Origin of the sequence: Actinomadura sp. 1N219 (genome assembly GCF_044326405.1) — a bacterium.
Taxonomy (GTDB): domain Bacteria; phylum Actinomycetota; class Actinomycetes; order Streptosporangiales; family Streptosporangiaceae; genus Spirillospora.
On the sequence record NZ_JBIRAY010000009.1, the window covers coordinates 229,480 to 287,150 of the forward strand.

44 protein-coding genes and 1 tRNA gene (2 of these 45 only partly in view) are annotated in these 57,671 nt (G+C 72.1%); 21 read left to right on the forward strand and 24 right to left on the reverse strand.

Annotated features, from left to right (window positions below):
- The 5 genes from hppD to ACH35V_RS26385 all read left to right on the forward strand — a co-directional run.
- Window positions 1–140, forward strand: the end of a protein-coding gene (gene hppD, locus ACH35V_RS26365) for a 4-hydroxyphenylpyruvate dioxygenase (protein ID WP_395975977.1). 952 nt of this gene lie to the left of the window's left edge; 140 of the gene's 1,092 nt are visible here — the last part of the coding sequence; its start codon lies off the left edge, out of view; the stop codon is at window positions 138–140.
- Window positions 141–254: 114 nt separating this feature from the next.
- The gene (locus tag ACH35V_RS26370; RefSeq protein ID WP_395975979.1) at window positions 255–1,163 is read left to right on the forward strand and encodes an RDD family protein; all 909 of its coding nucleotides are present in this window, start codon (window positions 255–257) and stop codon (window positions 1,161–1,163) included.
- A 113-nt stretch (window positions 1,164–1,276) separates the two neighbouring features.
- Complete coding sequence (locus tag ACH35V_RS26375) at window positions 1,277–2,128, forward strand: RDD family protein (protein ID WP_395975981.1); 852 nt, start codon at window positions 1,277–1,279, stop codon at window positions 2,126–2,128.
- A gap of 76 nt (window positions 2,129–2,204) precedes the next feature.
- Window positions 2,205–3,872 carry a M1 family metallopeptidase gene (locus ACH35V_RS26380; RefSeq protein WP_395976298.1) on the forward strand — a complete coding sequence of 556 codons (1,668 nt, stop codon included), beginning with the start codon at window positions 2,205–2,207 and terminating at the stop codon, window positions 3,870–3,872.
- Window positions 3,873–4,307: 435 nt separating this feature from the next.
- The gene (locus ACH35V_RS26385) at window positions 4,308–5,738 is read left to right on the forward strand and encodes a M1 family metallopeptidase (RefSeq protein WP_395975983.1); all 1,431 of its coding nucleotides are present in this window, start codon (window positions 4,308–4,310) and stop codon (window positions 5,736–5,738) included.
- Window positions 5,739–5,828: 90 nt separating this feature from the next.
- Here the strand turns inward: ACH35V_RS26385 and ilvA are convergent, their stop codons facing one another.
- From ilvA to ACH35V_RS26400, 3 genes are read right to left on the reverse strand one after another with little or no spacing between them, the layout of a single operon-like run.
- Window positions 5,829–7,055, reverse strand: coding sequence for a threonine ammonia-lyase (gene ilvA, locus ACH35V_RS26390; protein WP_395975985.1), 1,227 nt, complete (start codon window positions 7,053–7,055; stop codon window positions 5,829–5,831).
- Between the two features lie 14 nt (window positions 7,056–7,069).
- Window positions 7,070–8,107, reverse strand: a complete 1,038-nt coding sequence (locus ACH35V_RS26395; RefSeq protein ID WP_395975987.1) for an ROK family protein — start codon at window positions 8,105–8,107, stop codon at window positions 7,070–7,072.
- Window positions 8,104–9,267, reverse strand: a complete 1,164-nt coding sequence (locus ACH35V_RS26400) for an FIST N-terminal domain-containing protein (protein WP_395975989.1) — start codon at window positions 9,265–9,267, stop codon at window positions 8,104–8,106. The genes ACH35V_RS26395 and ACH35V_RS26400 overlap by 4 nt, the downstream gene beginning before the upstream one ends.
- Before the next feature lie 204 nt (window positions 9,268–9,471).
- On the opposite strand from ACH35V_RS26400, the gene ACH35V_RS26405 reads away from it, so the two are divergent.
- From ACH35V_RS26405 to ACH35V_RS26415, 3 genes are read left to right on the forward strand one after another with little or no spacing between them, the layout of a single operon-like run.
- Window positions 9,472–10,923: a sigma 54-interacting transcriptional regulator gene (locus ACH35V_RS26405; RefSeq protein ID WP_395975991.1), complete on the forward strand. Its 1,452-nt coding sequence runs from the start codon at window positions 9,472–9,474 to the stop codon at window positions 10,921–10,923.
- A 24-nt stretch (window positions 10,924–10,947) separates the two neighbouring features.
- Complete coding sequence (locus tag ACH35V_RS26410) at window positions 10,948–13,029, forward strand: VWA domain-containing protein (protein WP_395975993.1); 2,082 nt, start codon at window positions 10,948–10,950, stop codon at window positions 13,027–13,029.
- 27 nt (window positions 13,030–13,056) lie between these two features.
- Complete coding sequence (locus ACH35V_RS26415) at window positions 13,057–13,614, forward strand: hypothetical protein (RefSeq protein ID WP_395975995.1); 558 nt, start codon at window positions 13,057–13,059, stop codon at window positions 13,612–13,614.
- 24 nt (window positions 13,615–13,638) lie between these two features.
- On the opposite strand, the gene ACH35V_RS26420 is transcribed toward ACH35V_RS26415, so the two are convergent.
- Window positions 13,639–14,640, reverse strand: a complete 1,002-nt coding sequence (locus ACH35V_RS26420) for an alpha/beta hydrolase (RefSeq protein ID WP_395975997.1) — start codon at window positions 14,638–14,640, stop codon at window positions 13,639–13,641.
- 231 nt (window positions 14,641–14,871) lie between these two features.
- Window positions 14,872–16,077 carry a cystathionine gamma-synthase gene (locus ACH35V_RS26425; RefSeq protein WP_395975999.1) on the reverse strand — a complete coding sequence of 402 codons (1,206 nt, stop codon included), beginning with the start codon at window positions 16,075–16,077 and terminating at the stop codon, window positions 14,872–14,874.
- Between the two features lie 169 nt (window positions 16,078–16,246).
- Here ACH35V_RS26425 and ACH35V_RS26430 point away from each other — a divergent pair, with 169 nt between their 5' ends.
- The gene (locus ACH35V_RS26430; protein ID WP_395976001.1) at window positions 16,247–18,403 is read left to right on the forward strand and encodes an MMPL family transporter; all 2,157 of its coding nucleotides are present in this window, start codon (window positions 16,247–16,249) and stop codon (window positions 18,401–18,403) included.
- Window positions 18,404–18,555: 152 nt separating this feature from the next.
- Here ACH35V_RS26430 and ACH35V_RS26435 read toward each other — a convergent pair whose 3' ends face one another.
- Window positions 18,556–19,947 carry a cystathionine beta-synthase gene (locus ACH35V_RS26435; protein ID WP_395976003.1) on the reverse strand — a complete coding sequence of 464 codons (1,392 nt, stop codon included), beginning with the start codon at window positions 19,945–19,947 and terminating at the stop codon, window positions 18,556–18,558.
- A 174-nt stretch (window positions 19,948–20,121) separates the two neighbouring features.
- Between ACH35V_RS26435 and ACH35V_RS26440 the strand changes: the two genes are divergently transcribed.
- The gene (locus tag ACH35V_RS26440) at window positions 20,122–21,123 is read left to right on the forward strand and encodes an SGNH/GDSL hydrolase family protein (protein ID WP_395976005.1); all 1,002 of its coding nucleotides are present in this window, start codon (window positions 20,122–20,124) and stop codon (window positions 21,121–21,123) included.
- Between the two features lie 7 nt (window positions 21,124–21,130).
- On the opposite strand, the gene ACH35V_RS26445 is transcribed toward ACH35V_RS26440, so the two are convergent.
- Complete coding sequence (locus tag ACH35V_RS26445; protein ID WP_395976007.1) at window positions 21,131–22,378, reverse strand: DUF222 domain-containing protein; 1,248 nt, start codon at window positions 22,376–22,378, stop codon at window positions 21,131–21,133.
- Between the two features lie 817 nt (window positions 22,379–23,195).
- Here ACH35V_RS26445 and ACH35V_RS26450 point away from each other — a divergent pair.
- Entirely contained in the window at window positions 23,196–24,416 is a 1,221-nt protein-coding gene (locus ACH35V_RS26450) for an acetyl-CoA C-acetyltransferase (protein WP_395976009.1), read from the forward strand.
- Window positions 24,417–24,663: 247 nt separating this feature from the next.
- On the forward strand, window positions 24,664–24,891 hold the full coding sequence (locus tag ACH35V_RS26455; protein ID WP_067799929.1) for a DUF4287 domain-containing protein: 228 nt from the start codon (window positions 24,664–24,666) through the stop codon (window positions 24,889–24,891).
- Between the two features lie 276 nt (window positions 24,892–25,167).
- On the opposite strand, the gene ACH35V_RS26460 is transcribed toward ACH35V_RS26455, so the two are convergent.
- The 6 genes from ACH35V_RS26460 to ACH35V_RS26485 all read right to left on the reverse strand — a co-directional run bounded on the left by ACH35V_RS26460 (window position 25,168) and on the right by ACH35V_RS26485 (window position 30,711).
- Window positions 25,168–25,851: a maleylpyruvate isomerase family mycothiol-dependent enzyme gene (locus ACH35V_RS26460; RefSeq protein ID WP_395976011.1), complete on the reverse strand. Its 684-nt coding sequence runs from the start codon at window positions 25,849–25,851 to the stop codon at window positions 25,168–25,170.
- Window positions 25,848–26,426 (reverse strand): TetR/AcrR family transcriptional regulator, encoded by a 579-nt coding sequence (locus tag ACH35V_RS26465; RefSeq protein WP_395976013.1) that lies wholly within the window; start codon window positions 26,424–26,426, stop codon window positions 25,848–25,850. Before ACH35V_RS26465 ends, ACH35V_RS26460 begins: the two co-directional genes overlap by 4 nt.
- Window positions 26,427–26,632: 206 nt before the next feature.
- Window positions 26,633–26,705 (reverse strand) — tRNA-Leu (locus tag ACH35V_RS26470).
- A gap of 17 nt (window positions 26,706–26,722) precedes the next feature.
- Window positions 26,723–28,153 carry a class I SAM-dependent methyltransferase gene (locus ACH35V_RS26475; RefSeq protein WP_395976015.1) on the reverse strand — a complete coding sequence of 477 codons (1,431 nt, stop codon included), beginning with the start codon at window positions 28,151–28,153 and terminating at the stop codon, window positions 26,723–26,725.
- Between the two features lie 74 nt (window positions 28,154–28,227).
- A complete protein-coding gene (locus tag ACH35V_RS26480; RefSeq protein WP_395976017.1) occupies window positions 28,228–29,589 on the reverse strand; it encodes an NAD(P)/FAD-dependent oxidoreductase in 1,362 nt (453 codons plus the stop codon).
- 300 nt (window positions 29,590–29,889) lie between these two features.
- On the reverse strand, window positions 29,890–30,711 hold the full coding sequence (locus ACH35V_RS26485; RefSeq protein ID WP_395976019.1) for a uracil-DNA glycosylase: 822 nt from the start codon (window positions 30,709–30,711) through the stop codon (window positions 29,890–29,892).
- 137 nt (window positions 30,712–30,848) lie between these two features.
- Between ACH35V_RS26485 and ACH35V_RS26490 the strand changes: the two genes are divergently transcribed.
- Window positions 30,849–31,706: a DUF2510 domain-containing protein gene (locus tag ACH35V_RS26490; protein WP_395976021.1), complete on the forward strand. Its 858-nt coding sequence runs from the start codon at window positions 30,849–30,851 to the stop codon at window positions 31,704–31,706.
- Between the two features lie 21 nt (window positions 31,707–31,727).
- On the opposite strand, the gene ACH35V_RS26495 is transcribed toward ACH35V_RS26490, so the two are convergent.
- From ACH35V_RS26495 to eno, 4 genes are all read right to left on the reverse strand, one after another.
- Complete coding sequence (locus tag ACH35V_RS26495) at window positions 31,728–32,678, reverse strand: exopolyphosphatase (RefSeq protein ID WP_395976023.1); 951 nt, start codon at window positions 32,676–32,678, stop codon at window positions 31,728–31,730.
- On the reverse strand, window positions 32,675–33,232 hold the full coding sequence (locus ACH35V_RS26500) for a DUF501 domain-containing protein (protein WP_395976025.1): 558 nt from the start codon (window positions 33,230–33,232) through the stop codon (window positions 32,675–32,677). The genes ACH35V_RS26495 and ACH35V_RS26500 overlap by 4 nt, the downstream gene beginning before the upstream one ends.
- A 385-nt stretch (window positions 33,233–33,617) precedes the next feature.
- Window positions 33,618–34,079 carry a septum formation initiator family protein gene (locus tag ACH35V_RS26505; RefSeq protein WP_395976027.1) on the reverse strand — a complete coding sequence of 154 codons (462 nt, stop codon included), beginning with the start codon at window positions 34,077–34,079 and terminating at the stop codon, window positions 33,618–33,620.
- Window positions 34,080–34,239: 160 nt separating this feature from the next.
- Entirely contained in the window at window positions 34,240–35,523 is a 1,284-nt protein-coding gene (eno, locus tag ACH35V_RS26510) for a phosphopyruvate hydratase (protein WP_395976029.1), read from the reverse strand.
- 290 nt (window positions 35,524–35,813) lie between these two features.
- Between eno and ACH35V_RS26515 the strand changes: the two genes are divergently transcribed.
- Entirely contained in the window at window positions 35,814–37,298 is a 1,485-nt protein-coding gene (locus ACH35V_RS26515) for a sensor histidine kinase (RefSeq protein ID WP_395976031.1), read from the forward strand.
- Between the two features lie 88 nt (window positions 37,299–37,386).
- Here ACH35V_RS26515 and ACH35V_RS26520 read toward each other — a convergent pair whose 3' ends face one another.
- From ACH35V_RS26520 to mfd, 6 genes are all read right to left on the reverse strand, one after another.
- Complete coding sequence (locus ACH35V_RS26520; RefSeq protein ID WP_395976033.1) at window positions 37,387–37,629, reverse strand: hypothetical protein; 243 nt, start codon at window positions 37,627–37,629, stop codon at window positions 37,387–37,389.
- A 45-nt stretch (window positions 37,630–37,674) separates the two neighbouring features.
- Window positions 37,675–38,631 (reverse strand): NADP-dependent oxidoreductase, encoded by a 957-nt coding sequence (locus ACH35V_RS26525; protein ID WP_395976035.1) that lies wholly within the window; start codon window positions 38,629–38,631, stop codon window positions 37,675–37,677.
- Window positions 38,632–38,760: 129 nt separating this feature from the next.
- Complete coding sequence (locus ACH35V_RS26530; protein WP_395976037.1) at window positions 38,761–41,202, reverse strand: penicillin-binding protein; 2,442 nt, start codon at window positions 41,200–41,202, stop codon at window positions 38,761–38,763.
- A 145-nt stretch (window positions 41,203–41,347) separates the two neighbouring features.
- A complete protein-coding gene (locus ACH35V_RS26535) occupies window positions 41,348–42,403 on the reverse strand; it encodes a YabN family protein (protein ID WP_395976039.1) in 1,056 nt (351 codons plus the stop codon).
- Window positions 42,400–43,074: a hypothetical protein gene (locus ACH35V_RS26540; RefSeq protein WP_395976041.1), complete on the reverse strand. Its 675-nt coding sequence runs from the start codon at window positions 43,072–43,074 to the stop codon at window positions 42,400–42,402. The genes ACH35V_RS26535 and ACH35V_RS26540 overlap by 4 nt, the downstream gene beginning before the upstream one ends.
- A 77-nt stretch (window positions 43,075–43,151) precedes the next feature.
- Window positions 43,152–46,694 carry a transcription-repair coupling factor gene (gene mfd, locus ACH35V_RS26545; protein WP_395976300.1) on the reverse strand — a complete coding sequence of 1,181 codons (3,543 nt, stop codon included), beginning with the start codon at window positions 46,692–46,694 and terminating at the stop codon, window positions 43,152–43,154.
- A gap of 230 nt (window positions 46,695–46,924) precedes the next feature.
- On the opposite strand from mfd, the gene ACH35V_RS26550 reads away from it, so the two are divergent.
- The 7 genes from ACH35V_RS26550 (at window position 46,925) to ACH35V_RS26580 (ending at window position 56,842) form a co-directional block, all read left to right on the forward strand.
- On the forward strand, window positions 46,925–47,791 hold the full coding sequence (locus tag ACH35V_RS26550; protein ID WP_395976043.1) for a class I SAM-dependent methyltransferase: 867 nt from the start codon (window positions 46,925–46,927) through the stop codon (window positions 47,789–47,791).
- Between the two features lie 134 nt (window positions 47,792–47,925).
- The gene (cysC, locus tag ACH35V_RS26555) at window positions 47,926–49,470 is read left to right on the forward strand and encodes an adenylyl-sulfate kinase (RefSeq protein WP_395976045.1); all 1,545 of its coding nucleotides are present in this window, start codon (window positions 47,926–47,928) and stop codon (window positions 49,468–49,470) included.
- A 129-nt stretch (window positions 49,471–49,599) separates the two neighbouring features.
- The gene (locus ACH35V_RS26560; protein ID WP_395976047.1) at window positions 49,600–50,553 is read left to right on the forward strand and encodes a sulfite exporter TauE/SafE family protein; all 954 of its coding nucleotides are present in this window, start codon (window positions 49,600–49,602) and stop codon (window positions 50,551–50,553) included.
- A gap of 111 nt (window positions 50,554–50,664) precedes the next feature.
- Window positions 50,665–51,609: a hypothetical protein gene (locus ACH35V_RS26565; protein ID WP_395976049.1), complete on the forward strand. Its 945-nt coding sequence runs from the start codon at window positions 50,665–50,667 to the stop codon at window positions 51,607–51,609.
- A gap of 182 nt (window positions 51,610–51,791) precedes the next feature.
- Window positions 51,792–53,798: a Wzz/FepE/Etk N-terminal domain-containing protein gene (locus ACH35V_RS26570; protein WP_395976051.1), complete on the forward strand. Its 2,007-nt coding sequence runs from the start codon at window positions 51,792–51,794 to the stop codon at window positions 53,796–53,798.
- A 376-nt stretch (window positions 53,799–54,174) separates the two neighbouring features.
- Complete coding sequence (locus ACH35V_RS26575; protein WP_395976053.1) at window positions 54,175–55,560, forward strand: O-antigen ligase family protein; 1,386 nt, start codon at window positions 54,175–54,177, stop codon at window positions 55,558–55,560.
- Between the two features lie 7 nt (window positions 55,561–55,567).
- Entirely contained in the window at window positions 55,568–56,842 is a 1,275-nt protein-coding gene (locus ACH35V_RS26580) for a hypothetical protein (protein ID WP_395976055.1), read from the forward strand.
- Window positions 56,843–56,959: 117 nt separating this feature from the next.
- On the opposite strand, the gene ACH35V_RS26585 is transcribed toward ACH35V_RS26580, so the two are convergent.
- A protein-coding gene (locus ACH35V_RS26585) for a PKD domain-containing protein (protein WP_395976057.1) crosses the window boundary here: on the reverse strand, window positions 56,960–57,671 show its final stretch. The gene runs 2,063 nt beyond the window's last position; the window shows 712 of its 2,775 coding nt (coding positions 2,064–2,775); its start codon lies beyond the right edge, outside the window; its stop codon occupies window positions 56,960–56,962.

Sequence of the window (57,671 nt, forward strand, 5' to 3'; positions counted from 1 at the left end):
TCACCAAGCCCGTCCAGGACCGGCCGACGGTGTTCTTCGAGCTGATCGAGCGGCACGGCTCGCTCGGCTTCGGCAAGGGCAACTTCAAGGCGCTGTTCGAGGCGATCGAGCGGGAGCAGGAGCTCCGCGGGAACCTCTGAGACCATCCACCGCTCGGGGGGTGACCGGCCCTGGACGCGCCCGCGTCCAGGGCCGGTAGCCCGTCAGAAGTCACTGCTTACCGGTGCACCGTGTTTACCGGCACACTGTGGGCCATGAGCGAACCGCCTGAGAACCCCCGGCCCGCGGGCGGCGACAGGGAGCCCCCTGAACCGCAGGTCGACGACGCGCCAGAAACCGACGCCCCCGGAGCGGACACCCCGACCGCCGCCGCCTCTTCCCCCGCGGCCCCGGAGACTCCTCCCGAGGGCACGCCCGAGCGTCCTCCGCCGTACCAGGGCACGTACGGCGCCCAGCCCGGCCAGGCGCCTCCCCCGCCGCAGGCCGGTCAGGCCCCGCAGGCCGGTCAAGCCCCGCCGGCCGGTCAGCCCCTGCCCGCCTACCCGCAGCAGCCCGGGTACGGCCAGCCCCAACCCGGCTACGGCCCTCCCGGGCAGCCGCATCCCGGGTACGGCGGCGGGCCGCAGGACATGCTGGCGGGACGCGGCGCGCGGCTCGGCGCGGGAATCCTGGACGGCCTGCTCCTCAGCGTCCTGGCGATACCCGCCGTCCTGGTCTCCATCCGCTGGGACAAGATGGAGGAGTCCATCGAGTCCGGCGAGCCGATCGCCGACCCGCTGGACGTCTACAACGTCCCGAGGCTGCTGGTCGGCTACGTCATCGTGTTCCTGGTGGGCTTCGCGTACTACACGATCATGCACGCGAAATGGGGCCAGACGCTGGGCAAGAAGGCGGTCGGCATCCGGCTGGTGAAGGCGTCCGACTACTCGGCGGTGAGCTGGGGGCAGGCCGTCGGCAGGCAGGCGTTCGTGTACGCCATCACGCTCACGACGGCGACGCTCAACCTCCTCAGCCCCGCGGCGGGCATCCTCGGGCTCGTCGGCCTGCTCGACACCGCGTGGATCCTCTGGGACGAGCGCCGGCAGGCCCTCCACGACAAGGTGGCGAAGACGGTGGTGGTGAAGGCGGCGCCGTGGATGCCGAACCCGTACGCCCGCAAGTGAGCGCCGCCGCCCGGACGGTCCTTTGATCATTTACTGATCATCCGTGGGCAAACATTGCGCTGACCCCGGACGCGGCGATGTTTGGACGGCGGCGGCACGGCCACCCTGACGGCATGACGCAACCGCCGAACGACCCCGCGTCCGGGGGAGAGCCGGACGACCGGCAGCACGGGCAGCAGCAACCCGAACGCCCAGGTCCGTACGGCGGCCCGCCCTACGGACAGCAGTCCCAGGGCGGCGAGCAACCGCCGTACGGACAACAACCGCCCGGAGGCCAGCCTCCCTACGAACAGCAACAACCGTACGGAGGCCAGCAGCAGCCCTACGGCCAGCAACCTCCGTACGGGCAAGAGCCGTACGGGCAGCAGCCTTATGGCCAGGAGCCCTACGGCCAGCAGCAGCCGTACGGGCAGCAACAGCCCTATGGCCAGCAGGGGTACGGGGCCGCGCCCGCCTACGGCGGCGCCATGGGCGGCTATGCCGATCCGTCCGAGGGGCTGGCGAGCCGCTGGGCGCGGCTGGGCGCCGCCATCGTCGACCTCATCCTCGTCGGGATCGTGTCGAGCCTGATCTCGATCCCGTTCATGGACTGGGACCGCGTGTTCGACCCGGACCCCGGCGACTCGTTCTACAGCGGCGGCCAGGCGGCGACGAACGCGATCGGCGTCGTCCTCGGGTTCCTCTACTACTGGCTGATGCACGCCAAGTGGGGGCAGACGCTCGGCAAGATGCTGCTGCGGATCCGCGTCGTCCGGGAGCACGACGGGCAGGCGATCACCACCGGCCAGGCGGCGGGACGGTCGGCGTTCTACAGCGTGCTGGGCGGCGCCTGCGGGTGCATCGGGCTGATCGACGTCCTGTGGATCCTCTGGGATCGGCGCAAGCAGGCCCTGCACTGCAAGGTGGCGCGCACCGTCGTCGTGAAGGCCGCGCCCCACCTCCCCAACCCCTATGCCCACCGCTGAACCCCTATGGGCACGGCAGGCCGGATGACCGAGTTGCCGGTTAGGGTCCGGCACGGGCAGGCTGGGCAACGTGCATATGGCCGGAAACTCCCCCAGCCCTCGCCGCGGCGGCGCGCGAGCCGCGTCCCGGAACGCGCGACGGTCCCGTGACGGGCGGCTGTTCCGCGGCGGCGCGGGGCTGGCCGCTCTCGCCGTCGCGGGGTCGCTGACCGCGTCCTGCCAGCTCTCCCCCTTCGACGACGGCGAGAGGGAGGGTTCCGGTCCGCCGCCTGGGCCGGCCGCGACCGGTCCGGTGGGGCCGACGACGGCGGGCGACCGGTACGTGCCGGGCGACGGCAACGGCGGCTACGACGTCCAGCACTACGCGCTGAAGCTGAAGATCACGCCGAACGGCCCGGCGCAGCTGGACGGCACGGCGACGATCACCGCGGTCGCGACCGAGCGGCTCGCCCGGTTCAACCTCGACCTGACCGGCCTGGAGGTGTCGTCGATCACGGTGGACGGCGCCCCGGCGCGGCAGCAGCGCGGCGGCAGCGAGCTGGAGGTCACGCCGGCGAAGCCGCTGGAGAAGGGCGCGAAGTTCACCGCGGTCGTCGCGTACTCGGGGACGCCGGAGCCGGTGTCGGACCCGGTGCTCGGCACCTACGGCTGGATCCGCACGCCGGACGGCGTGTTCGTGGCGTGCCAGCCGAGCGGCGCGCACACCTGGTTCCCGAGCAACGACCATCCGAGCGACAAGGCCACGTTCGACTTCGAGCTGACGGTGCCGCCGGGCCTCACCGCGATCGCCAACGGCGAGCCTGAGACGCCGCCGACCGGCTCCGGCGGCGACCCCGTGCCCGGCGGGCCGCCGAGCCTGCCCGGCGGGCCGCCCGGCCTGCCGAGCGGCCCGCCCACCGAAGAACCCCCGTCCTCGCCCGGCCCGGACATCAGCCCGATCGTGCGGCACGCGGCGCCGCGCCAGCACGGCGCGACGGGCGCCGCGACGACGTCGAAGTGGCACGTCAAGGCGCCGATGGCGACGTACCTGGCGACGATCGACGTGGGGCGGTTCGGCGTCCGGACGGGCAAGACGGCCGACGGCGTCTCGGTGATCACCGCGGTGGACCCGAGCACCGGCGCGAACCTGGACGGCTTCCACCGGCTGAACACCCAGATCACCGACGAGTGGACGAAGCTGTTCGGCCCGTACCCGTTCTCCTCGACCGGCGGGCTGATCGACAACGCGGACGTCGGTTTCGCGCTGGAGACGCAGACCCGCCCGGTGTACGGGTCGTTCGGCCTGCAGCCGACGATCGTCGCGCACGAGCTGGCGCACCAGTGGTTCGGCGACAGCGTCAGCGTCACCAAATGGCAGGACATCTGGCTGAACGAGGGCTTCGCCACCTATGCCGAATGGCTGTGGGAGGAGAGGTCGGGCGGGAAGACCGTCCAGGAGCAGTTCGACGAGCGCTACCGGAGCCCGATGGCGCGGGAGCTGTGGGACGTCCCGCCCGGCGACCCCGGCCGCAAGCAGATGTTCGGCCGCTCGGTGTACGACCGGGGCGGGATGACGCTGGTGGCGCTCCGCGACAGGGTCGGCGAGGCCGCGTTCTACAAGATCCTCCAGGCGTGGACGAAGGAGCGCCGCCACTCCAGCGGGACGACGCCGCAGTTCATCGCCACGGCGAACCGGGTCTCGGGGAAGAAGCTCGACTCGTTCTTCAACGACTGGCTGTACGAGGAAGGCCGCCCCTCCAAGTAGGCGCCGCCCCTCCACTTAGGCGTCGTCGTCCTCGCACATGCGGCGGTGAATGCGCGGCAACGGGTCGGGAAAGCCCGGCCCGTCGCCGCGCGCCCGTCCGGCGTCCGGCGTCACCATCGGGCTGGTGACCGGACCATCCGCGGCGACCGGCCGTGGCCCCGGGCGCCCCGGCGGAGCGGCGGGCGGCCGCACCTTGTCCACAGCCCACGTCGCCCGCCGCAGGGCCGCCACACGGGATCCGGCCCGGGAGCCGGCACGCGAACCGCACCGCACAAGTGGTGATCGGTTGCCGGTTCCGGCCACAGATTCCGCCCCGTACCCATGGATTTGAGACCAAATCGCGCTTGCACGGGGCGTCGTTCACAGGAAAGTCTTGATCACGGTCCTGGCGCCTGACAGGGGGCCGCCGGGCGAGGATGACCGAGGACGAGGTCGATGAGCAGAACCCCCAGAGCGCTGGCCGCCGTGACGCTGGGCGTCAGCGCGGCCCTCGCGGTGTCGGCGGCGCCGGCCGTCGCGGACCAGGACAAGCCGCAGTTCACGCCCGGCGCGCCGGGCGCGGGCGACCCCTACTTCCCCGACATGGGCAACGGCGGCTACGACGTCGCCCACTACAAGATCGACCTGCGGTACGACCCGGGCACGAAGGGGATCAAGGCCGTCACCCGGATCAAGGCCCGGACGACGCAGGACCTGTCCCGGTTCGACCTGGACTTCCTCGGCCCGCTCACGATCTCGTCGGTGCAGGTCAACGGGAACGACGCGTCCTACACGCGGACGGGCGCGCAGGAACTCGTGATCACCCCGCGGAAGGGGCTGCAGAAGGACCGGAACTTCACGGTGACGGTCGCCTACTCCGGCGTCCCGCAGACGATCAACGACGCGACGCTCGGCACGTCCGGCTGGATCCCGACGCCCGACGGCGCGGTGATGCTCAACCAGCCGTTCGGCGCCGCGACGGTCTTCCCCGTGAACGACCACCCGACCGACAAGGCGACGTACACCTACGTCCTGTCCACGCCCGAGAACCTCACCGCGCTCGCCAACGGCGACCTGCGCGAGAAGACGACGGAGGACGGCTGGACGACCACGCGCTGGGACATGCCGCGCCCGATGGCCAGCGAGCTGTCGATGCTCGCGATCGGCAAGTACGACGTCCTCACCGGGCAGTCGGCGGCGGGCGTCCCGAACCTGACGGCCACCGACCAGGCCCTGGCCATCAAGCCGGACGACGCGCAGAAGTTCCACGACCAGACCGCCGAGGTCACGGACTTCCAGGCGGGCATGTACGGCAGCTACCCGTTCACCTCGACGGGCGGGATCGCGGTGAAGGCCGGTGTCGGCTACGCGCTGGAGACGCAGGGCCGTCCCGTGTACGACCTGGGCCGCAGGCCGGGCACCATCCCGCGCGGCACGCTGCTCGCCCATGAGCTCGGCCACCAGTGGTTCGGGGACGCGGTGTCGCCCGCGAAGTGGGCGGACATCTGGATGAACGAGGGCTTCGCGACGTACTCCGAATGGCTGTACTCGGAGAAGTTCGAGGGCACGCCCGTCCAGGAGAGCTTCGACGGCGTCTACGCGACCCCGGCGAGCGACGGCCTGTGGAAGGGCAGGGTCGCCGACCCGGGCCGCGACCACATCTTCGACGGGCTCGTCTACGACCGCGGCGCGATGGCCCTCCACGTGCTGCGCAAGACGATCGGCGACGAGTCGTTCACCGAGCTGCTCAAGGCGTGGCCGGCCGCGCACCTGCACGGCAACGCCTCGACGGAGGACTTCGTCCGCTTCGCGGCGCAGCTGTCGTACAAGAACCTGGACGCCTGGGCCAAGACGTGGCTCTACTCCGAAGGCAAGCCGTCGCTGTAACCGGCGCGGCGCTGTAACCGGCACCACGCTGTAACCGGCGCTGCGGCAGTCGACTGACGCACCCTCGCGCTGAGCCAGACCCATGATCGGTCAGCTCAGCGTGAGGGTGTAGCCCCTCTCGCGGAGGCGCGCGATGACGTCCTCGGAATGGTCGGCGCCGCGCGTCTCCAGATGCATGAGGACCTCGGCCTCCTCGACGTGCAGCCGGGCGGCGACCCGCTCGTGCATCACGTCCAGGACGTTCACGCCCAGCTCGGCCAGCTCGCTCAGCAGCGTCACCAGCGCGCCCGGACGGTCCTTCAGCCGGCAGCGGACGACCAGGTAGCGGCCCGCGCCGGCGAGGCCGTGCCGCAGCACCTTCGACAGCAGCAGCGGGTCGATGTTGCCGCCCGACAGCACCACCACCACGGGCGGCTCGACCGCGTACGAGTGCTCCAGCAGCGCCGCGACACCGGCCGCGCCCGCGGGCTCGACGACCTGTTTGGCGCGTTCGAGGCACAGCAGCAGCGCCTGCGAGATGGACTCCTCGGTGACGGTGACGACCGCGTCGACCAGGTCGGTGAACATGGCGTAGGTCAGGTCGCCGGGGCGCCCGACGGCGATGCCGTCCGCCATCGTCGGCTCGATCTCGATCTGCGTCGGCCGCCCGGCGGCGAGCGACGGCGGGAACGCGGCCGCCCGCTTCGCCTGCGCCCCGATGATCTTGAGCTTCTGGTCGCCGCCGGACTCCTCGGCCAGGCCCCTGGCCGCCGCCGCGACGCCGGCGAGCATCCCGCCGCCGCCGACCGGCGTCACGATCGTCCGGGCGTCCGGGCACTGGTCCATCACCTCCAGGCCGATGGTGGCCTGCCCGGTGACGACGTCCGGATGGTCGAACGGGTGGATGAAGACGGCGCCGCACTCGTCCGCGTGCTTCTGCGCGGCGACGAGGCAGTCGTCCACGGTCGGGCCCGGGAACACGATCTCGGCGCCGTAGCCGCGGGTCGCGGCGATCTTGGGGAGCGGCGCGCCGACCGGCATGAAGACGGTGGCCCTGCAGCCGAGCATGGACGCGGCGAGCGCGACGCCCTGCGCGTGGTTCCCGGCGCTGGCCGCGACGACGCCGCGGGCGCGCTCCCGCTCGCTCAGCCCGGCGATCCGCACATACGCCCCGCGGATCTTGAACGACCCGGTGCGCTGCAGGTTCTCGCACTTCAGCAGGACGGGCCCGCCGAGCAGCTCGGACAGCGCCCGGGACGGGATCATCGGGGTGGGGACGGCCACCCCGCGGAGCAGTTCCCGGGCGGCGCGCACATCGTCCACAGTGACTGTGCTCATCCCCCGATCATCGCTCATCCCGCGCCGCGACCGGTCCAATAACGATCTTGGGCGAAGACCAGCGCGGCGGCGCCGACGAGACCGGCGGTCTGGCCGAGCGCCGCGGGCACGATCCGGACGCGGCGCGCGAACTCCATCCTGGCGTGCGTGCGGAACGCCTCCTCCAGCGGGTCGAACAGCAGCGACCCCGCCTGGGACAGGCCGCCGCCGATCGCCGCGACGTCCAGGTCGCAGAGGTGCGTCGCGGACGCGATCGCGATGCCGATGGCGCGTCCGGCCCGCCGCATCGCCGCGGACGCGACCGGATGCCCGCGGCGCGCGTCGGCGGCCAGCTCGGCGCCGGCCGTGGTGCTGTCCAGCCGGCCGGGGTTCCCCTGCCGCCAGCCCTGCTCGCGCGCCCACGCGACCAGCCCGGGTCCGCGCGCGACGGCCTCCAGGCAGCCTCGGCCGCCGCACGCGCAGGGCGGTCCGCCGGGGTCGACGACGACGTGCCCGATGTGCCCGGCGTTGCCGCTGGCGCCGTTGATGAGGCGTCCGCCGAGGATGAGCCCGCCGCCGACGCCGGTGGACACGACCATGCCGAGGACGTTGTCGTGCCCGCGTCCCGCGCCGCGCCAGTGCTCGCCGACCGCGACGCAGATGGCGTCGTTGTGGATGCGGACGGGCAGCCCCGGATACCGGGCGCGGAGCCTCGCGCGCAGCGGGAAGCCCCGCCAGGCCGGGATGTTGAGCGGGGACACCTCGGCGGCGGGCCAGGTCATCGGCCCGCCGCAGCCCACGCCGACGCCCGCGAGCTGCGGGTTCCCGGCGTCGGTGACGATCTTGCCGAGCAGCGCGTCCAGCGTCCGCCACAGCCCTTCGGCGTCCAGGCCCCCGCCGTCCGGCGCGTGCGGATCGGGCACGGGCGGGTTCGGGGTGGCGACGCGGTCGTAGACGGCGACGCGCCCGCCCGGCTCGACGAGCGCGGCGGCCAGCTTCGTCCCGCCTATGTCCACCGCAAGAACAGGGTCCACGGCCAAGACGGAAGGGCCGGACGGCGGAGTGTCGCTCACGCAGGCTCTCCCGCACGCCCGAACGCCAGGATGGACGCGGTGAACCCGTGCACGTGGTTGCGTCCGGCGACCGGGCCGATCTCCCCGGCGGCGAAGAAGCCGCCCAGCCCGGCGGGCCCGAACGCGTGGTCGAGGACGCGGACGTCATGGTCGGAGTCGGCGAACATGGCCTGGCCGCGCCCGTTGCACGCGAACAGCAGCGCGCCCTCCACCGGGGCCATGTCGAACCGGTCGAGCAGCGCCGACAGGTCCTCCTCGGCGGCCCCGGCGTCGCGGACCTGGAACCGGACGGTGCGCCCGATGTCCACCACGTCGCCGATCGCGATCGCGCCGCTGTCGGTGTCGGCGCCCACGACGCCGCGGACGAGGAAGTCGCCGTGCTCGTGCTGGTCGGCGTACTCGTCCATCGCGACGCCGATCAGCAGCCCGCGCCCGGCGAGCTCCTGCTCGTCCTCTGGCAGCTCCAGGACGATCTGCTCCAGCTTCTCCAGCGCGGGCACGCCGGCCAGCTCGTACAGGACGTTCTCCTCCGCCCGCGTCACCACCATGTCGGGGCCGATCGGGCGGGCGCCCTGGCTGACGACGGTGGCGGCGGCGACGGGCCCGCCGATGACGACGCCGACCGCGCCGTCCGCGTACACCTCACCGCCGACGAACAGCCGCGCGTCGCCGCGGACGGCGCCCTCGGCGAGCCCGCCGACCAGCGGCAGGCCGGGCAGCGCGTCCTCGGAGCGCTCGACGAACGCGTCCACCGGGAAGCTGTACGGGTCGGTCAGCAGCATCCCGACGACGTCGTCGGGCTGCCCTTCGGGCATGCCGACCACGACGAGCCGGTCGTCGGCCTTCAGCGTCTCCAGCCGGAACGGGTCGAGCCGCGCGCCGGGCAGCACCCCCGCCCAGGCGCTGACCGCGCCGGTGTCCTCCACGCCGCGCCCGGCGCCGATCACCCCGGACGCGCTGCAGCCCAGCACGACCGCGGGCCCGGCCGCCTGCGCCGCCGCGAGCGCCGCCTCCTCGATCGCGCCTGGATCGTCCCCGGACATGAAGACGCACACCAGGTCGGGCGCCGCGCTCAGCGGCGCCAGCGCCTGCTCCACCGCGGACACCGCCGCCTTGGACAGGTCGGGTCCGAGGGCCAGGCCATCACCGAATCGCGCCATCGGCGCCGCCTCCCTCACTGCGTTCGCCGGTTGTCACAGGGTCCAGTTTTCCTCACAACAGCCTTCCCCCGAGTCTTTCCCTCCAGCCGGGTATCCACCCAAACCCGAACAAGCACGCGCAAGGACAGGGGCGCCACCGACATACCGGACGAATCATCAGGCACGGGGTGCGAGTCCGCGCACCCGCGACGTAGTGTCGATCGCGTGCCATCTTCCACACCGCGCGGTTCGACGCCCCGAGAGGCGCCGCGCCGCGAATCGACTCTGGGCGAGCTGCGCGGCAGCGGCCACGTCCAGCTGACCGTGAAGGCCGAGATCCGCCGGAACCTGCTCGCCCGGATGAGATCCGGCGAGCCGCGGTTCCCCGGCATCCTGGGGTTCGACGACACCGTCCTCCCGCACCTGGAGCGGGCCCTGCTCGCCGGGCACGACCTGGTGCTGCTGGGCGAGCGCGGGCAGGGCAAGACGCGGCTGATCCGTACCCTCGCCGGGCTGCTGGACGAGTGGACCCCGGTCGTGGCCGGCTGCGAGATCAACGACCACCCCTACGAACCGGTGTGCGTGCGCTGCCGCCGCCTCGCCGCCGAACTCGGCGACGGCCTGCCCGTCGAGTGGAAGCACCGCGACGACCGCTACGGCGAGAAGCTCGCCACGCCCGACACCAGCGTCGGCGACCTCATCGGCGACGTCGACCCGATCAAGGTCGCGGAGGGCCGGACGCTCGGCGACCCGGAGACCGTCCACTTCGGGCTCGTGCCGCGCACCAACCGCGGCGTCTTCTCCATCAACGAGCTGCCCGACCTGGCCGAGCGGATCCAGGTGTCGCTGCTGAACGTCCTGGAGGAGCGCGACGTGCAGGTCCGCGGCTACGCGCTGCGGCTGCCGCTGGACGTGCTGCTCGTCGCGTCCGCCAACCCGGAGGACTACACCAACCGCGGCCGCATCATCACTCCGCTGAAGGACCGCTTCGGCGCCGAGATCCGCACCCACTACCCCCTCGAACTGGACGCCGAGCTGGCGCTGATCCGCCAGGAGTCCGAGTTCGCCGACCTGGCCGGGCTGCCCGCGGAGGTGCCCGACCATCTCGTCGAGATCATCGGCCGGTTCACCCGCCTCGTCCGCGAGTCGACGTCGGTGGACGCCCGCTCCGGCGTGTCGGCCAGGTTCGCGCTCGCCGGCGCGGAGACCGTCGCGGCGGGCGCCGTCCGCCGCGCGGCCCTCACCGGCGAGGACCACGCCGTCGCGCGGGTCTGCGACCTGACCGCGATCGTCCCGTCGCTGATGGGCAAGGTCGAGTTCGAGGTCAGCGAGGAGGGCCGCGAGCAGGAGGTGCTGGAGCACCTGCTGCGCCGGGCCGTCGCCGAGACCTACCGCCGGACGCTCGGCCCCGCCGACCTGAACGGGCTGCTCGACAAGTTCGACGCCGGCGAGTCCGTCGAGTCGGGCGAGCTGATCGCGGCGACGGAGCTGCTGCGCCGCATCGGGCAGGTCCCCGGCCTCGCCAAGATGATGGAACGGCTCGGCATGAGCGGGGAGTCCCCCGGCCAGGCCGCGGCCGCGCTCGAGTTCGCGCTGGAGGGGCTGTTCCTCACCCGGCGCCTGTCGAAGGACGTCGCCGGCGGCCGAGCGGACGGGACCGCCACCTACCGCACCTGAGGTCTCCACGCGCAAGGGGATTCGATGAGCCGCTACCGCTACGGGGCGTACGAGGACGGGCCCGACCCCCTCGCCCCGCCCTACGACGTCCGCGACGCCCTCGACGCGATGGGCGACTCGGTGCTCGACGGCACCCGCCCCGACGACGCGCTGCGGGACCTGCTGCGGCGCGGACTGCCGGGCGCGCAGGGCCGCCGGGGGCTGGACGACATGCTCCGCCAGGTGCGGGAGCGGCGGCGCGCGCTGCGCGACCGGGGCAGGCTCGACGGGACGCTGGAGCAGGCCCGCGCGCTCCTCGACACCGCGATCGGGCAGGAACGCGCCGAGTTGTTCCCCGACCCGAGCGACGACGCGCGGCTGCGCGAGGCGGAGCTGGACACGCTGCCGTCCGACACGTCCCAGGCGATCCGGCGGCTGTCGGACTACGACTGGCGCTCCGACGCCGCCCGGCAGACGTTCGAGCAGCTGAAGGACCTGCTCCGCCGCGAGGTCCTCGACGCCCAGTTCCAGGGCATGAAACAGGCCCTCGCCAACCCCGACCCGGCCGCCCTGGAACGCGTCAAGGACATGATGGCCGCGCTGAACGCGATGCTGGAGCGCGACGCCCGCGGCGAGCACACCCAGGACGACTTCGACCGGTTCATGGACGAGTACGGGGACATGTTCCCCGACGGCCCGCAGAACCTCGAAGAGCTCGTCGACTCCCTCGCCCGCCGCGCCGCCGCCATGGACCGGCTGCTCGCCTCGCTCAGCCCCGAGCAGCGCGCGGAGCTCGGCGGGCTGATGGAGCAGGCCATGCAGGACGCGGGCCTCGCGATGGAGATGACCCGCCTCGGGGACGCGCTGCGGGCCCGCCGTCCCGACCTCGGCTGGGGCCAGCCCGAGCAGATGACCGGCGACGACCCGCTCGGCATGGGCGACGCCACGACCGCGCTGGCCGAGCTCGCCGACCTCAGCGAGCTGGAGGCGGCGCTCGGGCAGGAGTACCCGGGCGCGCGCCTGGACGACATCGACGAGGACGCCGTCCGCCGCGCCCTCGGCCGCCAGGCCGTGGACGACCTCGCCGAGCTGCGCCGCATCGAGGCCGAGCTGGAGCGGCAGGGCTACCTGCAGCGCAAGCGCGGCAAGCTGGAGCTGACGCCGAAGGCGGTGCGGCGGCTCGGCGAGACCGCGCTGCGCCGCGTGTTCTCGCAGCTGACGTCCGGCCGGCAGGGCGACCACGACCAGCAGGACGCGGGCCAGGCGGGCGAGCTGACCGGCTCCAGCCGCGAATGGCGGTTCGGCGACGAGCAGCCCCTCGACGTGGTCCGGACGGTCAGCAACGCCATCCGCCGCAGCGCAATGGACACGCCCACGGGGGACGCCGACACCGGCCTGGTGACCCGTCCCGCGACCGCGAAGGTGGTCGAGCCGAGCGTCCCCGACCTGACGAAGGTCCACGGCAACGGCTCGAACCGTCCCCACCTCGTCCGTCCCGGCGCGGTGAAGCTGAGCGTGGACGACTTCGAGGTGCAGGAGACGGAGCGGCGCACCGGCGCGGCCGTCTGCCTCCTCGTCGACCTGTCGTACTCGATGGTGCTGCGCGGCACCTGGGCGGTCGCCAAGCAGACCACCCTCGCGCTGCACACCCTCGTGACCAGCAAGTTCCCGCAGGACGCGATCCAGATCATCGGGTTCTCCAACTACGCGCGGGTGCTGCACCCGACGGAGATGGCGGGCCTCGACTGGGACATGGTGCAGGGCACCAACCTGCACCACGCGCTGATGATCGCCGGACGGCATCTGGACCGCCATCCCGACTTCGAGCCGATCGTCCTCGTCGTCACCGACGGCGAGCCCACCGCGCACCTGCGCCCGGACGGACGCTCGCTGTTCGACTACCCGCCGTCCACCGACACGCTCGTCCTCACGCTCGCCGAGGTCGACAAGATGACCCGGCGCGGCGCCTGCATGAACTTCTTCATGCTCGCCGAGGACCGCCGCCTCGTGTCGTTCGTGGAGGAGGTCGCGCGCCGCAACGGCGGCCGCGTGTTCGCGCCCGACGCCGACCGGCTCGGCGAATACGTCGTCAGCGACTACCTCCGGGTGCGCCGCGGCCGCCGCTAGGCCCCGTGAAGCCTTAGTGTCGGCGTCATGTCGACTTCCGACCGCCTGCTGCTGTTCCTGCACATCGGTTTCGCGATCTTCACGCTGGGGCCGCTGACCGCCGCGACCATGTCCACGCCCCGCTACATCCGCAAGCGCAACGTGACCGTCGTGCGCTACCTGCACCGGACCACGCAGATCTACGGCATCGGCACGCTGGGCATCTTCCTGTTCGGGCTGGCGCTCGCCGAGGGCGACCTCTCGGAGGTCTGGCTGTCGGTGTCGATGACGCTGTTCGTCGTCGCGCTGGTGCTGCTGCTGATCGTCGACCGCGACCAGCGGAAGGCGGTGCGCCTCCTGGAGGCCGCGACCGCCGAGCCCCGGACGGCCCCGTCCCGTCCCGCGGCCGCGGAGTCCGCGGACGCGGACGGCAAGGAAGCCGATGCCAAGGCCGAGGAAGCGAAGGCCGAGGACTCGAAGGAGCAGCCCAAGCCCGCGGCGGAAGGCGACGTCGCGCAGGTGGAGCGCGGCCGGATCGCCGCGCTCTCCGGCGTCGTCTCCCTGATCTGGCTGGTGATCCTCGTCCTGATGGTCTGGAACGGCTGAGCCGGCTGAACCCGTCCCGGACGGCTACTGGCCGAGCGGCTTCAGATGGCTCTTGAGCCAGCTCACGATCATCGGGAAGGTCCGCTCGTCCTCCAGGATCTGCGACGCGTGCAGGTCGCCCTGGACGGTCTTCACGGTCGCCTGGACGCCCGCCGCCCGCAGCGCGCTCGCCAGCACCGTGCTCTGCGTGACCGGGACGAAGTCGCCGCTGCCGTGGATCAGCAGCATCGGCGCGTCCCCGGCGGAGGCGTGCGTGACGGTGCTGGCGTCGTCCAGCAGCTTCAGGCAGTCCGCGGCGATGCCGGTGACGCCGGAGACGGTGCCGGGCACGCAGTCGACGAGGGCGGTCACGGCGCGCCGCAGCTTGATCTGCTGGAGGGTGGCGGCGGGGTCGGCGCCGTCCTGGAACGCCAGGAACGGGTCGTTCGGCGGCGACAGCGCGACCACGCCGCGGACCTGGCGGCTGCCCGTCCCGAACGCGCCGAGCTGCGTCGCGAGGTGCCCCCCGGCCGACGAGCCGAGCACGGCGACGCGGCGCGGGTCGGCGTTCCACAGCCGGGCGTGCTTCTGGACGAACGCCAGCGCGGACAGCGAGTCGTCCCGCTGCGCCGGCCACTGCGCCTTCGGCGCGAGCCGGTAGTTCGCCGACAGGACGACGAAGCCCTGCTCCGTCAGCCGCCGCGCGAAGTACTTCCAGCCGCCGCCCTTGTCACCGCTCATCCAGTAGCCGCCGTGCAGGATCAGCACAGCCGGACGGGGCGTGGCCCGCGGCCCGGCGTCCCGCCAGTACGCGTCCAACCGCTGCAAGGGGGCCTTGCCGTAGGCGTAGGTGCGGAACTTCGGCAGCTCCGGCGTGACCATGACCGCCTGCGCGGTGACGGTGCCGTCGGGCTCCCCGTCCGGCGCGCCCTGCCCGCCGGGCGGCCCGCCTGACGATCCGCCCGCCGTGCCGCCCTGGGGCGCGGACGTGGACGACGTCGACGGCGTCCCGGTACCCGGCGTGACCGGCTCCCCGGACGGCGCCACCGCCGGAACGGACGGCGCCGGCGGCGTCGGCGCGGTCGCGTGGGCACCCACGGGAACGGCGACGGCCGAGACACACGCTGCGGCGAACGCCGCCCCACAGACCAGTGATTTGCGCACCCCGGGCCCTTTCTTCACCAACCTGGCGCGCTGATTATAGATGTTTGATCACGCGCCAGGGGGAAGATCAACTCGTTTGCCCCCGGCGGGCGGTCAGGTGCCCCCGGCGGACGGTCAGGCCAGCGCCCGTTCGAGATCGTCGAGCAGGTCGTCCGCGTCCTCGATCCCGACCGAGAGCCGCACCAGATCGCCCGGCACCTCCAGCGGCGACCCGGCGGCCGACGCGTGCGTCATCCGGCCCGGATGCTCGATCAGCGACTCGACGCCGCCGAGCGACTCGCCGAGCGTGAACAGCCCCGTCCGCTCGCACACGCGCACGGCGGCCTCCTCCGACTCCATCCGGAACGAGACCATGCCGCCGAACGCCCTCATCTGCTTGGCCGCGACGTCGTGCCCCGGGTGATCGGGCAGCCCCGGGTAGAGCACCCCCCGGACGGACGGGTGCCGGACGAGCATCTCCACGACCCTCTCGGCGTTCGCGCAGTGCCGGTCCATCCGCACGCCCAGCGTCTTGATCCCGCGCAGCGTCAGCCACGCGTCGAACGGGCCCGCGACGGCGCCCATCGCGTTCTGGTGGAACGCGAGCCGCTCCCCGAGCTCCGCGTCCGAAGCGATCAGCGCGCCGCCGACGACGTCGGAGTGCCCGCCGATGTACTTGGTGGTCGAGTGGACGACCACGTCCGCGCCGAGGTCCAGCGGCCGCTGGAGGTACGGCGAGGCGAACGTGTTGTCGACGACCAGCAGCGCGCCCGCGTCGTGCGCGACCTCCGCCAGCGCGGCGATGTCGGCGATGCCGAGCAGCGGATTGGTCGGCGTCTCCACCCAGACGATCTTCGTCTCCGGCCGCATCGCCGCCCGCACGGCGTCCACGTCCCCCAGCGCCACCGGATCGAACGCGACGCCCCACGGCTCGGCCACCTTGGCGAACAGCCGGTAGGTCCCGCCGTAGGCGTCGTTGGGGATCGCCACGTGATCACCGGGACGGCAGACCGCGCGCAGCAGCGCGTCCTCGGCGGCGAGTCCCGACGCGAACGCCAGCCCCCGCACGCCGGCCTCGGCCTCGGCGAGGCATACCTCCAGCGCGGTACGCGTCGGGTTCGCCGACCGCGAGTACTCGTAGCCGCCGCGCAGCCCGCCGATGCCGTCCTGCTTGTAGGTCGAGACCTGGTAGATCGGCGGGACGACCGCGCCCGTCGTCGGGTCGGGCTCCTGACCGGCGTGGATGGCCACGGTGTCGAAGCCGCGCCGCCGTCCGCCGTTCCCCCGCCGACCGTCGCCGGTTCCCGGAACGCGGGTACCCTGGTGAACCTCGTTGTCCATGGGTACGAGGCTATCCATCCGCCTCCCCTCCTAGAGGATGAGGCGCTCCCCCGCAAGTATCAGCCGGTATTTCGGCTCGGGGGTTGACTACATTCCCCGTCCGGTTCTCTACCGTTTTACGGGTACCTACTCAACCTGAATCCCATCACCCTGAAACTAAGGAAATCCCATGTTCGCTGGGCTCGCGCGCTTCGTCGTGAGACATCCATGGTGGACGATCGGCGGCTGGCTGGTGGCCGCGGTCCTCATCATCGCCTTGTCCCCCAAGCTCGCCACCGAGTCGGACCAAGGCGAGTTCCTGCCCTCCAAGTACGAGTCCGTCCAGGCCGCCGAGATTGCCGAGAAGGCGTTCCCGGAGCAGGCGGACGCGTCCGCCCTGGTCGTGGTGCAACGTTCCGACGGCGGGAAGATCACCCCCGCGGACAGCACCAAGATCGCCGCGGCGGCGCAGAACCTCACGGCCAAGAAGTACCCGACCGTGAAGGGCTTCGAGACCGGCCCCCAGGCGGTCGCGCCGAACAAGACCATCCAGCTGATCAGCGTCCCGGTGGAGATGACGACCGGGGGTGAATCGGCCAAGCAGCAGAGTCAGGCGATCAAGGACATCCGCACCCAGCTGCCCAAGGAGCTGGGGAGCGGGCTGGAGGCCAAGGTCGGCGGTGAGCCCGCCGCCTGGGTCGACAACGAGGACTCCTTCACCGACTCCTTCGTGCTGATCACCTTCGCCACCTTCGGGCTGATCATCGGCCTGATCCTGCTGATCTTCCGGGCGCCGCTGGCGGCCATCCTGCCGATCATCGTGATCATCGCCACCGAGCAGGTGTCGATGGGGCTGATCGGGGCCGCGTCCAAGGTGCTGGACTTCTCCGGCGACGACAGCCTCCAGATCATCCTGACGATCGTGCTGTTCGGCGTCGGCGCCGACTACTACCTGTTCCTGCTGTTCCGCTACCGGGAGCGGCTGCGCGCCGGCGAGGACCGCAAGACCGCGCTGATCTCGGCGGTGGAGCGGGTCGGCGAGGTCATCACCTCCGCGGCGGCCGCGATCGCGGCCACGTTCCTGGTGCTGATGCTGGCCTCCTTCGGGATCTTCGCCGCGTGGGGCCCGTCGCTCGCCATCGGCGTCCTGGTGATGGGCGTCACCTCGCTGACGCTGTTCCCGGCGATCCTGTCGCTGGTCGGCCCCGCGGTGTTCTGGCCGTCGAAGTCCTGGAAGAGGCAGCCGAAGGCCACCACGGCGGCGCGGATCGGCCGGATGGTCGGCAAGCGCCCGGCCATGGTCGCCCTCGTCTCCGCGGGCCTGCTGATCGCGCTGGCGTCCGGTGCGCTCGGGTTCAAGTCCGACTACGACTTCCAGTCCAGCTTCCCGCAGGACACCGAGTCCGCGCAGGCCGTGAAGGACCTGCAGAAGGGCTTCCCCGCCGGCCAGAACACACCGGTCGAGGTCATGATCCGCTCCACCGACGGCCAGCCGCTGGCCAAGTCCGAGCTGGACGCGTTCGGGCAGCAGGCGAAGTCGCTGCCGGGCGTCGGCGGCGTGCAGCCCGTCACCATGAGCAAGGACCCGAAGGTCGCCCAGGTCAACCTGGTGCTCAACGGCAACCCGGTCGACAACAAGGCCATCAACCTGGTCAAGAACGATCTCGGACCGGGCGTCCACGACATCGCGCCCAAGGGCACCGAGGTGTTCGTCGGCGGTGAGACCGCGATCTACAGCGACATCAACAGGGTGGTCAACCGCGACCTGTCGGTGATCCTGCCGATCGCCGGCGCGCTGATCGCGCTGATCCTCCTGGCGCTGCTCCGCTCGGTGGTCGCCCCGCTGTACCTCGTCCCGGCGGTGCTGCTCGGCTTCGCCGCGACGCTCGGATCCGCGGTGTACGTCTTCCAGGGCCTGATGGGCCAACCCGGGGAGATCTTCCACCTGCCGATCATGCTGTACCTGTTCGTGCTGGCCATCGGGACCGACTACAACATCCTGATGACCGCGCGGCTCCGCGAGGAGGCCAAGGAGGGCCACGAGCCGCGCAAGGCCGCCGCGCTGGCGGTCGAGCACGGCGGCCCGACGGTCGCCGCGGCCGGGCTGATCCTGGCCGGGACGTTCTCCGTCATGCTGCTGGCCAAGGTGTCGATGCTGCAGCAGATGGGCTTCTCCATCGCGCTGGGCATCGCGCTGTCGGCATTCGTGATGGCGATGTTCCTGGTGCCGGGCCTCACCGCCCTGCTGGGCCACAAGGCCTGGTGGCCGGGACACGCCGACGAGCCGAAGAAGCCGGTCAAGCCGGCCGACACGCGGGAGGACTACCTCCCGTCCGGGCGGCGGTAGCCGCGCCCACAGACGTCGGGTTGCGGGGTCCGGCCCGAAACGCCGCCCACCCCCCCCCCCCCCCCCGCCCCCCCCCCCCCCCCCCCCCCCCCACCCCCCCCCCCCCCCCCCCCCCCCCCCCCCCCCCCCGCTTCTCTATGCCTGCGCCCGGATCACCCGCCGGACCCGGCCAGAAACGCGATGAGATCCTGCCGCGTGACGAGCCCCTTCGGCTTCCCGTCCACCAGCACCACCGCGGCCCCGGACTTCTCCAGCACCCCGACGGCCTTGCTCACCGGCTCCCCTGACCCGAGCGTCGGCAGCGGCTCCGACATGTGCAGCTCCACCGGCTCGGTCAGCTTCGCCCGCTCCCGGACGAGGATGTCCAGCAGGTCGCTCTCCACCACCGACCCGACGACCTCCGCCGCCATGACCGGCGGCTCCTCCTTCATCACCGGAAGCTGCGACACCTCGTACTCCCGCATGATCGCGATGGCGGTCTGCACGCTCTCGTGCGGGTGGACGTGCACGAACTCCGGCAGCGTCCGCCCCTTGCGGTTGAGCACCTCGCCGACCCGCGCCTCCTCGGTAGCCGGGATGAGGAATCCGTAATCGGCCATCCACTCATCGCTGAAGATCTTGGTCAGGTATCCGCGGCCGCCGTCCGGCAGCAGCACCACGACCACGTCGTCCGGCCCGGCCCGCTCCGCGACGCGCAGCGCCGCGACGACCGCCATCCCGCAGGACCCGCCGACGAGCAGCGCCTCCTCGCGGGCCAGCCGCCGCGTCATGTTGAACGAGTCCTTGTCGGACACGGCGATGACGTCGTCGCAGATGCCCCGGTCGTACGTCTCCGGCCAGATGTCCTCCCCCACACCCTCGGTGAGATAGGGACGCCCGCTCCCCCCGGAGTACACCGACCCTTCAGGATCGGCGCCGATGACCTTGACCCGCCCCTCGGAGACCTCCTTCAGGTACTTCCCGGCGCCGCTGATCGTCCCGCCGGTGCCGATCCCCGCCACGAAGTGCGTGACGCGCCCCTCCGTCTGCTCCCAGATCTCCGGCCCCGTCGTCTCGTAGTGCGACACCGGGTTCTGCGGATTCGTGTACTGGTTCGGCTTCCACGCCCCCGGAATCTCCGCCGCCAGCCGATCAGAAACGGAGTAGTACGAGTCGGGATGCTCGGGCGAAACAGCCGTAGGACACACCACGACCTCCGCCCCGTACGCCCGCAGCACGTCGATCTTGTCCCTGGCGACCTTGTCCGGGCAGACGAAGACGCACCGGTACCCCCGGTACTGCGCCACGATCGCGAGCCCCACCCCAGTGTTCCCGGACGTCGGCTCCACGATCGTCCCGCCCGGCCGCAGCTCCCCCGACCGCTCCGCCGCATCGATCATGCGGACCGCGATCCGGTCCTTCACCGACCCGCCGGGATTGAAGTACTCCACCTTGGCGAGCACCTGGGCCCCGCGCCGGCCGGTCCCCCCGCTGTCGGTCACCTTGCGCAGCCGGACGAGCGGGGTGTTGCCCATCAGCTCGACGAGCGAATCGTGTACGTGCACCGCGACATCCTTGTCGTTCAGTGTGGCGAATCAATGGCGGCGTCCCTGCTCACGCCGGACGCCCGGGACGCGGGCCCGGACGGGCCCCCTTTCCGACGGTAGCCGAGCCGGGCACCGCAGGCATCAACGCGGCCGCCCGCGGGTAGAAACTTGATCACGGAGGGTCAACGACACATGTTGAGGGCATTCACGGCACGCCGCATCGCGGCGGCCGCGGCGTACGGGGGCGGCGGCATCACGGCGCTGGGCGGCATCACCTTCGGCCTCGTCGTGGTCGAGGCGAAACTCGCCCGCAGGATGATCGAGGCGACACCGAACGGCGACCCGCCCGCGGCGGACGGCCTTTACGGCGGCGCGCTCGGCACCACCCCGCTGTCCCTCGTCATGATCGGCGACTCGACCGCCGCGGGCCTGGGCGTCCACACCTCGGAGGAGACCCCGGCGGCGCTCCTGGCCACCGGCCTCTCCGCGATCGCGGACCGCCCCGTCCGGCTGACGAACGTCGCCCGCTCCGGCGCCCGCTCGCCGTCCCTCCGCGGCCAGGTCGACCGCGCCCTGCAGACCCGTCCCGACATCGCCGTCATCATGATCGGCGCCAACGACGTGACCGGACGCATCCCGCCCGCCGACTCCGTCCGCCACCTCGCGGACGCCGTCGAACGCCTCCGCGCCGCGGGCAGCCACGTCGTCGTCGGCACCTGCCCCGACCTCGGCTCCGTCAAGCCGCTGATGCCACCGCTGAAATGGATCGCCCGCCGCGCCAGCCGCCAGCTCGCCGCCGCCCAGACCATCGCGGCGGTGGAACGCGGCGCCCGCTCCATCTCCCTAGGCGACCTGCTGGGACGCGAGTTCGCCGCCGACCCGCTGTCGATGTTCAGCGAGGACCGCTACCACCCGTCCGCCCGTGGCTACGCGGCCGCGGCCGCCGCCGTCCTGCCCTCGATCGCGTCCGCGCTGGGCCTGGAGCCCGACCTCGCCGACCAGCCGGGCGCGGGCGTCCTCCCGGTGTACCTGGCCGCCGCCGAGGCCGCCGAGGTCTCGGGCACCGAGGTCAGCGGCGCCCCCGCCCCAGGCCGCGACCGCCCTCGCTGGGCCACCCTCCTACGCCGCCGCACCGCACCCGCCGACGACCAGCCCACCAGCGGCCCCCAGCAAGTAGCCCCAGACCTGGCCTGACACTCCATCAGGCGGCGGCCCACCCGATCTCATCCGGCGGCCCATGAATATCGACCGTACGCTGATCCGGCGGCGGAAGGACACGATAAACATGGCGTCCGGTGCTGCCATGACTGATCTGAATCTGATCAGCATTCGCATGCTTGAAACGGTTATGCCACCCACAGCACAGAGCGAGCTGGTCGATGTCGGTGGGCGACCCGAGAACCCACCCCCGCACGTGGTCGACCTCGCACAAACTTCCGGGGACCTCGCAGCCTTGCACCACACAAGTCGGATACAGAGTTTCGAGTACCTGCCGTTGCGCAGCCGTGGCGAACCGAACACGCCGACCGAGATAGAGCGGAATGCTTCCCCGCCCCAGGATCAATGGTGAGACTCCCGCATTCAACGCGATTCGCCGAGCCTGCGCGGCCGGAATCCGAGACCCGTCGGTCAGCCGACCAGGCTTGGTGTCGCCGGTGAGGGTGTCCAGGTCGATGACAAGGGTGACCTTGGTGGCCCCATGCCCACCCGCCAGCACGCTGACGAGCGCTGCGGCCGTCCGTTCCGGCAGGTCGCGACGATCATCAGTGCCCGCTGGTTTGGCGAGTGGTCCGAGTGTCCCGTCCCAGACGGCGGCGTCCTCGGCGTTGAGCCAGCCCTTGACGTAGCGGCCGCCGTCCAGCGAGCGGGTGGAGTTGATCCAGGACCGCTCGTACCCGCGCCGCGACTCCCCATCGGGCTCCTCGACCCCGTCCCGCTCAGCGACGACATCCCGGATCCGCCGCCCGAACGAGGCGACCTTCCCGGCAGAAAACCCCTGGTCGACAAGGTCGAGCAGCACCTTCTCGGCGGCCGCGCAATCCTCATCGTCCAGCCGGGCGACAGCGTCGGCGACGGTAGAGGCGTACCCGTAGGACAACTTCCCGCCAGCGAGCATTGTGGCGACCTGTGGAAGCCGGTGTCGCTGCCGGGCCAGGGTGACCCGCTCCCGGGCCCGGGTCTCACGCATCCCCAGCCGTGACCGGAGCCACGCCTGGGTGGACGGCAGCCCCCAGCGGCGCATCTCGCCGGAGGCGTCCACCCGTCCGATCAAACCGGCCAGGGCGCTCTCCTGCTGATCGGAGGCGCTAGCGAGCGTTTCGGCGAGTTCCATGCAGGCGGCGGCGGAGTCGGGCGCGTCACGTCCGGCGAGTTCGCGAGCGATCACCGCTACAGCGTCCACCAATTCCCCGGTGGACGCCGAACGAAGATCAAGCGAAACCGAACTCATATCTAAATTCTATCGAAAGAATCCGGCATCCGTCCGCACAAAAGGACTGACTTCTGTAGCCAGCAAGATAGGCGGAGCCAAGACCGGCCAGAACCCAATTCCAAAGGGCTCTGCCCATTGGAACGGGTCAGTTTTATTACTGAACTGGAGGGTGGGGGTGGCGCGTCGGGCGGGGGCAGGCGGAGCCTGCCCGATGAAAGCTGCACCAGGGGCCGCAGAGGCTCCGAAGTCAAGGGTGGGACGGAGTCCCATCGCGAAGCGACGCCGAAGGCGCCCTTGACTTTGGAGGGGCGGCCCCGTACGCAGCGCCGCCCCCACCCCCGAATCCGAACCATGAAATAAAGGAGAAGAACAGAAGAACGAGGACCGGGGCCCGTCCGGTCACCATTGACGAGCCCCGGCCGGTCATTCGACCCCGTCACACGGCCGCCGCCCGCGCTTGCGGCGGCCGCCCGGTGGGGCCGCGTTCAGGCTCTGGCGTTCGCCGTCCCGCCCACATGGGACGGTTGTCATAACCGGGCCGGGAACCACAAGCCGAGCGCCTCCCAATCCCACCAAAACGGAGCACTCCGCCCCCACTATTAGACTCGCTGTCAGCGCAAACGGGACCCGCCCTACAACCATCCCCACCCCAGCAGCTAGATTGCTGGTGACCGACGAGTAACACCGACGTCACGTGACAAGGCCGTCAGAACGACCGACCGGCAACGTCCGAGGACGCGGTCATACGGCACGTTGGGGGCGGAGCCGTGAGGCCAGCCGGTGTGGCCGTGAGCAAGATCGGCCGCTGAGAGCCGCTGAGACAGGAGACCCGCACATGCCCGAGGCAGTCATCGTCGCAACCGCGCGCTCGCCGATCGGCCGCGCATTCAAGGGGTCGCTCAAGGACATGCGGCCCGACGACCTCACCGCTCAGATGATCACAGCCGCGATGGCCAAGGTCCCGCAGCTGGACCCGGGCCAGATCGACGACCTCCTGCTCGGCTGCGGCCTGCCCGGCGGCGAGCAGGGCTACAACATGGCCCGCGTCGTGTCCGTCCTGCTGGGCTGGGACGACGTGCCCGGCGCGACCATCACCCGGTACTGCTCGTCCTCCCTCCAGACCACTCGGATGGCGTTCCACGCGATCAAGACGGGCGAGGCGGACGTCATCGTGTCGGCGGGCGTCGAGACCGTCAGCCGGTTCGCCAAGGGCAGCAGCGACGGCCTCCCCGACACGCAGAACCCGCAGTTCGCGGACGCTCAGGCCCGCACGGCCAAGGCGGGCGAGGGCGGCTCGCCGGTGTGGCACGACCCGCGCGAGGACGGCGGCCTTCCGGACATCTACATCGCGATGGGCCAGACCGCCGAGAACGTGGCGGGCATGCGCGGAGTGTCGCGGCAGGCGCAGGACGAGTTCGGCGTCCGCTCGCAGAACCTCGCCGAGAAGGCGCTCGCCAACGGCTTCTGGGAGAAGGACATCACCCCGGTGACGCTCCCGGACGGCACCGTCCTCGCCAAGGACGACGGCCCCAGGCCGGGCACCACCTACGAGAAGGTCTCGCAGCTCCAGCCGGTGTTCCGCCCGGACGGGACGGTCACCGCCGGCAACTGCTGCCCGCTGAACGACGGCGCCGCCGCGGTGGTGGTCATGAGCGACACGAAGGCCGCGGAACTCGGCATCACGCCGCTGGCCAGGATCGTCTCGACCGGCGTCACGGGCCTGTCCCCCGAGATCATGGGCCTCGGCCCGGTGGGCGCGTCACGCAAAGCTCTCGCCAAGGCGGGCATGACGATCGACGACATCGACCTGGTCGAGATCAACGAGGCGTTCGCCGCCCAGGTGCTCCCGTCGGCGGCCGACCTGAACATCGACATCGACAAGCTGAACGTGAACGGCGGCGCGATCGCGGTGGGCCACCCGTTCGGCATGACGGGCGCCCGCATCACCTCCACGCTGCTCAACAGCCTGAAGTTCCACGACAAGCAGTTCGGGCTGGAGACGATGTGCGTCGGCGGCGGCCAGGGCATGGCGATGGTCGTGGAGCGCCTCTCGTAGCGCCCTGGTCGCCCGACTCGTAACGCCCTGGACGCCCGGCGGCCCGCCGCAGAACATCTCACCACCGCCACGGCGGGCCGTCCGCTCACTCCACCCGCCCACCCCTCGGACCTGCGGGTTTTCCGGAGAACATCCCCGTTATTGACGATCTACGTAACGTAATAGATAGGTCCCCGTTAGGGGGTTGTCACATCCGGACTCCTGTTGCAGAGTCAGCAGGAAGAGCCCCGCGACCTGGAGGTGCCAATTGTCACTGAACCACTCGCCGGAGACGCACAGCAAGCTGATAGCCCGCATTCCGCAAGTCACAGGACGTGACATCCCCGAGTGGTTCACCGCCATCGAGAACGGCCCGTCGTTCACCCGCTGCGAGGAACGCAGCTCGTGGCTGGCCGAAGAGCACAACCTCTCTCACGGCTACGCCGCGGCCCTGGTGCGCGAGCACGAGCGCACCCGCCGTGCGAGGCACTACTGAGCCTGACGCCGAGCGCATCGTGCGCATCTAGCGCCGAGCGAAGAGCAAGGCTTCCGTAAGAACTTCATACAGACTTGGTGGGATCCCGCCAACGGATGCCCCCGTCGTCGTGCCGCCGCGTAGCGCCACGACTCTGGCGCAGAGATCCCACATTTGATCAGCCCCACGCCCAGGCGCGGGGCTGATCATTGCGCTTGCGAAGACCACCCCCGCCTCCTCAGACGTTGAGCCGCGTCCCCAAGCGCCAGCCGCGTCCTCAAGCGTTAAGACGCGTCCTCAAGGTTTAAGACGCGCGGCGAGTTCCTCGGCGCCAGGCCCGGACACCTCGGACAGAGCGGCCGCGCGCCCAGCACAAACCAGCAGAAGCGCGGCCATGGTCGCCCGAACCTCGGGCCCGCGCCCCACCGACCAGGGCATATCGGTGGCGACGAGCCGGAACCCGGCCACCTTTCGCACCGAGGGAAGCGGCCGAGGCCAGCGCATCGACAGCACCCGGCCGGCGGCGACGGCCGCGGCATGCGACGGCACGTCATGGCGAAGCCCCAGAGGGATCGCGATGTCCTGCCCGTGGACGAGGATGTCGGTGAGCGTCTCCAGGTAGGTGACCCCGATATTGTGCCGCCGCGACCCCACCATGCCCCGGATCTGAGCGATGATCTGCTCGTCCGTCAACGCGGCGGCACGCCGGCAGGCCGCATCCTGGATGGTCCGGTCGAGGCTGCCGCGCCACCGCGCCATCATCGCGATCGCGGCGCCGAGGCCGATCTGCTGCAGCGTCAGGTGCGCGGCGACGTCCCGCACCGTCCAGCCGGCGCACAGCGACGGCTGCCGCCACTGCTCGTCCGACAGGTTCTCAAGCAGGTCGGCCAGGCCGTGCCGCTGCGTGTCGATCACCTTCCAGACCTGATCGGCGTCCATCACGACCGACGTGACGGGAAGAGAGGGTCGCTCGACGTTCATACCGATGCCTCCACTGAGCGCGGACCGACGACCGACGTGACGAGCGCGGAGATCTGCGCGGACGGGTCGAACGCCGGGTCCGGGTTGGCCAGCTGGTGCAGGACGACTCCCGTCCAGTGGTTCATGATGATCGGCGCGTCACGCTCCGGATCGGCCGAGCCCGCGATGCGCAGCCAGTTGGTGAACCAGGCGTTGACTCGGGCGCCGGTCTCAGCCAGGCGCGCCCGCAACGACGGCTGAATGCCCGCCTCGACGAGGATCGCGTACCGGGCCAGGGTCAGTGTCCGGCGCGGGCCGGTCGCGTCGTGTGCGAAGACGGTCAGCGCCTGGGCCAGTTCCCGTGGCGTGGTCGGGGACACGTGCGCGGCGACCTCGTCCCATCCGGCCCGCTCCCGGGCGGCGAACCGCTCCACCACCGCGTCGAGCAGCGCGTCCCGGGTCCGGAAGTGATTGGACGCGGACCCGGCCGGCAGTTCGGCCGCGGCGTCGACGGCGCGATGCGTGAGCCCGCGCATCCCCCGCTCACCGAGCACGGAGATCGCGGCATCGAGCAACCGCTCACGTCGATCCGACACGCCTCGACACTACACCCGTAGTACAGGAAACTTCAATAGTAGTACCGGCACCGCATAGCACATCCACAACAACTCACAATTGCGCGCAGCTAAATGTGAAGACATTTCTGAATTGCCGGGTTCTGGCCTTCCTCAAAACCGTCACGCGGGAAAGCGCCCGATCGAGCGGACCGGCGCCCTCGGCAGAGCGCCGGCCGGCCGTTGTGTGCCCCTGGTCGGACTCGAACCGACACGTTGGCTCTTTTAGGGAGCCCGCCTCTGCCATTGGGCTACAGGGGCGGCGCAATCATATCGAGTCAGCGGGTCATCACGGTGCGTCCTTCCGCCACGCTCGCGGCGGCGCGGACGTTGTGATCACGTCGAATCGCGCGGATTTCATGCCTGCCGATCTGGCCGCTCTCGCAGGCCAGGGCCGATGCGGCGAGATAGAGGAGCCAGACGCGCGCACGGCCGGGTCCGGCCAGCTCCTCGCATTCGGCCCAATGGCGCCGCAGGCCCGCGGCCCAGGCGCGCAGCGTGCGCGCGTGGTCCTCGCGGAGCGCCGCCACGTTGCGCACCTCGAACCCGGCCTCTTCGAGATCGTCGAGGACCTCGCCGAGCGGACGCAGGCCGGCGTCGTCCGGGAACATGTAGCTGGTGATGAACGTCCGCCGGGCCTGATGCTGCGCCCCGGCACGACGGACGGGCTGCTGCAGGACGAGCCGTCCACCGGGCGCGAGAAGCTCCTGCAACCGCGACGCCGGACGCTCGATGGACGCCACCCCCGCCAGCCCGACGATCGCGTCATAGGGCCCGTCACCGGCCTCGGCCAGGTCGAACCCGCGGACCTCGACGTCGTCGTCCGCGGCCGTGGCGCGCACATGGGCGGCCTGCTCAGGGGTGCGGGCGAGCGCGACGACCCGGGCGCCGTGATGGACGGCGGCATGCCGGGCGAACGCGCCCCAGCCGCAGCTCACGTCGAGGAGCCGGGCCCCGTGGAACAGCCCGAGGCTCTCGGCGAGGCCCACGTGCGCGACGAACTGGGCGGCGTCCAGACCGTCCTCAAGGTCGGCGTCCAGACCGCCGTCGAGGTCTGTGTCTAGGCCGTTCCAGTCCCCGGTGACGTGCGCGAGCCCTTCGCCGAAGAGCCGCGCGAAGAACGCGGCGGGCTCCTTCATCGGCTCACCGTCCGCGTCGGCATCGGCGTCGGAGCCGCGCCGTCCGGTGGCGAGTTCCTCCGGGGGCGGCTTCGGCTCGGGGCCGACGGCGCCCAGCGTCACGGCGGTGCGGACGATGTCGCGCTTGTCGTCGCTGCTCAGCCGGATCGGCTCGTCGCCGTTGCGCATCACTCGCCGGACGGCGTCGAGCGCGGCGAAGACGTCCCCCTCGATGTCCAGCTCACCGGCCACGTAGGCACGGACGAGCCCCATCTCGCCGGGCTTCCACAGCAGCCGCCGCAGCGCCCGCCGATGCTTGATCACGAACGTCGGCGCACCGGACGGCCCGACGGAGCTGCCGTCCCAGCCGAGCACACGTATCGGCAGCGCGTCCGCCGCCTCCCGACCCTCCCGACCGCCCCGCCCCTCCTGGCTGTCCCGGCCCTCCCCCAGAAGGATCTTGGTGAGCAGCGGCGCCAGCCGGAGCGCCACCCCCTTCGTCGCGGGGCCCGTCCCGCCGGCCTCCTCGGCGGCGGACGCCGCCTCCAGTTCCGCGGGCACGTCGCTCCAGATGGCGTCTCCGTCGTGCATGGCAGGGCGCGCCTCCTCGCGAGGACGATGTCAGACCGGATGACCGTCAAACCATGATGACCGGGCAGGACGGGTCATGTGTCGTGCTGGCGTCCGGCCGCGAGCTCGAACTCCTGACGGGGCCATTCCAGTTCGCCGAGGGAGACGATCTCGCGCCGGAAGAACGCCGCGAGCGTCCAGTCCATGGTGATCCGGAATTTACGATTCACAGTCGGCATCCGCGACAAATGGTATGTGCGGTGCATGAACCAGGCTGGGAGCCCGCGCAGCCGCAATCCGTACACGTTCGCCACGCCTTTGTGCAGGCCAAGGGTCGCGACCGAGCCGACGTAAGCGTGCACGTACGCCTTTCTGGGCTTTCCGCGCAGATCCGCCACGATGTTGTCACCCAGGCGTTTGGCCTGCCTGACCGCGTGCTGCGCATTGGGCGCGGTGAAGTCGCCGGTGCCGGTGAGGTCGGGGACGGCCGCGTTGTCACCCGCCGCGTAGACGCCCTCCACCCCCTCGACGGTCAGCTCGGCGGTCGCCTTGACGCGCCCCTTGTCGTCGATGGGAAGGTCGCTGTCCTTGACGACGGGGTGCGGCTTCACCCCGGCGGTCCACACGAGCGTCCCGGCGTCGAACTCCTCGCCGTCGCTCAGCACGATGTGCCGCCCCTCCGCCGACTTCAGCAGCGTCTCCATCTTGATCTCGATGCCGCGGCGGCGCAGCGCCTCCGCCGCCCAGCGCCCCATCTCCGGCCCCACCTCGGGCAGGATCCGGTCGGTCGCCTCGACCATCAGCCAGCGCATCTCGCCCGTCTCGATGGTCGGGTAGGACTTGCAGGCGTCCCGCGCCATGTCCTCCAGCTCCGCCATCGCCTCGACGCCCGCGAACCCGGCCCCGACGAACACGAACGTCAGCGCCCGCCTCCTGACCTGCTCGTCGTCCGCGTTGGCCGCGGTGATGTCGAGCTGGTGCAGGACGTGGTTGCGCAGGAAGATCGCCTCCTCGACGGTCTTGAACCCGATCCCGCAGTCGGCGAGGCCGGGGATGGGCAGCGTCCGCGAGATCGATCCGAGGGCGACCACGAGCAGGTCGTAGTGGACGTCCCGCTCGGGCACGCCCGCGGTCTGCGCGCCCGCGGGCCGGATCGTGAGCCGCTTGGACGCGTGGTCGATCCGCGTCACGAACCCGTTCAGGATCCGGCAGCGCCTCAGCACCCGCCGCAGCGGCGCCACGACATGCCGCGGCTCCACGTTCCCGGCCGCGGCCTCCGGGAGGAACGGCTGGTAGGTCATGTAGGACTGGGGGTCGATGACGGTGACGACCACCTCGCCGCGGCGCAGCTCGCCGCGCAGCCTCTTCTGCAGGCGCAGCGCCGTGTACATGCCGACGTACCCGCCGCCGACGATCACGATGTGCGTCGCGGTTCCAGGATTGCGATCGGAAGGCATGTCGGGAGCGATACCCGCATACGGGCCTGTTCACCAGATGCCGCGACATCAAGTACGACCGCCCCGCGCGGCCGGATTCGACAAGTTCGCAAGTCGTCCGAACCAAGCCGTCCGAATCCGCATCTCAGGGGACGTAGCAGAAGGAGACCGGTCCCGCCTACGGGACCGGCGGAGAAAACGCGGGTCAGGGCCGGACGGGGGCGCCAAGCGGCCGCAGGACGTCAGGCCGGGACAGGGTCGGCCCTGACCGCTCCGGCCGCTTGGCCAAGGCCCTGCCCCGCGCCCCGCCTTCCACCCCGGTCAGCGGTAGTCGCGGGCGCGCGCGAAGACGTCGTCCAGCATCTCCTCGGTGACGCGCCCCGTGAAGGTGTTCTGCTGGCTCGGGTGGTAGCACCCCAGCATCAGGACGGGCCCGCGCGCCCCCGCCGAAGGCGGCGGCGCCAACTCGATCTCCGCCCCGTGCCCGAACTTCGGCCGCGGACGCGGCAGCCCGTACCCGGCCTGCCTGAGCGCGGGCCACACGCCCTGCCACGCGAACCCGCCGAGGCACACGATGCAGCGGACGCTCGCCGCGACCTGCTCGACCTCGCGGGACAGCCACGGCAGGCACGTCGTGCGCTCCAGCGGCGTCGGCTTGTTGTCGGGCGGCGCGCAGCGGACCGTCGCCGCCATCCGCGCGCCGATCAGCCGCTGCCCGTCGCCCGCGTGGACGCTCGTCGGCAGCGCGGCGAGCCCGGCCCGGTGCAGCGACGCGAACAGCCAGTCGCCCGACCGGTCACCGGTGAAGATCCGCCCGGTGCGGTTGCCGCCGTGCGCCGCCGGAGCGAGCCCGACGATCAGGATCCGCGGCTCCGGCTCGCCCCATCCGGCGATGGGACGCCCCCAGTACTCCTCGTCCGCGAACGCCCGCCGCCGCTGGACGGCAATTTTTTCGCGCCATTCCACGAGCCGGTCGCAGGCCCTGCACACCGACTGCCTGGCGCACAGTTCGTCCAGGTCGGGGGCCTTGGCGGCCAGCTCGATGACGTCCCCGACCCCTTGCGCCACAGGCGTTTCGGCGGTCGCGGGGTCCTCGGGCCATCCGGTGCCGGGCGGCACGAACGGAGCGTTGGCGGTCGGCATACCATCGATCGTCGCACGCCACAGGCGGTGGCCGGGTTCCGCCCATCTCTCTGCACAGGCCGTTCATCTCGGTACGATGCGTTCGCCGGTCGGGGAGGCGGGAGTCCGGCACGCCATGGGCGAAGCGGAGGCAGGCAGTGTCGCAACCGGGCTGGTATCCAGACCCCTACGGCACCGGCAGCCTGCGCTGGTGGGACGGCGAGAACTGGACGGAACGCCTCAATCCGGAGCCGTCCCGTCCTCCACGGCTGCGTCTCCCCGCGCAGGAGCAACGGCCACGGGACGAATACGAGGAGTCCCAGTACGGGGCCCAATACGGGGCCGAGTACGGGACGCACGGGACGCACTACGCGGCCCCGCACTTCCAGCAGCCGACCTGGGAGGCCCGTCCGGCCGTCCAGCCGCTGGACATGAACGTGCGCGGCCTGCACCTTTACGCCGACGACCGGTTCGTGGCGTACGGCAACGCCTCGCTCCAGTGGCCACATGTGGAATGGGTGGCGTACTGGGCGGCGGAGCGTCCGGCCGGATACGGCCAAGCCGCGGGCACGCAGTGGGTCTTCCAGGCGGGCCGGTACCCGTTCCGCGGCGGGCCGCGCGTCGAGGTGGTCATCGAGCAGGACGCGATGCACGCGAACTCGGGAGCGAGCCCGGCCCACCCGGACGCGCCGGTGACCGAGGGCGAGCCGGAGCGCGTGTGGGGGCGGCTGATCCAGCTGTGCCAGGAGCACGCCGAGCAGCGGCTGGTGGGCGAGTTGGCGGGACGCGTCAGGTCGGGCGAGTCGGTCGACGTGGCCCAGGGCCTGACCGTGCATCCCGGCGGCGTCCGCGGCAACCGCGTCTCGCTGAGCTGGACGGCGATCTCCGGGGCGACGGTGGACGGCGGGCGGGTGTGGATCCAGCAGGCCAACAGCTCCGCGCCGATCCTCTACATCCCGCAGCAGAACCCGAACGCGGTGCTCATCCCGGCCTTGCTGTCCCAGCTGAAACGCTGAGCCCCCGGCCCGCGGGAAGGCTCAGACGAGGGACCAGGCGAGACCGTCCAGGATGTCGTGCTCGCTGACCACGACGGCGCCGAACCCGTACTCCCGCATGATCCGGTCGAGGATCAGCGCGCCCGCGCCGATCACGTCCACGCGGCCGGGATGCATGACGCCGAACTCGGCGCGCTCGGCGCGGGTGGCGTGCAGCAGCCGCCGCGTCACCTCGTGGACCTGCGTGGCCGTGATCCGGGACAGGTGGATGCGGGACGGGTCGTACGCCGGCAGCCCGAGCGCGATCCCGGCGACCGTGGTGACGGACCCGGCGAGCCCGACGAGCGTGCGCGCCTCGTGCACCGGCACCGTCTGGCGGACGGCGGCGAGGGCCGCGTCGATGTCGGCGGCGGCGCCGGAGATCTGCTGCGGGGACGGCGGGTCGCCGTCCTTCAGGTGCCGCTCGGTCATCCGCACGCAGCCGATGTCGATGGAGCGGGCGGCGTCCGCGGAGGAGCTGCCGACGACGAACTCCGTCGACCCGCCGCCGATGTCCACCACCAGGTAGGGCCGCGCCGGACGCAGCGCGGCCAGCTCCCGGGTCGCGCCCGTGAACGACAGCTCGGCCTCCTCGTCCCCGGTGATCACCTCGGGCACGACGCCGAAGATGTCGACGACGCCGCTGACGAAGTCGGCCTGGTTGTCGGCGTCGCGGGTCGCGCTGGTCGCCACCACCCGCGTCTTGATCGGACCGTGCCCGGCCCGCGCCCCGTGGTGGTCGATCAGGTCGGCGTAGCCGCGCATGGCGGCAAAGGTACGTTCCAGAGCGGCGGGCGACAGCCGTCCGGTCTCGTCGACGCCCTCCCCCAGGCGGACGATCTCCATGCGGCGTTCGACGTCCGTCAGCGTCCCGCCGCCCTCGCCGGGGGCGATGTCGGCGATCAGGAGGCGGACGGAGTTCGTCCCGCAGTCGACGGTCGCGACGCGCGTCACCGTCCCACCCCCGAGTCCGCGTCGGCGTCGGCCCTGTCCACGTCATCCGCGTCGGCGTCCACGTCGACGCAGGGTCCGGAGCGCCACCACTCGGGCAGCGCGTCGAGCCCTTCCCGGCCGAACGGGCTGATGCCGGGCACGGCGAGCTCGTGGGCGATGAGGGCGTGCAGGCATTTGACGCGCTCCGGCATGCCGCCGGCGCTCTGCGTGCCCTCGGGCAGCGGCTCGATGCCGTCCTCGCGGGCCGCGTCGCCGCGCCGCCGCAGGTAGTCCTCGTGCGCGGCCCTGTACTCGGCCCTCAGCGACGGGTCGGCCGCGAGCCTTTCCTGCATGTCCCGCATGACCCCGCCGCCCTCCAGCGTCCCGATCGCGGACGCGGCCTTCGGGCAGGTCAGGTAGAACAGCGTCGGGAACGGCGTCCCGTCCGGCAGCCGCGGCGCCGTCTCGATCACGGCGGGCAGGCCGCACGGGCAGCGGCTCGCCACCCGGCGGACGCCGCGCGGCTCCCGTCCCAGCTGGGCCGCCACCGCGGCCGTGTCACGTGCTTCGATCATGTACGTCCCCACCGGCGGACTTCCCCGATCCGCCTCGACAGCGCGCTCCCACCGCGCCCCTCCGACCAACACGGCCCCCTCGGCCTACGACACCCCTCCGAACAGCACTGCCGCTCCTCCGGCCGGTACTGCCTTCAAACCAGCACTGCCTTAACCCAGTACTGCCTTCAAACCAGCGCCGCCTTCAAGCCAGCGCTGCCCCTCCGGGCAACGCGGCCTCTCCGACCGGCGCCTTCCGACGCCCGTCCGTCGCCGCCCCGCCCCGTCCGGCGCCGGCCGAGGCCCTCTTGGCGGTGCCTCGCGGCGCCGACGCCGCTCCCGGTCCGTGCCCGGCCTCTCCTGCCGGGGCGCGGCCGTTCGGGTCCCGCCGGCCCGGGTGGACGGGTCAGCGCGGCCTGTCGGCGGACTCGACCGACCGCCACAGCGTCTCGTACCAGGGCGGCCGGCTCGCCGGTCCGCCCTTGCGGGCCTGCCGTCCGTCGCCCCCGCTGCCGTCCAGGACGATGTAGCACTTTACGTCAGGGCGGCAGTAATGGAGCCTTCGCGTCGCCTCTCGCTCAATGTACGACTTCTCGCCCAGTTGTTGCTTGCGTTGGGCAAGGATCTCCACTTGCCGCCGGGCCACCGCCTCCTTGCGCTGGAGCTCGGCGATCTCCTTGCGCTGCGCGATGTACTCGCGGACGGGGTAGGCCAGGCTCAGCGCGATCGCGCACACCACCACCGCCAGGATGGCGGCGCGGCTGGTCAGGGCCGGGTTTCCGCGGCGCGCGCCGCCTGCGTGCCCGGCCTCGTGGCCGAGGTCGTCGCCGTCGTGCCCGCCTTTGGGGGCGGCCTTGTCGTCAGCCATCGTGTCCCCTGCGTGGTCGTCTTCGACTCGCGTGTCTCCGGTATGCGGTCGGGCTCGTCCGTCCGAAACCCGGCGGATCGGGGACCGGAACGAGGTTCCGGTCCCCGGAGGGCGTCCGGCCCGCCCCCGCGCGCCTCAGCCTCAGTCAGGCCGCGTCATGTCAGCCCCGGGCGTCAAAGCGCGGGAACGCCGCGGCGCCGGCGTAGCGGGCGGCGTCGTCGAGCAGCTCCTCGATGCGCAGCAGCTGGTTGTACTTGGCGACGCGGTCGCTGCGGGCGGGCGCGCCGGTCTTGATCTGCCCGCAGTTCGTGGCGACGGCCAGGTCGGCGATCGTGGTGTCCTCCGTCTCGCCGGACCGGTGGCTCATCATGCAGCGGTAGCCGCTGGTCTGCGCGAGCGAGACGGCGTCGAGGGTCTCGCTGAGCGTGCCGATCTGGTTCACCTTGACCAGCAGCGAGTTCGCGGCGCGGGCCTTGATGCCGCGGGCGAGCCGCTCCGGGTTGGTGACGAACAGGTCGTCGCCGACGATCTGGACGCGGTCGCCGACGGCGGCGGTGAGGCCCTCCCAGCCGGGCCAGTCCTCCTCGTCGAGCGGGTCCTCGATGGAGACCAGCGGGTACTCGCTGATCAGCTCGCCGTAGTAGGCGGCCATGTCGTCGGCGGACCGCTTGGCGCCCTCGAACGTGTACTGCCCGTCGGCGTGGAACTCGGTGGCGGCGACGTCCAGCGCGAGCGCGATGTCGCGTCCGGCGGTGAAGCCCGCCTTGCCGATCGCCTCCATGATCAGGTCGAGCGCCTGGCGGTTGCTCGGCAGGTCGGGCGCGAAGCCGCCCTCGTCGCCGAGGCCGGTGGCGAGGCCCTTGGCCTTCAGCACCGACTTCAGCGCGTGGTAGGTCTCGGCGCCCCAGCGCAGCGCCTCGGCGAAGGTGGCCGCGCCGATCGGCGCGATCATGAACTCCTGGACGTCGACGTTGGTGTCGGCGTGCGCGCCGCCGTTCAGGATGTTCATCATCGGGACGGGCAGCAGGTGCGCGTTCGGCCCGCCGACGTAGCGGAACAGCGGCAGCCCGGCGGAGTCTGCGGCGGCCTTGGCGACGGCCAGGCTGACGCCGAGGATCGCGTTGGCGCCGAGCGCCGACTTGGCCGGGGTGCCGTCCAGGTCAACCAGGAGCTGGTCGATCAGCCGCTGGTCGGACGCGGGGTAGCCGACGAGCTTCTCGTCGATGGTCTCGTTGACGGCCCGGACGGCGTTGCGGACGCCCTTGCCGCCGTAGCGCTCGCCCCCGTCCCGCAGCTCGACGGCCTCGAACTGGCCGGTGGAGGCCCCGCTCGGCACGGCCGCGTGCGCCTCGGTCCCATCCGCGAGCAGCACCTCGACCTCGACGGTCGGATTGCCGCGGGAGTCCAGAATCTCCCGGGCGAGTACGGCCTCGATCGACGACACGGGGAACCCCCTGATGATGATGGCGAGTGTCTGAGTGCAGCCACCGAGCCTAGCCGCGCGGCCCCCGCGCCGCCGAACGGGCTCGCCGTCCTCCCCCCGACGCCGTACAAACCGGGCGATCGTGGAGCATTCACGGCACATCCCGGCTGAACGATCTTTTACCCGTCCACCACGGTCGTGTTTGCCCTGTTCCGGCAAGAAAGATCTGGTACTGGCAGGAGCGTCCCCGGGAGGTCGTCATACGTGTCCGGCACCGGCGCTTCCGGCCCACGCGCGTACGGCACAGGCGCTTGCGGCCCGAGTGGCTCCGGCTCGGGCGCCTCCGGCCCGAGTGGCTCCGGCCCGGACGGCTCCGGCCCGGACGCCTTCGCCGCGGGTCTTCCGAGCGCGGCGAGACCGGCGGGGGGCTGAGCGGCTGGATCTGGCGCGCCGTGCTGCGCCACCCCAAGATCCGGCTGCGGGTGACGATGACCTCGACGCTGGTCGCCTTCGTCCTGACCACGGCGATGGCGGGGCTGGTGCTGTCGGGCAGCCGGAAGCAGACGTTCGACGACTCGGTCCGGGACCTCTCGCAGGACGGCCGCCGCGTGGCGTCCGCGATCAACTCCAGGGCCCTGGCGCGCGAGATCGACGTCACCGGCCGCGAGCTGCTGGTGGTCACGGACGCGCAGGGCCGGGTGATCGCGACGTCCCCGCGGATGCGCGGCCGGGAGCCGGTGCGGCTCCCACCGCCCCCGCCCTCGGACGACCGCCGCGACGGCCGCGCCTGCAACATCGACGCGCCCGGCGGGCCGTGCTTCCTCGTCGTCCAGTACCGCGTGGGGACGGGGGCGAACGCCAAGTACGTCTACTCGCTCACGCCCGAGCCGGGGCTCGTGCCGCAGCCGAGGCTCGCACTGCTGCTGCTGATCGGCATCCTGCTCGGCACCGGCATCGTCGCCTACGGGACGTGGCGCTCGGTGGGCGGCACGCTGCGCCCGGTGGAGGACATCCGCCGGGAGCTGGACGAGATCACCGCGACGGACCTGGAGCGCCGCGTGCCGGTGCCGGCCCGCCGGGACGAGGTGGGGATGCTCGCCGTGAGCATCAACGCGACGCTCGACCGGCTGGAGCGGGCGGTGGCGCGGCAGCGCGCGTTCGTCATCGACGTGTCCCACGAGCTGCGCAGCCCGCTCGCCGCGCTGCGGATGGAGCTGGAGCTGGCCCTGTCGGGCCCGGACGACGCCGACGTGCGCGACACGCTCCAGGCCATCCTGATCAACACCGACCGGGTGGCGGCGGTGGTGGACGACCTCCAGGCGCTGTCCCGCCTGGAGGCCGACAGGAACTTCCCGCGCGAGCCCGTCGACCTGACCGAGCTGGCCGATCAGGAGGTGCTGCGCCGCCCGTTCCGCAGCCAGGTGACCGTCCTGGCGGAGGGGGCGGTGACGGTGAACGGCGGCCGCAGCGAGCTGTCCCGGCTGCTGACGAACCTCATCGACAACGCCGACCGGCACGCGGCGTCCGAGGTGACGGTCATCATCCGGGTGGAGCAGCCGTCCACCGCGGTGGTCGAGGTGATCGACGACGGCACGGGCGTCGCGCCGAAGGACCGGGAGCGGGTGTTCGAGCGGTTCGCGCGGCTGGCGGAGGGCCGGCACCGCGACGCCGGCGGGACGGGCATCGGCCTCGCGATCTCCCGCGACATCGCCGAGGCGCACGACGGCTCGCTGGTCCTCACCGACCGCGTGGACGGCGTCCCCGGCGCCCGGTTCGTCCTGCGCCTCCCCCGCTGACCCGCCGCGCCGGGCAGGTCAGGCACGCCGCGCCGGGCGGCTCAGGCGCGCCATGCCGCGCCGGGTCAGGCGGGCCGTGCCGGGCGGGTCAGGAGAGTCCGAGCTCGGAGCGGAGGCGTTCGCGTTCGTACTCCAGCAGCTCGATCTGCCCCTCCAGCTCCTCCCGGGCGGCGAGGTACTGGCCGGAGTCGACGTTGTCTCCGGCGTCGGCGGGCGGCGGGGTGAGGTCGGCGCGCAGCCGTTCGAGGGACGCGTCGAGGTCGCGGAGCCGGGCGTGCCGGTCGTCCTCGCCTGGCCGCTCCCCGCCCCGACCCATGCTGCTCTGGTTCATGTGTACCTCCCTGCCCGTGGCGGGACGGTTCACCCACGCGGCGGGTCAGATGCGGATCACGGTCTTGCCGCGCGCGCCGCCCGCCCGGTTGGCGGCCAGCGCGTCCGGGGCGTCCTCCAGCGGCACCTCGCGCTCGACGCGGACGCGCAGGTCGCTCGCGTCGATGAGGTCGGAGAGCCGGTCGAGCGTGTCGGACGTGAGGCCGCCGTCCAGGTTGGCGCCGCGCAGGCCCTTGGCCTCCATGGCGTCGGGGTTCACCGACCAGATGGAGCTGACGTAGGTCCCGCCGGGGCGGAGCAGCTGCGCGATGTCCTCGGTGGCGGGGGTGTCGCTGACCATGTCGAGGACGGCGTCGATCCCGTCCTTATGGACGGCCAGCACCTGCGCGTTGAGACCGTCGGCATCGTCGTCCCTGGAGTGGTCGACGGTCTCGTCCGCGCCGAGGCGGCGCATCGTCCCGGCCATGTCGTCGCGGGCCGTCGCGATCACCTTGGCGCCGGCGAGGGACGCGAGCTGCACCACGCCCTGCCCGACGCCGCCGGTCGCCCCCACGACGAGGACGGTCTGCCCGGCGTCGACCCGCGCCTCGTCCACCATGCCGAGCGCGGCGGCGCTCGCGGTCGGCACCGCCGCGGCCTGCGTGTAGATCATCCCCTCCGGCATCACGGCGATCGGCCCGTCCTCCCGGACGAGGGCGTACTCGGCGAACGCGCCGAGGCCGCGCTCGATCGCGGCGAACGTCCCGTACACCTGCTCGCCCTCGCGCAGCCCGGTCACGCCCTCGCCGACCTCCTCCACCACGCCCGCGCCGTCCACGCCGAGGATCAGCGGGAACGACGCGTCGACGGAGTCCTTCACCATGCCGTCGGCGAGCTTCCAGTCGAACGGGTTCAGCCCGGCCGCGATCATCTTCACGAGGATCTCCCCGGGGCCCGGCTCCGGGCGCGGCAGGTTCATCAGCGCCGGTGTGGCGCCGTACTCGGACACGGCGATGGCTCGCATGACGATCGTCCCCCCGAACGGATACGCACAGCTTAGGTTTCGCGGCGTTCAATCCCGGTGAACACCCCACCGGTGATCTACCCGGACGCCGGACGATCACACAAATCCGCAGGTCAGAGCGCTGTCAGATCATGGCGGCGCGAGCTGGGAGCGGTCGCCGGGGAGGGCGGGGAAGGTCGGCGGCGGGGTGATCGGCGGGATCGGCGGATCGCCGCCGCCGCCGTCGTCGCCGGGTCCGGGGCCCTTGCTGACGCGCAGCGTGACGGTCTCGCCCGGTTCGGCGGAGCCGTGGCGCGGGTCCATCTCGGCGACGGTGCCCTTCTTGTACTCCCGGGACTCGACCGGCTTGGCGATGCGGGTCTCGAACCCGGCCTCGCGGAGCTTCTTGACCGCCTCGTCCGGCTTCATGCCGCGGACGTCGGGCAGCTTGACCTTCTCCTCGCCCGTCCCCTTGCTGAAGAAGTGGGACGGCGGCCGGACGAACGAGGTCGGCGACGTGTCCGACAGCGCCCCGAGCATGCTCTCCTTCCAGATCGGCGCGGGAATCGTCGCGCCGAACACGGAGCCGTAGCAGCGGCCGTCCATGCAGAGGCTTTCCATCGGGTACCGGTAGCCGCCGCGCGGGTCGCCGACCCACACCGCCGCTGCGAGGTCCGGCGTGTACCCGGCGAACCAGGCGGCCGAGAAGTTGTCGACGGTGCCGGTCTTGCCCGCGGCGTCGCGGCCGAGGCCCATTCCGCGGGCCGTGCCCTTGGAGAGCACACCGCTCAGCACGTGGCTGACGGCGTCCGCGACGCCCTCGTCCATGACCTGCTCGCAGTCGCGCGGCGGCACCTTCAGCTTGCGCCCGGACGCGTCCGTGATCGCCCTGATCGCGATCGGCGTGCAGTACTCGCCGCGCGCGCCGAACGCCGCGTACGCCGCCGCGAGCCGCAGCGGCGAGACGGGGTTGAACCCGAGCGTGAACGACGCGAACTCCTCCAGCGGCTTCCCGTTCGCCTGCCGCATCCCGAGCCGCTCGGCCATCTTGACGGTGTCGCAGAGGCCGACCTCCTTCTGCAGCGCGAGGAAGTAGGTGTTGACGGAATGCTGGGTGCCGGTGACGAGGCTGAACTTCTTGCCGCCCTCGCCGTCGGCGGCGTTGCCCAGCGTCTTGGACGCGTCGCCGACGCGCCGCCCCTCGCAGTCGCGGTACCCGACGGGCGTGTACCTGCGCGGCGCCATCAGCCGGGCGCCGAACGGCATGCCCTCGTCCAGCGCGGCGGCCAGCGTGAACGCCTTGAACGTCGACCCGGCCTGCATGCCGATGCTGGAGCCGTGGCTGGCGTCGGCGGCGAAGTTGATCCAGGTCTTGCCGCGCTCCTTGTCGGGGCCGAGGTCGCGGTCGACGACCATCGCCTTGATCTCGCCGGTGCCCGGCTCGACCATCGCCTCCGCCGCCGCCTTGCCCGCGGAGTTCCGCGGCGGGACGTGGCCGTCCACGGCGCGCTGCGCGGCCTTCTGCGCCCGCCGGTCCATCGTGGTGCGGATCGTGAGGCCGCCGCGCTTGAGCAGCTTCTCGCGCGCCTCGGCCGTCTCGCCGAACACCGGGTTGGTGAGGATCTCCCGCTGGACGTAGTCGCAGAAGAACGGCGCCTTGCTGGACACGCAGCCGCTCTTGACCTCGTCCACGTCCAGCCTGATCGGGAGCCGCGCGGTGGCCTCCGCCGTGGCGCGCTCGATCCAGCCGAGCTCGGCCATCCGGTTGAGGACGACGTTGCGCCGCTCCCTGGCCTCCGTCGGATGCTGCGTCGGGTCGTAGGCGTAGGGGTAGCGGATGACGCCCGCGAGCAGCGCCGCCTCGGCGAGGCCCAGCTCGGACGCGTGCTTGGAGAAGTAGTGCCGGGACGCCGCCTCGATGCCGTACGCGCCGTCGCCGTAGTAGGCGATGTTGAGGTAGCGGCGCAGGATCTCGTCCTTGGTGAACCGCTTCTCCAGCGCGACCGCGTACCGCAGCTCGCGGATCTTGCGCGCCGCGGACACCTCCTGCGCCGCCGCCCGCTCCGCGTCCGAGTCGGCCTGGGTGACCAGCAGGTTCTTGACGTACTGCTGGGTGATGCCGGAGCCGCCCTGCGTCACCTGGCCGTGGCCGAGGTTGCTCGCGAGCGCCCGCAGCGTGCCCTGCGCGTCGATGGCGCCGTGGCTGTAGAAGCGGCTGTCCTCGATGGCGAGCACCGCGATCCGGAGGACGGGCGCGATCTTCTCCATCGGGACGTCCACGCGGTTCTGGTAGAAGAACGTGGCGAGGGTGCGGCCGTTCGCGTCGAGGATCGTGGACCGCTGCGGGACGCCGGACGTCGTGAGCCCCTCCGGCTCCTTTAAGAACCAGTCCGCGGCGTCGCGGGCCCCGATTCCGGCGGCGCAGGTGGTGGGGAGCAGCATCAGCGCGACGAGGCCGCCCGCGAGGCCGCCGAGCGTGAACAGGTTGCGCAGCGCGCGGGCCTTCTGGGCGCGGGTGGTGGACGCGGTGAACACGCGGCGGGACCGGCGGCGCGGTCGTCGGGCGCCCCCGTCCATGGGCACGCCTGCCATGGGCACGCCTGCGCCCGCGGGGACGCCCTGTGCTTCTTCGGGGTCCCCGGAGTCACCATCAGCCCCAGCCGACACGCGCTCAGAGTAGACGCGACGTCCCGGCCGGACTACCCCATCCGCGATATTCGGGTAGAAACCTCGCGAATCAGTCGGACCGGATTTCCCGTTCCCACGCTCGGACACGATCGCGGAATACCCGCGATACCGCCCGCAACTCCGCCTCGGCGTCCAGGCCCCGGTCCGCCGCCTCCCGGACGAGCGCGAAAAGCCTTACGCCCACGTCGTTCGCGGTCTCCCCGCCCTCCCCGGCCTCGACCGGAACAGCGCCCGGAACGGCGCCTGCGAGATCGCCGGGGACACCGCCGGGGAGGTCGTCGGCGAGGCCGGACGGGGCGCCGATCCGCGCGGCGCGGCGCTGGAGCTGCGCGGCCAGCGACAGCGCGGGCTGCCCCATCGGCACGCCGTCGAGCGCGGACGCGTCCTCGCCGCTCTTCTCCGCCCGCTCCGCCGCCTTGATCTGCTCCCAGTTGGCGTTGACCTCGTCCGCGCCGGAGACGGTCACGTCCCCGAACACGTGCGGGTGGCGCCGGACGAGCTTGTCGACGATCGCGCCGGCCACGTCGTCGATGGTGAACGCGGTGTCGTCGCCGCGCTCGGCGGCGACGACCGAGTGGAACGCCACCTGCATCAGCACGTCGCCGAGCTCCTCGCGCAGCGCCCCGTAGTCGCCCGCCTCGACGGTGTCGAGGACCTCGTACGCCTCCTCCAGCAGGTACGGGACGAGGGTCGCGTGGGTCTGCTTGCGGTCCCACGGGCATTCGCGGCGCAGCGTGTCCATCACGGTGACGAGGTCGAGGAGCCGCGCGCCTGGCAGGTCGTACGACCCGTGCAGCACCTCCACGTCCAGCGGGTCGTTCACGGCGTCGTCCACTATGAGGTGGCCGATCTCGCGCATCAGCGCCTCATCGCCCTCGGGTGCCGCGATCCAGAGGACGCCGGCTCGACGGGCGTCCGCGACCAGCAGGGCCGCGTCCGGCTCGTCCACCAGTTCCGGGACGATCCCGGCGTCGCCGAGGGACGGCAGCAGCGGATGCCCCGCCCGCGCCCTGACGGCGGACGCCGACCGGAGCGCGTCCCACGCGCGCCAGGTCAGCAGGCCCGGCGCCACGCGGTGCGTGGTCGCGAGCAGCGTGAGGCTCATGCGTTCCGGGTACCCGAATCGGGGCTGGACAGGCGGAACCGGACGGGCCCGACCTCGAACTGGCCCGGGTCGTAGCTGCCGTAGCGCGGGTTGACCTCGATGTCCATGCCGTCCGCCGTGCCGCGGAACAGCTCGTTCCACTTCTGCCCGGCCAGCTGCGTCGCCGGGTTCAGCTCGTCGTTCAGGTCGGCGCCGTACCGCTGCATCACCGCGAGCTGGGTGGCGAGCAGCCGGGCGAGGTCGCGGGAGTGGGCGCGGGGAAGCCCGCTGGCGAGGGTGATCGACCCGGCCCCGCCCTGCTTGTTCAGCGAGACGACGGCGCCGTCCACCTGGGCCCCGGTGACCGTCACGCCCGCCCGCTCGGCCACCTCGTCCGCGACCCGGAAGTTGATCATCAGGGTCAGCGCGCCGCGCAGGTCGGACTCGGAGTCGCCGGCGAGCTGCGGCGCCGGGTTGCCCGGGTCGGCGCGCAACTCGTTGGCGCGCGGGTCCGCCCGGAACTGCTCCCGCCAGTCGCGAACGGTCTGGCTCAGCGTGGTGACGGTGATGCGGTCGTCGCCGACGAGCGCGGCGGTGCCGACCTTCGGCGAGCCGCCGCAGCCGGTCAGCGCGCCCGCCGCGATGACGGCGGCGCCGGCCGCCGCCGCGACCTTCACGGAATTGCCAGGCACGGAAACCTCGTCTCGTCGTCGTCGCCCGATGGGGGTGTGGACCCGACGGGGATGTGGATCAGCAGAGTCGCGCCAGACTACCGGCTGCCGGACGCGGCGGGCGCCTCCAGGAACAGGGCCTGGACCAGGTCCGTCGCCCACCGCAGCAGGTCCTGGTCGCGCAGCGGACGGCCGCCGATCGGGGCGGTCTTCGGCGCCGGGACGAGCAGGGTGTCCGTCGAGGGCTTGAGGATGCTCTTCGGGTAGAGCCGCTGCAGCCTGACCTGCTTGGAGTCGGGCAGGCGCGCCGGGGTGAACTTGATGAAGTTGCCCTGGACGGTGACGTCCGCGAGCCCGGCACGGCGCGCCTTCGTCCGGAACCGCGCCACTTCGAGGAGGTTCAGCACCGGGACGGGCAGCGGCCCGAACCGGTCCTTCAGCTCGTCGTGCACGGCGCCGATCTCGTCCTCGGACGTGATCGCGGCGATGCGGCGGTAGGCGTCCAGCCGGAGCCGCTCCCCCGGGACGTACTCGTGCGGCAGGTGCGCGTCGACGGGCAGCTCGACCCTCGTCTCGACCGCCTCCGGCGCGCGGCCGCCCTCCTTCAGATCCCGGACCGCCTCCCCGACCATCCGGACGTACAGGTCGAACCCGACGCCCGCGACGTGCCCGGACTGCTCGGCGCCGAGGATGTTGCCCGCGCCGCGGATCTCCAGGTCCTTCATCGCGACGTACATGCCGGCGCCGATCTCGGTGTGCTGCGCGAGCGTCGCGAGGCGCTCGTGGGCCGTCTCGGTGAGCGGCTGCTCCGGCTGGTAGAGGAAGTAGGAGTAGGCGCGCTCCCGGCCGCGTCCGACGCGTCCGCGGAGCTGGTGGAGCTGCGACAGGCCGTACATGTCGGCGCGGTCGACGATGAGGGTGTTGGCGTTCGGCACGTCCAGGCCGGACTCGACGATCGTGGTCGCGACCAGGACGTCGTAGTTCTTCTCCCAGAAGTCGACCATGACCTTCTCTAGCTCGTGCTCGTTCATCTGGCCGTGCGCGATGCCGATCCGCGCCTCCGGGACGAGCTTCGCCAGGTTCGCCGCCACCTTGTTGATCGACCGGACCCGGTTGTGCACGAAGAACACCTGGCCCTCGCGCAGCAGCTCGCGCCGGATCGCCGCGGCGATCTGCTTCTCCTCGTACGGGCCGACGAACGTCAGGACGGGGTGCCGCTCCTCCGGCGGGGTCAGGATCGTCGACATCTCCCGGATGCCGGTCAGGCCCATCTCCAGCGTCCGCGGGATCGGGGTCGCGGACATCGCGAGGACGTCCACCTGCGTCCGGAGGCGCTTCAGCTCCTCCTTGTGCTCGACGCCGAACCGCTGCTCCTCGTCGATGACGACCAGGCCGAGGTTCTTGAACCGGGTCTGCGACGACAGGATCCGGTGCGTGCCGACGATGACGTCGACGGTGCCGTCCGCCATGCCGCGCAGCGTCTCGTCGATCTCCTTGTCGGACTGGAACCGGCTGATCGGCTTCACCACGACGGGGAACGCCGCGAACCGCTCGCTGAACGTCGACATGTGCTGCTGCACCAGCAGCGTCGTCGGGACGAGCACCGCGACCTGCTTGCCGTCCTGGACGGCCTTGAACGCCGCCCGCACCGCGATCTCCGTCTTGCCGTAGCCGACGTCGCCGCAGATCAGCCGGTCCATCGGGAGGGGCTTCTCCATGTCGAGCTTGACCTCGTCGATGGCGGCGAGCTGGTCGGGCGTCTCCACGTACGGGAACGCGTCCTCCAGCTCCCGCTGCCACGGGGTGTCGGGGCCGAAGGGGTGGCCTGGGCTCGCCATCCGCGCCGAGTACAGCCGGATCAGCTCCCCGGCGATCTGCTTGACGGCCTTGCGGGCGCGGGACTTGGCCTTCTGCCAGTCGGCGCCGCCGAGCCGGTGCAGGCTCGGGGCCTCGCCGCCGACGTAGCGGGTCAGCTCCTCGAGCTGGTCGGTCGGGACGAACAGCCGGTCGCTCTTGGCGTACTCCAGGATCAGGTACTCGCGGGTGGCGCCCTGCACCGTCCGGCTGACCATCTCGACGTACCGTCCGACGCCGTGCTGCTCGTGCACCACGTAGTCGCCGGCCTTGAGCTGCAGCGGGTCGATGCCGCCGCGCCGCCGCGACGGCATCCGCCGCGCGTCCTTGGTGGACGACTTCTGCCCCGACAGGTCGGTCTCCGTCAGCACCGCGAGCTTGATCGACTCCCAGGTGAAGCCGTTCTCCAGCAGGCCCGTCGTGACGATGACGACCGACGGCCCGGGCGGCCCGGCGAGATCGTCGAGCCGCGCGCCGACGCCCTCCTCCCCGACGAGCTGGACGAGCCGCTCCGCCGGACCGTGCCCGGCGGTGACCATCACCACGCGCCAGCCGCCGTCGATCCAGCCCTTGAGGTCGCCGACGACCCGCATCGTGTCGCCCCGGTACGCCTCCGCCGGCTGGACCCCGAGATTGAGCGCATCGCCCTCGGGGTTGAGCGCTGTCACGCTCCAGCGGGGCAGGCCCAGCTCCCTGCTGTGCGCGCGGACCTCCTCCAGCGACCGGAACGCGGCGGCGCCGAGGTCGATCGGCGCCTCTCCCCCGGCCGCGGCGTTGACCCAGCTCGCCTCCAGGAACTCCTGGCTCGTCCGGACGAGCTCCTCCGACCGGGTGCGGATCCGCTCCGGCTCGCACACCAGCAGCGCCGAGCCGTCCGGCAGCAGGTCGGTGAGCAGCTCCATCCGCTCGGCGAGGACGGGCGAGAACGCCTCCATGCCCTCGACGGTGTCGCCGTCCGCGATCCGGCCGAGGATCTCCTCCAGCGCCGGATGCTCCGCGGCGAGCGCCCTCGCGCGCTCGCGGACCCGCTGCGTCAGCGGCAGCTCGCGGCACGGCGGCGCCCACAGCCCGTCCTGGGCGACTTCGAGCGAACGCTGGTCGGCGGCCTTGAAGTAGCGGATCTCCTCGACGGTGTCGCCCCAGAACTCCACCCGGAGCGGGTGCTCCTCGGTCGGCGGGAACACGTCCAGGATGCCGCCGCGCACCGCGATCTCACCGCGCTTCTCTACCAGGTCGACGCGGTGGTAGCCGGCCTCCACGAGGCTGCGGACGGCGTCGTCCATGTCGGCGTCCTCGCCGGAGACCAGCCGGACGGGCTCAAGGTCGGCGAGCCCGGACACGATCGGCTGGAGCACGGCGCGGATCGGCGTGACGACGACGTCCAGCGCCCCGCCCTTGCCCGCACTGGCCGCCCCCTCCTCGGTGGGCGGGCCGCCCGCGCCCGGGTGGACGAGGCGGCGCAGCACGGCGATGCGCTGCCCGACCGTGTCGGAACGCGGCGACAGCTTCTCGTGCGGCAGCGTCTCCCACGCCGGGAAGTGCGCGACGCGGCCCGGGTCGAGCAGGCTCGACAGCGCCGCCGTCAGGTCTTCGGCCTCGCGTCCCGTGGCGGTCACCGCGAGGACGACGCCGTCATGGGAGCCGCCGACGCGGCGGCTCAGCGCCGCCGCCAGGATCGGCCACAGGGCCGGCGGCGCGACGATCTCCTGATCCGTCTGCGCCGTCGTGAGAGCGCGCTCCAACCCGGGATCGGTGCACGCGAGATCAACAAGTCCAGAAAGCGTCATCATCGCCGTTTCGTCGCCGGAAGCAGGGCAGCCCGAAAACCCGGAAATCCGCGCGGATCCCCGGTGCCGGGTTCCAGGGTACGCGCCGCGGCGGACTCTCGTCCGGACTCCGCCGCAGCTCACGGACGGGACGAGCCCGGGACGAGCATCGCAACGCAGCGCGACACGGCCATTACCAAGAATAGGCAAATAGCGGACGGAACGCAGTCGAGCGATTACGCTGCGATACCGTGACCGATCTGCGTACGCCGCCGGTCAGCGACGGCGATCTCTTCTCGCAACGCGCTCGTCAGTACGCCCTAGAGAAGCCCCTGCAGCGGATCCACATCCTGGAAGCGGGCTGCGGCTGGGGTACGGGCTTGGACCTCGGCGGCCGCGAGCACCACGTCACGGGCGTCGACGCCGACTCCCCTGAGCTGCGCGCCCACACGTGCGACCGGACCGACCTGGACGCCTGGCATCTCGGCGACCTGCGGACCGTGCCGCTGCCGCCGCGCGCCTTCGACATCGTCCACGCCTCGTACCTGATCGAGCGGGTCCCGCACGCCGAGCTGGTCCTCGACCGGTTCGTCGCCGCGCTGAAGCCCGGCGGGCTGCTGCTGGTCCGCCTGCGCGACCGCAACACCGCGTACGGCTTCCTCGACCGGACGCTCCCGGCGTGGATGCACGTCGGCAATCGCCGGCGGCGCAAGCTCACGCGCCCTGGGCGAGGCCCGCGCGGCGCGCACGCCCGCGTCCCGGACGCGCCCGGCTCAGGCGCGCCCGCCTCCGGCGCGTCCGAGCCGGGCAGGGAAACCGAGACCGTCAGCACGGCGGAGAACCGGCGGCCGGTGTTCCGGACGATCCCGCCCCCGGCGGTCTACGACCGGGTCGCGTCGCGGTCGGGCATGCAGTGGTACTGCGTCATGCGCGGCCTCGTCGTGGCCGAGGAGTACACGTCCCGGCAGGCGATCAAGGCCCTCGGGGCCGGAACCGGCCTCGCCGAGCTGCTGTGCCGGCTGGTCTCGGTGATCACCAGGGGCCGGCTGCCCGCGGACCACAGCGAGGTCACGCTCGTGATCCGCAAACCCGAGAACCGTTTCGCCAGGGTTATCTGACCCCCGTCCACAGGCGGGGCGATGGTGCGTGCGTCCGGCCCGGCGCAGTACTTTTTCCTGCGGAAACTCCATTCACACGGTTCAGCCGGCGCCGCGCCCTGAGCGGCGGCGGCGACGCAAGATCGGAGATCGCGGTGACCGCCGAGCCCGGCCTGCCCGACACGCTGCGCGACCTGCCCGCCTGGACCCCGGGCCCGGTGGAGCTCGCCGACCTGGAGCTGGTCCTCGCCGGCGTGTACCGGCCGCTGACCGGGTTCCTCGGCTCCTACGACACCGCCATGGTGATCGCCGGCGGGCGGCTGGCCGACGGGACCCCGTGGCCGGTCCCGGTCACGCTGTCCGTCCCGAAGGAGCTGACCGACCAGGAGCGGATCGTCCTGCAGGATCCGGAGGGCGTGCCGGTCGCCGTCCTGCGGGTCGAGGAGGCCTGGCAGGACCCGTCCAGCCGCGACTGGCGGCTCGCCGGGCCGCTGGAGGCCCTCCGCGCCCCAGCCCACGGACCGTTCCACGGCCTGCGCCGCCGTCCCGACGAGCTGGCTGCCGCCGAAGGGAACGTTCTCGCAGCGTCTCCCGAGGAGGGGCGACCCTCCGCTCCCCCCGTGAACAAGCTCGCGGTGGCCGTCCGCGAACCGCTGCACCGCAAGCAGCTCGGCCAGCTGCGGCAGGTCGCCGAGCAGCTCGGCGCCAAGTCCGTCCTCGTCCTGCCGCTGCTGGGCGGCGAGCACGACGAGTCGCTCGTCCGGGCCCTGCTCGGCGTCCGCAAGGAGCTGCCGGACGGCGCGCAGATCATCCCGGTCCCGCTTCCGGCGCGCGGAGGCGGCGCGGACGCGGGCGTCCAGGAGGAGCGGGACGTTCTCCTGCACGCGCACGTCGCCGCCGCCTACGGCGCCACGCACCTGCTGTTCGAGCGCGAGGTGGACGACACCGCGATCCCGGTGGTCGTGCCGGAGCCGTGGGCCTACGACGCCGACGTCGAGGTCTGGCGGCCGGTCGCGCGCATCGAACCCGACCACGTCCAGGCGGAGCTGACCCAGGAGCGGCTGAACGAGCTGCTGGACGCGGGCGAGCCCGTCCCCGACTGGTTCACCCCGCCCGCCGTCGCCGCCGAGCTGGCGCTGGCGCGGCCGCCGAAGCTGTCGCGCGGCATCACGGTGTTCTTCACCGGCCTGTCGGGCTCGGGGAAGTCGACGGTCGCGCGCGGGCTCGCCGACGCGCTGATCGAGCGCGGCGGCCGGACGGTCACGCTGCTGGACGGCGACGTCGTGCGGCGGATGCTGTCGTCCGGGCTGACGTTCTCGCGCGCCGACCGCGACCTCAACATCCGGCGCATCGGGTTCGTCGCCGCCGAGATCACGCGGCACGGCGGCACCGCGATCTGCGCGCCGATCGCGCCGTACGCGGCGACCCGCGCGGAGGTCCGGCGGATGGTGTCGGCCGTCGGCGACTTCATCCTCGTGCACGTCGCGACGCCGCTGGAGGAGTGCGAGCGGCGCGACCGCAAGGGCCTGTACGCCAAGGCCCGCGCGGGCGTGATCCCCGAGTTCACCGGCATCTCCGACCCCTACGAGGACCCGGACGACGCCGACCTCACGCTCGACACGTCCCGGATGACGCCGGACGAGGCGGTCGCCAAGGTCCTCGATCTGCTGGTGGACGGCGGCTGGGTACGCTCCGCATAGACCTGGGTACGGAAACGCTACAAATCCCGAACCGAGGGGTTCGGCAGGGGGATACCAGGGTTAGCAGGTCTGGATGACCTCCTTTACCCTGATGGACGAGTTTCCCGACAAACCAGGTAGGTCATGCCGATGGACTTCGATTGGACGATGGCGCTGGGCTCGTTCCTCGTCGCCATCATCGTCGGGCTGACCGGCATGGGCGGCGGCGCACTGATGACGCCGATGCTCGTGACGTTCTTCGGGGTCAGCCCGCTCGCCGCAGTGTCCAGCGACCTGGTGGCCGCCGCGGTGATGAAGCCCGTCGGCAGCGCGGTGCACTACCGCCAGGGCACCATCGACATGCGGCTGGTCGGCTGGCTGTGCGCGGGCTCGGTGCCGGCCGCGTTCTCCGGCGTCCTGCTCGCGCGTGCGCTCGGCCACGGCGGCGAGGTCGAGGACATCATCAGCAAGGCCATGGGCGTCGCGCTCATGATCGCCGCCGCGGGCCTGGTCTTCCGCGGCTACCTGTCCCGCCGCGCGAGCACCACCCCCAACGCCAAAGAGAACTCCGACGAGAAGGGCCGCGGGAAGGCGCCGAAGGTCACGGTGCGTCCGGTGCCGACCGTGGTGGTCGGCGCGATCGGCGGGCTCGTCGTCGGCATCACCTCGGTCGGCTCAGGCTCGCTCATCATCGTCGCGCTGCTGGCCCTCTACCCCGCGCTGAAGGCCAACCAGCTCGTCGGCACCGACCTGCTCCAGGCCGTCCCGCTGGTCTTCGCGGCCGCAATCGGCCACCTGCTGTTCGGCGACTTCCGCATGGAGGTCACGGCCGCGCTGCTCGTCGGCTCCGTCCCCGGCGTCTATCTCGGCTCGCGGATCTCCTCGCGCGCTCCCAGCGGGATCATCCGCCGCATCCTGACGATCGTCCTGGTCGCGTCCTCCCTGAAGATGTTCGGCCTGGGCGCCGTCCCGATGGCGTGGACGATGACCGCCCTCATCGCCGTCTCCGCCGCCGTCTGGCTCGTCCTCCGCCACCGCACCGCCCGCGACCTCCGCGCCGCGGCCGACCCGGTGACGGCGCCGCCGGACGAACTCGTCCGCTGAGCACCGGAAATAGCCCGAAACCCGACCAGAAGCCCGGCACGCACCAGTACGGTGGTCCCCTGCCGTTCGTCCTGAGCACCCCGCCCTGAGCATGAAGGACCGCCATCCGTGATGCCGCACTCCCTCCGGCGCGTCCAAGTCGGGCGAGTCCGCCGCCTGACGCTCGCCGTCCTGGCCGCCTGCGTGGCGCTGTTCGCCGCCCCCGGGCTGCCCGCCGCGCGGGCCGACGTGAACCCGGCCCAACTCGCCGACGCGCTCATGTCGTACGACGCGCTCTACGTGGCCACCGGTACGGGGAAGTGGGACACCGACACCACGCTGGACTACCTCCGCAAGGCGATGGGCGACAAGAAGCTGCCCGTCTACGTCATGGTGCTGCCGAAGAGCAAGGACCTCCCGGACGCCGCGTCCCAGGACGGACTGCTGAAGCAGGTCGCCCAAGAGGTGGGACGGTCCGGCACGTACGTGCTGCTCACCGGCACCAGCCTGCGGGTCCACTCGACGTCCCTGAGCCCGGCTACCGCCGCCCGGCTGATAGAGCAGGCGCGTAGCCAGGGCGGGAAGAACCAGCTCAAGGTGATGGGGAACCTGATCCGCGCCGCGGGCACCGCCCCGCAGGAGACCTCGGCCCCCGGCCCGGCCGCGAACGGAGGCCGCTACATCCCGCCCGTCAAGAAGGACGATTCCGGCTCGATGGGCACGGTGCTGATCGTGGCCGGCATCTGCGTGGTCGCCGCGGCCGCCGCGGCCGGGGTGCTGCTGATGCGCCGCCGCAAGCAGACCGCAGGAGGCGACGCCGCCAAGCCCGGCAAGCACACCGGAAAGCCCGGCACACCCTCCGGCCCCAACCCCGCCAACGCCCAGCCCGCCGGCAACGCGCAGCCCGGCAACGCCCAGCCCGCCGCCGGAAAGCCCGCCGACTCGAACGCCGCCGGCGCCGCGCCCGCGCCGAACGGCGCCAAGGCGAACGGTGCGCCACAGTCCACCCCACCGCAGTCCACCCCGCAGGGCGGGAACGGCCCCGTGAAGGACGCCACGACGCCCGAGAAAGGGTGATCGTTTACCTGGCGGGTTTCTCGGCGAAACAGGGTCCCCCAGCGGCCTTCGTTCAATTCATGGCACCGGACGAGTCAAGGTAATGTAACTTCGGCCGACACTCTCGTTCGGCTCAATGGCATACGTCCGCTCGGCCCGCCGACCGACGCCCGCCGACCGACGATCGAGGGAGACTCCGGAACATGGATCCGTCATCCCGGCCGGACTCGATAGAGATCACCGACTATCCGGCGATCCTGCGCCGGCGCTGGCGGCTTGTCGCCCTCGCCGCGGCCGCCGGGCTGGCCGCGGCTTTCGCCCTCGTGTTCGTGTCGCCGAAGACCTACTCCTCCCAGGCGTCGATCCAGGTGACGCAGACCGGCGCCGAGGACGCCCCGTCCAACGACCGCGGCGGTGGAGCCAACCTCGACACCGAGGCGCAGATCGTCAAGTCGACGGAGGTCGCGGTACGGGCCGGGCAGCTGCTGAAGTCGACGGAGAACCCGCGGGCGCTGTCCGACCGGGTCACCGTGACGGTGCCGCCCAACTCCACCATCCTCACCGTCGCCTACGACGGCCCCTCGGCCACCGCCGCCCGCGACGGCGCCAAGGCCTTCGCGCAGGCGTACCTGGACAACCGGACGGCCACCGCGCGCGGCAAGCTCCAAGCCGACATCAAGAACGCCACCGAGCGGCTCGACAAGCTGACCACGCGGCTGCAGGAAGTCGTCGCCGCGCTGCGGCTGACCACCAAGGGCAGCGCCGCGCGGGCCAGCGCGCAGAACCAGCAGCGGATCATCACCGGTGAGATCCAGGCGCTGAACGAGCGGCTGGCCACGACCAACATCAAGGCCAGCAACATCACGCCGGGCACGGTCATCACCGGGGCGTCGCTGCCGGACACGCCGTCCAACCCGAACCCGCGGCTGTACCTGCCCGCCGGGCTGATGGCCGGGCTGCTCATCGGGCTGCTGATCGCGGTGCTGCGCGACCGGGCCGACAAGCACATCCGCCACCCGCAGGACATCGAGCGGACCACCGGGCTGCCGGTGCTGATGACGACGCCGTTCGGCCGCCGCGAGGTCTCGCTCGACCTCCAGCTCGGCCGCAGCCGGATCGGGCAGAGCTTCAACCAGCTCGCGCACCTGGTCACCGCCACCCTCGGCCACGGCAACCACGTCATCCTCGTGACCGGCGCGGCGTCCGGCGTCGGTCCCGGCGTCGTCGCCGCCAACCTCGCCGCCGCGTTCGTGCGGACCGAGTCCAAGGTGATGCTGGTGTGCGCGAACCTCGACTCCAGCGCGTCCGCCGACCTGCTCGGCGTGCCGCCGGGGCCCGGCCTGGCCGAGGTCCTGCTGGAGCAGGAGGACCTCGCCAAGGTCGCCCGCGTCTCGCCGCGCGTCCCGAACCTCCGCGTCATCACCTCGGGCGTCGACGTCGACATGGCGTCCGAGCTGCTGCAGCGGCGCAACATGGACCGGCTCATCGAACGGCTCCGGCGGACGGTCGGCTACGTCATCATCGAGACCGCGTCCACCACCGTCAGCGCGGACGCCCAAGCCCTCGCCGACGCGGCGGACGCCGCGCTGGTCGTGGTGGAGATCCCGCTGACCAGGCATGACGACGTGGCGCTCGGGCTTCGCCAGCTGGAACGGATGGGCACCGCGGTGCTCGGCGCCGTCGGCGTGCCCGTGCAGGGCGAGCCGAAGGCGACGCCGCAGCCGCCCCCGAAGCGTCCCACGCCCGCCGCGATGCGCCGCTCCGCCGCGTCCGCGCCGGCGATCGAGCCCGGCCCGCCCGAGCCGCGCGGCGCGGCGGCGTCGCCGCGGTCGTCCGCCGAGACCCGCCACTCCCGCCGCCGGGCGCCCGGCGGACGCGACGCCCGCGAGGCGCGTCCCGCCCGCGAGCGGACGGACGGCGAGGACGAGCGTAAGCGCTTCGAGAACAGCGACACGCTCAGGTTCAAGCCCGCCGACGTGTTCGACAAGCCGCCGGCCGACAAGCGCGTCGCGGAGAAGCCCGCGGCCGACAAGCTCACCCGCGAGACGCCCGCCGGTGAGAAGCCGTCCGGCGGGAAGCACGCCCAGCCCCAGGACGACCGGCTCCCCGACGAGCTCGGCGGGGAGAAGACCAAGGGCATCCTCGAGGCGCTCGACCCGACGGCCTCGCCCAACGGGAAGACGCTCCCCGACACGACGTGGCGGCGCTAGCAGGCCAGGCCATGCACCCGCCCAGCACCGGCCTCGCCGCACCCCCCGCAGCCGCCCCTCCCCCGGCCGCGCCCCCCGCAGCCGCGCCACTCACAGCCGCGTCACCCACAGCCGCGTCACTCGCAGCCGCGTCACTCGCAGCCGCGCCTCACCCGGCCGCCCGCACTTCCGCCGCCCTCACCCCGACCGCCCTCACCCCGGCCGCCCTCGCCCCGGCCGATCTCACCTCGGCCGTTCACGCCCCGGCCGTTCACGCCCCGGCCGTTCACGCCCCGGCCGTTCACGCCCCGGCCGTTCACGCCCCGGCCGTTCACGCCCCGGCCGTTCACGCCTCGGCCGTTCACGCCTCGGCCGTACTCGCTTCGGCTGCTTTGCCATGATCGTCGATCTGCCGCGGGAAGGGCGGACGTCCGCGCGGCCTCTGAGTTCGGTGCCCGAACCGGCCGCTGGGAAGCCGGGGCGGCCGCTTCCCGCCTGGCCGCTGTACGCGCTGTTCGCGATCTACCCGGTGTGGTGGGCGCTCGGCATGACGTCGATCATCTGGGCCCTCGGCGCGGCCCCCATGGCGTGGCTGCTGATGCGCAAGCGGCGGATCCAGGTCCCGCCCGGCTTCGGGATCTGGGTGCTGTTCCTCGTCTGGGCCGTCGCCGGGGCCGCCTCGCTCGGCCTCGTCGCGCCCGGCACCATGCCGAACTCCGGCGGCTTCCTCGGCTTCGCCCAGCGCATCGTCCTGTACACCGCCGCGACGGTCATGTTCCTCTACATCGGGAACCTCACCGAGGAGCGGATGCCGCTGCGGAGGCTCGCGCGGCTGCTTGGCCTCCTCGGGATCGTGACGGTGATCGGCGGCGTCGCGGGCATCCTGTTCCCGGACGTGAGCTTCGCCTCCCCGGTGGAGATGCTGCTGCCCAAGTCGATGACGTCCAGCAAATGGGTCGAGGACATGGTCCATCCGGGCCTCGCCCAAGTGCAGGACGTGCTCGGCGAGACGTCCAACGCGCGTCCCAAGGCGCCGTTCGAGTACACGAACATCTGGGGCAACAACCTCGTCGTCCTCATGGTGTGGGTGTTCGTCGGCTGGTGGGCCACCGGCTCCCGGGGCGCGAAGTGGGGGGTGGCGCTGCTCGCCGTCGTCGCCGCGATCCCGACCGTCTACTCGCTCAACCGGGCGATGTGGCTCGGGATCGTCATCGCGGTCCTGTACGTCGCCGTCCGGCTGATGCTGCAGGGGCGCCTGTTCGTGCTCGGGGTGCTGGCGCTCGGCCTGATCGTCGGGATGCTGGTGTTCGCGCTGTCCCCGCTGAGCACCATGGTCAAGGCGCGCGCCGAGAACGGACACAGCGACAACATCCGGTCCACGCTCGCGCTGCGGTCGGTGGAGGCGGCGGCGAGCTCGCCCGTCCTCGGCTACGGGTCGGGACGCGCCCTGCGCGGCAGCCCCTCGTCCATCGCCATCGGCCGCACGGCGAACTGCGAGCAGTGCGGCAACTCCACGGTCGGCAGCACCGGGCAGCTCTGGCTCCTCCTGATCTCCAACGGTTTCGTCGGGACGGCGCTGTTCTTCGGCTTCTTCATCCATTCGCTGTGGCGCTACCGGCACGACCGAACCGCGTACGGCATCGGCGGCTCCCTCGTCGTGCTGCTGTCGTTCTGGTTCAGCACCGCCTACACGTCCGCGGGGTCGCCGCTGTCGCTGACCTTCGTCAGCCTTGCCCTGCTGTGGCGCAGCGACCAGGCGCGCCGCCAACGAGAGATCGGGTGATCGACAGGTGGGAACCTCCGACGGCACCGCGTCCGCGGTGTCGGGCCGCGCCCGCTACGTGGCGGAGATCGCGGCGCTGCTGTGGCCGCCGCCGCGGCACGTCACGACCGGGTCCGGCGGTCCGCCCGCCGGTGCGGGACGGCCCGTCCGCGAGTACCTGCTCGTGCCGCACGCGCGGGAGCCGCGGCTGATGCTGCCCGCGCCGGGGCGTCCGGGCGCGGCGGCGGTGCTCGGGTTCAACAAGGACCGTTCCCGCAAGGCCGGCCTGCTGTCGCACGCGCTGGCGATCGGCCTGCGGAGCGGTGTGGGCGGCCCGCTGCTGCGCGACCGCGTCCGCGTCTACGACACCGGCGCGCCCGCGTCCACGCCCGCGGACGAGGCGATCGCCGACGCACCGGACATCGAGGGGTATCTCGGACGCGTCCTCGGCGCCGAGGTGATGATCGGCCTGCACATCGGCCCCGACCGCGCGAACCGCAAGCCGGTGGCGCAGGTCCTCGACCGCGCCGGGCGGACGATCGGCTACGCGAAGATCGGCGTCAACGAGCTGACCCGCGAGCTGGTCAGGGCCGAGCGGACGGCGCTGGAGAAGCTCGCGAAGCATCCGATGCCCACGGTGCGGGTCCCGTCGATCGCGCACACCGGCCAGTGGAACGGGCTGGAGATCCTCGTCCTGGACCCGCTGCCGGTGTGGTCGCGGCACTCGGCGCTCAGCCATGACCGCATGACGGCGGCGGTCGCGGAGGTCGCCGAGGTCGACGGCGTCGAGCGGCTGGCGCTCACCGCGGCCCCGTACTGGGACTCGCTCCGGTCCCGCGCCGCGGCGCTCGACAGCGACGCGGGACGGGAGATCACGGCGGCGCTGGACCGTGTCGCGGAACGCGCGGGCGACCGCGTGCTGTCGTTCGGCGCCTGGCACGGCGACTGGACGGCCTGGAACATGGCCGCGCTGCCCGACCAGATGCTCGTGTGGGACTGGGAACGCTTCGGGACGGGCGTCCCGGTCGGTTTCGACGCCGTGCACTACGTGACGCAGGACGCCATCACCGAAGGCGGCGTCGATCCCCGGCAGGCCGCCGACGAGGGCATGGCCGGGGCGCCGAAGACGCTGGCGCCGCTCGGGCTCACGCCGGACGAGGCGACGCTCGCGGCCCTGCTGTACTTCGCCGAACTCGGCACCCGCTACCTGACCGACCGGCAGGACGAGGCCGGCGCGAAGCTGGGACGTCTCGGCGCCTGGCTCCTGCCGGTGCTCACGTCCTGGTCGGACCGCGTGAGCTGAGCAGCACGGCGGACAGCTGAACGGCTGAGGGGCGGGCCATCATCTGGCCCGCCCCTCAGCCGTTCTCTCAGCTGGCCCGTCCGGCCCGGCTCACGAGAGCCGGGCCGGACGGTGGCATCACGGCTGCGGCCGCAGCACGATCGTCCACATGGCGGCCTTGTTGGCGGCCACGTTCGCGGTCGCGCTGAGCCCGCCGTAGGCGCCGAGCGGGACGGACCCGCCCGAGTCGCCGACCAGGATGCTGATGCTCGACGAGCTGCCGCCGCCCTCGGTGCCGCGCGTCGTGATCGCCGGCGGCGCCGTCCAGGACGTCGTCGTCCCCTTGTCGGACCAGTAGGAGATGACCACGCTGCCCGCGGCGGCGACGTCCGCCTTCGGCGTCACGTGCGCCGTGGCGGTCGTGAGCCCGACGCCGCTGGCCGCGGCCGCGACCGGGTCGGCGGCGGTCCCGCGGTAGGTCAGCAGCCGGATGTCGGCCTTGGCGTAGCCGCTGAGGCCGACCTTGACCGCGGAACCGGCGTCGCCGGCGACGGCGACCCGCTTGTACACGGTGCTGGTCATGCTGCCCGCGGTGACCTCGTCGACCTTCGTCCAGCCGGGCGGCGGGGCGGTGACCGTGACCGTGCTGCTGTTCTTGGTCATGATCAGCACCATGCCGTCGCCGGGTGCGACGGCGGCGGGCACCGTCAGCGCCGGCGCGTTGGTGTTGCCGTTGTTGCCGGCGCCGCCGCGGTAGGCGATGGCCTTGTCGACGACCTGGACGCTCTTGCTCACCGTGCCGGTGTCGCCGTCGTTGTCCGTCACCGTCAGCTTGACCGTGTAGGTGCCG

Excerpts from the sequence above, each read along its gene's own strand:
- ACH35V_RS26370 (WP_395975979.1), top strand. The coding sequence starts at position 255 with ATGAGCGAACCGCCTGAGAACCCCCGGCCCGCGGGCGGCGACAGGGAG.
- ACH35V_RS26375 (WP_395975981.1), top strand. The coding sequence starts at position 1,277 with ATGACGCAACCGCCGAACGACCCCGCGTCCGGGGGAGAGCCGGACGAC.
- ACH35V_RS26380 (WP_395976298.1), top strand. The coding sequence starts at position 2,205 with ATGGCCGGAAACTCCCCCAGCCCTCGCCGCGGCGGCGCGCGAGCCGCG.
- ACH35V_RS26385 (WP_395975983.1), top strand. The coding sequence starts at position 4,308 with ATGAGCAGAACCCCCAGAGCGCTGGCCGCCGTGACGCTGGGCGTCAGC.
- ilvA (WP_395975985.1), bottom strand. The coding sequence starts at position 7,055 with ATGAGCACAGTCACTGTGGACGATGTGCGCGCCGCCCGGGAACTGCTC.
- ACH35V_RS26400 (WP_395975989.1), bottom strand. The coding sequence starts at position 9,267 with ATGGCGCGATTCGGTGATGGCCTGGCCCTCGGACCCGACCTGTCCAAG.
- ACH35V_RS26410 (WP_395975993.1), top strand. The coding sequence starts at position 10,948 with ATGAGCCGCTACCGCTACGGGGCGTACGAGGACGGGCCCGACCCCCTC.
- ACH35V_RS26415 (WP_395975995.1), top strand. The coding sequence starts at position 13,057 with ATGTCGACTTCCGACCGCCTGCTGCTGTTCCTGCACATCGGTTTCGCG.
- ACH35V_RS26425 (WP_395975999.1), bottom strand. The coding sequence starts at position 16,077 with ATGGACAACGAGGTTCACCAGGGTACCCGCGTTCCGGGAACCGGCGAC.
- ACH35V_RS26430 (WP_395976001.1), top strand. The coding sequence starts at position 16,247 with ATGTTCGCTGGGCTCGCGCGCTTCGTCGTGAGACATCCATGGTGGACG.
- ACH35V_RS26440 (WP_395976005.1), top strand. The coding sequence starts at position 20,122 with ATGTTGAGGGCATTCACGGCACGCCGCATCGCGGCGGCCGCGGCGTAC.
- ACH35V_RS26445 (WP_395976007.1), bottom strand. The coding sequence starts at position 22,378 with ATGAGTTCGGTTTCGCTTGATCTTCGTTCGGCGTCCACCGGGGAATTG.
- ACH35V_RS26450 (WP_395976009.1), top strand. The coding sequence starts at position 23,196 with ATGCCCGAGGCAGTCATCGTCGCAACCGCGCGCTCGCCGATCGGCCGC.
- ACH35V_RS26460 (WP_395976011.1), bottom strand. The coding sequence starts at position 25,851 with ATGAACGTCGAGCGACCCTCTCTTCCCGTCACGTCGGTCGTGATGGAC.
- ACH35V_RS26475 (WP_395976015.1), bottom strand. The coding sequence starts at position 28,153 with ATGCACGACGGAGACGCCATCTGGAGCGACGTGCCCGCGGAACTGGAG.
- ACH35V_RS26480 (WP_395976017.1), bottom strand. The coding sequence starts at position 29,589 with ATGCCTTCCGATCGCAATCCTGGAACCGCGACGCACATCGTGATCGTC.
- ACH35V_RS26485 (WP_395976019.1), bottom strand. The coding sequence starts at position 30,711 with ATGCCGACCGCCAACGCTCCGTTCGTGCCGCCCGGCACCGGATGGCCC.
- ACH35V_RS26500 (WP_395976025.1), bottom strand. The coding sequence starts at position 33,232 with ATGATCGAAGCACGTGACACGGCCGCGGTGGCGGCCCAGCTGGGACGG.
- ACH35V_RS26505 (WP_395976027.1), bottom strand. The coding sequence starts at position 34,079 with ATGGCTGACGACAAGGCCGCCCCCAAAGGCGGGCACGACGGCGACGAC.
- ACH35V_RS26520 (WP_395976033.1), bottom strand. The coding sequence starts at position 37,629 with ATGAACCAGAGCAGCATGGGTCGGGGCGGGGAGCGGCCAGGCGAGGAC.
- ACH35V_RS26525 (WP_395976035.1), bottom strand. The coding sequence starts at position 38,631 with ATGCGAGCCATCGCCGTGTCCGAGTACGGCGCCACACCGGCGCTGATG.
- ACH35V_RS26530 (WP_395976037.1), bottom strand. The coding sequence starts at position 41,202 with ATGGCAGGCGTGCCCATGGACGGGGGCGCCCGACGACCGCGCCGCCGG.
- ACH35V_RS26535 (WP_395976039.1), bottom strand. The coding sequence starts at position 42,403 with ATGAGCCTCACGCTGCTCGCGACCACGCACCGCGTGGCGCCGGGCCTG.
- mfd (WP_395976300.1), bottom strand. The coding sequence starts at position 46,694 with ATGACGCTTTCTGGACTTGTTGATCTCGCGTGCACCGATCCCGGGTTG.
- ACH35V_RS26560 (WP_395976047.1), top strand. The coding sequence starts at position 49,600 with ATGGACTTCGATTGGACGATGGCGCTGGGCTCGTTCCTCGTCGCCATC.
- ACH35V_RS26565 (WP_395976049.1), top strand. The coding sequence starts at position 50,665 with ATGCCGCACTCCCTCCGGCGCGTCCAAGTCGGGCGAGTCCGCCGCCTG.
- ACH35V_RS26570 (WP_395976051.1), top strand. The coding sequence starts at position 51,792 with ATGGATCCGTCATCCCGGCCGGACTCGATAGAGATCACCGACTATCCG.
- ACH35V_RS26575 (WP_395976053.1), top strand. The coding sequence starts at position 54,175 with ATGATCGTCGATCTGCCGCGGGAAGGGCGGACGTCCGCGCGGCCTCTG.